The organism is Streptomyces sodiiphilus (assembly GCF_039529215.1).
Taxonomy (GTDB): Bacteria; Actinomycetota; Actinomycetes; order Streptomycetales; family Streptomycetaceae; genus Streptomyces; species Streptomyces sodiiphilus.
The window spans coordinates 112302-169972 of record NZ_BAAAMJ010000030.1; the positions used below are offsets into that span (position 1 = coordinate 112302).

General features: G+C 71.4%; 49 protein-coding genes and 1 pseudogene (2 of these 50 cut by a window edge). 26 read left to right on the plus strand and 24 right to left on the minus strand.

All coding sequences use genetic code 11. The features are described 5' to 3' along the window. The 8 genes from ABD299_RS14805 to ABD299_RS14840 form a co-directional block, all read right to left on the minus strand. Positions 1-548, minus strand: the start of a protein-coding gene (locus tag ABD299_RS14805) for a phosphoglycerate kinase (protein WP_344262404.1). The gene continues 673 nt to the left of window position 1, outside the view; only the first 548 of its 1221 coding nucleotides appear in the window; it begins with the start codon at positions 546-548; its stop codon lies beyond the left edge, outside the window. Positions 549-636: 88 nt separating this feature from the next. Continuing rightward, a complete protein-coding gene (gene gap, locus ABD299_RS14810) occupies positions 637-1641 on the minus strand; it encodes a type I glyceraldehyde-3-phosphate dehydrogenase (protein WP_344262406.1) in 1005 nt (334 codons plus the stop codon). A 183-nt stretch (positions 1642-1824) separates the two neighbouring features. Then, positions 1825-2802 carry a DNA-binding protein WhiA gene (gene whiA, locus ABD299_RS14815; RefSeq protein ID WP_344262408.1) on the minus strand — a complete coding sequence of 326 codons (978 nt, stop codon included), beginning with the start codon at positions 2800-2802 and terminating at the stop codon, positions 1825-1827. Beyond that, positions 2793-3839, minus strand: coding sequence for a gluconeogenesis factor YvcK family protein (locus ABD299_RS14820; RefSeq protein ID WP_344262410.1), 1047 nt, complete (start codon positions 3837-3839; stop codon positions 2793-2795). The genes whiA and ABD299_RS14820 overlap by 10 nt, the downstream gene beginning before the upstream one ends. Beyond that, on the minus strand, positions 3839-4768 hold the full coding sequence (gene rapZ, locus ABD299_RS14825) for an RNase adapter RapZ (protein ID WP_344262412.1): 930 nt from the start codon (positions 4766-4768) through the stop codon (positions 3839-3841). Before rapZ ends, ABD299_RS14820 begins: the two co-directional genes overlap by 1 nt. Positions 4769-4914: 146 nt before the next feature. Continuing rightward, complete coding sequence (uvrC, locus tag ABD299_RS14830) at positions 4915-6894, minus strand: excinuclease ABC subunit UvrC (protein ID WP_344262414.1); 1980 nt, start codon at positions 6892-6894, stop codon at positions 4915-4917. Between the two features lie 39 nt (positions 6895-6933). After that, positions 6934-7590 (minus strand): MBL fold metallo-hydrolase, encoded by a 657-nt coding sequence (locus ABD299_RS14835; RefSeq protein WP_344262416.1) that lies wholly within the window; start codon positions 7588-7590, stop codon positions 6934-6936. 52 nt (positions 7591-7642) lie between these two features. Beyond that, the gene (locus ABD299_RS14840) at positions 7643-8332 is read right to left on the minus strand and encodes a maleylpyruvate isomerase family mycothiol-dependent enzyme (protein ID WP_344262418.1); all 690 of its coding nucleotides are present in this window, start codon (positions 8330-8332) and stop codon (positions 7643-7645) included. A 207-nt stretch (positions 8333-8539) separates the two neighbouring features. Between ABD299_RS14840 and uvrA the strand changes: the two genes are divergently transcribed. The 3 genes from uvrA (at position 8540) to ABD299_RS14855 (ending at position 15622) form a co-directional block, all read left to right on the plus strand. Next, positions 8540-11470 carry an excinuclease ABC subunit UvrA gene (gene uvrA / locus ABD299_RS14845; RefSeq protein WP_344262420.1) on the plus strand — a complete coding sequence of 977 codons (2931 nt, stop codon included), beginning with the start codon at positions 8540-8542 and terminating at the stop codon, positions 11468-11470. 134 nt (positions 11471-11604) lie between these two features. After that, complete coding sequence (locus ABD299_RS14850) at positions 11605-11991, plus strand: Rieske (2Fe-2S) protein (RefSeq protein ID WP_344262715.1); 387 nt, start codon at positions 11605-11607, stop codon at positions 11989-11991. A gap of 145 nt (positions 11992-12136) precedes the next feature. Beyond that, entirely contained in the window at positions 12137-15622 is a 3486-nt protein-coding gene (locus ABD299_RS14855) for a phosphodiester glycosidase family protein (RefSeq protein ID WP_344262422.1), read from the plus strand. Positions 15623-15692: 70 nt separating this feature from the next. On the opposite strand, the gene ABD299_RS14860 is transcribed toward ABD299_RS14855, so the two are convergent. Together ABD299_RS14860 and uvrB are read right to left on the minus strand one after the other, a co-directional pair. Continuing rightward, positions 15693-16274, minus strand: coding sequence for a TerD family protein (locus tag ABD299_RS14860; RefSeq protein WP_344262424.1), 582 nt, complete (start codon positions 16272-16274; stop codon positions 15693-15695). Positions 16275-16363: 89 nt separating this feature from the next. Next, positions 16364-18493 (minus strand): excinuclease ABC subunit UvrB, encoded by a 2130-nt coding sequence (gene uvrB, locus ABD299_RS14865; protein WP_344262426.1) that lies wholly within the window; start codon positions 18491-18493, stop codon positions 16364-16366. A 163-nt stretch (positions 18494-18656) separates the two neighbouring features. Between uvrB and ABD299_RS14870 the strand changes: the two genes are divergently transcribed. Then, the gene (locus tag ABD299_RS14870) at positions 18657-19541 is read left to right on the plus strand and encodes a glycerophosphodiester phosphodiesterase (RefSeq protein ID WP_344262428.1); all 885 of its coding nucleotides are present in this window, start codon (positions 18657-18659) and stop codon (positions 19539-19541) included. Between the two features lie 81 nt (positions 19542-19622). Beyond that, positions 19623-20228 carry a hypothetical protein gene (locus ABD299_RS14875; RefSeq protein WP_344262430.1) on the plus strand — a complete coding sequence of 202 codons (606 nt, stop codon included), beginning with the start codon at positions 19623-19625 and terminating at the stop codon, positions 20226-20228. Between the two features lie 12 nt (positions 20229-20240). On the opposite strand, the gene ABD299_RS14880 is transcribed toward ABD299_RS14875, so the two are convergent. Further along, a complete protein-coding gene (locus ABD299_RS14880) occupies positions 20241-20987 on the minus strand; it encodes a M23 family metallopeptidase (RefSeq protein ID WP_344262432.1) in 747 nt (248 codons plus the stop codon). 570 nt (positions 20988-21557) lie between these two features. On the opposite strand from ABD299_RS14880, the gene ABD299_RS14885 reads away from it, so the two are divergent. Further along, the gene (locus ABD299_RS14885) at positions 21558-22868 is read left to right on the plus strand and encodes an MFS transporter (protein WP_344262434.1); all 1311 of its coding nucleotides are present in this window, start codon (positions 21558-21560) and stop codon (positions 22866-22868) included. Here the strand turns inward: ABD299_RS14885 and ABD299_RS14890 are convergent. Further along, positions 22856-23596 carry a PIG-L deacetylase family protein gene (locus ABD299_RS14890; protein WP_344262436.1) on the minus strand — a complete coding sequence of 247 codons (741 nt, stop codon included), beginning with the start codon at positions 23594-23596 and terminating at the stop codon, positions 22856-22858. The two genes, ABD299_RS14885 and ABD299_RS14890, sit on opposite strands and share 13 nt — an antisense overlap. Before the next feature lie 379 nt (positions 23597-23975). Here ABD299_RS14890 and ABD299_RS14895 point away from each other — a divergent pair, with 379 nt between their 5' ends. Then, the gene (locus tag ABD299_RS14895; protein ID WP_344262438.1) at positions 23976-24314 is read left to right on the plus strand and encodes a hypothetical protein; all 339 of its coding nucleotides are present in this window, start codon (positions 23976-23978) and stop codon (positions 24312-24314) included. A gap of 61 nt (positions 24315-24375) precedes the next feature. Here the strand turns inward: ABD299_RS14895 and ABD299_RS14900 are convergent, their stop codons facing one another. Then, entirely contained in the window at positions 24376-24816 is a 441-nt protein-coding gene (locus ABD299_RS14900) for a DUF6224 family protein (RefSeq protein ID WP_344262440.1), read from the minus strand. Between the two features lie 759 nt (positions 24817-25575). Between ABD299_RS14900 and ABD299_RS14905 the strand changes: the two genes are divergently transcribed. The 4 genes from ABD299_RS14905 (at position 25576) to ABD299_RS14920 (ending at position 29527) form a co-directional block, all read left to right on the plus strand. After that, on the plus strand, positions 25576-26154 hold the full coding sequence (locus ABD299_RS14905; protein ID WP_344262442.1) for a hypothetical protein: 579 nt from the start codon (positions 25576-25578) through the stop codon (positions 26152-26154). A 57-nt stretch (positions 26155-26211) separates the two neighbouring features. Continuing rightward, positions 26212-28290 carry a hypothetical protein gene (locus tag ABD299_RS14910; RefSeq protein ID WP_344262444.1) on the plus strand — a complete coding sequence of 693 codons (2079 nt, stop codon included), beginning with the start codon at positions 26212-26214 and terminating at the stop codon, positions 28288-28290. Positions 28291-28292: 2 nt separating this feature from the next. Then, entirely contained in the window at positions 28293-28817 is a 525-nt protein-coding gene (locus ABD299_RS14915) for a hypothetical protein (protein ID WP_344262446.1), read from the plus strand. Positions 28818-29176: 359 nt separating this feature from the next. Further along, positions 29177-29527, plus strand: coding sequence for a hypothetical protein (locus ABD299_RS14920; RefSeq protein WP_344262448.1), 351 nt, complete (start codon positions 29177-29179; stop codon positions 29525-29527). Between the two features lie 184 nt (positions 29528-29711). Here ABD299_RS14920 and ABD299_RS14925 read toward each other — a convergent pair whose 3' ends face one another. Continuing rightward, the gene (locus tag ABD299_RS14925) at positions 29712-30173 is read right to left on the minus strand and encodes a type II toxin-antitoxin system PemK/MazF family toxin (RefSeq protein ID WP_425581338.1); all 462 of its coding nucleotides are present in this window, start codon (positions 30171-30173) and stop codon (positions 29712-29714) included. 205 nt (positions 30174-30378) lie between these two features. Here ABD299_RS14925 and ABD299_RS14930 point away from each other — a divergent pair, with 205 nt between their 5' ends. The 5 genes from ABD299_RS14930 to ABD299_RS14950 all read left to right on the plus strand — a co-directional run bounded on the left by ABD299_RS14930 (position 30379) and on the right by ABD299_RS14950 (position 35308). Further along, positions 30379-30924, plus strand: a complete 546-nt coding sequence (locus tag ABD299_RS14930; RefSeq protein WP_344262450.1) for a hypothetical protein — start codon at positions 30379-30381, stop codon at positions 30922-30924. Next, positions 30921-31490 (plus strand): hypothetical protein, encoded by a 570-nt coding sequence (locus tag ABD299_RS14935; RefSeq protein WP_344262452.1) that lies wholly within the window; start codon positions 30921-30923, stop codon positions 31488-31490. The genes ABD299_RS14930 and ABD299_RS14935 overlap by 4 nt, the downstream gene beginning before the upstream one ends. After that, on the plus strand, positions 31469-32623 hold the full coding sequence (locus tag ABD299_RS14940) for a hypothetical protein (RefSeq protein ID WP_344262454.1): 1155 nt from the start codon (positions 31469-31471) through the stop codon (positions 32621-32623). The genes ABD299_RS14935 and ABD299_RS14940 overlap by 22 nt, the downstream gene beginning before the upstream one ends. A 136-nt stretch (positions 32624-32759) precedes the next feature. Further along, positions 32760-34211: a WGR domain-containing protein gene (locus tag ABD299_RS14945; RefSeq protein ID WP_425581339.1), complete on the plus strand. Its 1452-nt coding sequence runs from the start codon at positions 32760-32762 to the stop codon at positions 34209-34211. A 101-nt stretch (positions 34212-34312) separates the two neighbouring features. Beyond that, complete coding sequence (locus ABD299_RS14950) at positions 34313-35308, plus strand: zinc-binding alcohol dehydrogenase family protein (protein WP_344262720.1); 996 nt, start codon at positions 34313-34315, stop codon at positions 35306-35308. A gap of 372 nt (positions 35309-35680) precedes the next feature. On the opposite strand, the gene ABD299_RS14955 is transcribed toward ABD299_RS14950, so the two are convergent. Together ABD299_RS14955 and ABD299_RS14960 are read right to left on the minus strand one after the other, a co-directional pair. Beyond that, a complete protein-coding gene (locus ABD299_RS14955; protein ID WP_344262456.1) occupies positions 35681-36412 on the minus strand; it encodes a DUF7873 family protein in 732 nt (243 codons plus the stop codon). Between the two features lie 273 nt (positions 36413-36685). Continuing rightward, positions 36686-37414 (minus strand): polyamine aminopropyltransferase, encoded by a 729-nt coding sequence (locus ABD299_RS14960; RefSeq protein ID WP_344262458.1) that lies wholly within the window; start codon positions 37412-37414, stop codon positions 36686-36688. A gap of 925 nt (positions 37415-38339) precedes the next feature. Here ABD299_RS14960 and ABD299_RS14965 point away from each other — a divergent pair. Next, complete coding sequence (locus ABD299_RS14965) at positions 38340-38801, plus strand: DUF2690 domain-containing protein (protein ID WP_344262460.1); 462 nt, start codon at positions 38340-38342, stop codon at positions 38799-38801. A gap of 34 nt (positions 38802-38835) precedes the next feature. On the opposite strand, the gene ABD299_RS14970 is transcribed toward ABD299_RS14965, so the two are convergent. Then, positions 38836-40149: an NAD(P)/FAD-dependent oxidoreductase gene (locus ABD299_RS14970; RefSeq protein ID WP_344262462.1), complete on the minus strand. Its 1314-nt coding sequence runs from the start codon at positions 40147-40149 to the stop codon at positions 38836-38838. A 141-nt stretch (positions 40150-40290) separates the two neighbouring features. On the opposite strand from ABD299_RS14970, the gene ABD299_RS14975 reads away from it, so the two are divergent. Together ABD299_RS14975 and ABD299_RS14980 are read left to right on the plus strand one after the other, a co-directional pair. Further along, positions 40291-40794: a TspO/MBR family protein gene (locus ABD299_RS14975; RefSeq protein ID WP_344262465.1), complete on the plus strand. Its 504-nt coding sequence runs from the start codon at positions 40291-40293 to the stop codon at positions 40792-40794. 303 nt (positions 40795-41097) lie between these two features. Then, positions 41098-41313, plus strand: coding sequence for a hypothetical protein (locus ABD299_RS14980; RefSeq protein ID WP_344262467.1), 216 nt, complete (start codon positions 41098-41100; stop codon positions 41311-41313). A 128-nt stretch (positions 41314-41441) separates the two neighbouring features. On the opposite strand, the gene ABD299_RS14985 is transcribed toward ABD299_RS14980, so the two are convergent. The 4 genes from ABD299_RS14985 to ABD299_RS15000 all read right to left on the minus strand — a co-directional run bounded on the left by ABD299_RS14985 (position 41442) and on the right by ABD299_RS15000 (position 46539). Continuing rightward, on the minus strand, positions 41442-42017 hold the full coding sequence (locus ABD299_RS14985; RefSeq protein WP_344262470.1) for an IPT/TIG domain-containing protein: 576 nt from the start codon (positions 42015-42017) through the stop codon (positions 41442-41444). Between the two features lie 130 nt (positions 42018-42147). Continuing rightward, a complete protein-coding gene (locus ABD299_RS14990; RefSeq protein WP_344262472.1) occupies positions 42148-42888 on the minus strand; it encodes an IPT/TIG domain-containing protein in 741 nt (246 codons plus the stop codon). A gap of 304 nt (positions 42889-43192) precedes the next feature. Next, complete coding sequence (locus tag ABD299_RS14995; RefSeq protein ID WP_344262474.1) at positions 43193-45289, minus strand: SpoIIE family protein phosphatase; 2097 nt, start codon at positions 45287-45289, stop codon at positions 43193-43195. 152 nt (positions 45290-45441) lie between these two features. Next, positions 45442-46539 (minus strand): DUF5954 family protein, encoded by a 1098-nt coding sequence (locus ABD299_RS15000; RefSeq protein WP_344262476.1) that lies wholly within the window; start codon positions 46537-46539, stop codon positions 45442-45444. A 168-nt stretch (positions 46540-46707) separates the two neighbouring features. On the opposite strand from ABD299_RS15000, the gene ABD299_RS15005 reads away from it, so the two are divergent. The 3 genes and pseudogenes from ABD299_RS15005 to ABD299_RS15015 all read left to right on the plus strand — a co-directional run bounded on the left by ABD299_RS15005 (position 46708) and on the right by ABD299_RS15015 (position 50699). Then, complete coding sequence (locus tag ABD299_RS15005; RefSeq protein WP_425581340.1) at positions 46708-48807, plus strand: HsdM family class I SAM-dependent methyltransferase; 2100 nt, start codon at positions 46708-46710, stop codon at positions 48805-48807. A gap of 715 nt (positions 48808-49522) precedes the next feature. Further along, positions 49523-50103: pseudogene (locus ABD299_RS15010) on the plus strand (DUF4360 domain-containing protein). A 230-nt stretch (positions 50104-50333) separates the two neighbouring features. Continuing rightward, positions 50334-50699 (plus strand): Mpo1-like protein, encoded by a 366-nt coding sequence (locus ABD299_RS15015; protein ID WP_344262478.1) that lies wholly within the window; start codon positions 50334-50336, stop codon positions 50697-50699. Between the two features lie 89 nt (positions 50700-50788). Here ABD299_RS15015 and ABD299_RS15020 read toward each other — a convergent pair whose 3' ends face one another. Both ABD299_RS15020 and ABD299_RS15025 read right to left on the minus strand, forming a co-directional pair. After that, entirely contained in the window at positions 50789-51658 is an 870-nt protein-coding gene (locus ABD299_RS15020; protein WP_344262480.1) for a hypothetical protein, read from the minus strand. Then, on the minus strand, positions 51658-52890 hold the full coding sequence (locus ABD299_RS15025) for a VWA domain-containing protein (RefSeq protein ID WP_344262482.1): 1233 nt from the start codon (positions 52888-52890) through the stop codon (positions 51658-51660). The genes ABD299_RS15020 and ABD299_RS15025 overlap by 1 nt, the downstream gene beginning before the upstream one ends. Positions 52891-53005: 115 nt before the next feature. On the opposite strand from ABD299_RS15025, the gene ABD299_RS15030 reads away from it, so the two are divergent. Both ABD299_RS15030 and ABD299_RS15035 read left to right on the plus strand, forming a co-directional pair. Further along, positions 53006-53488, plus strand: a complete 483-nt coding sequence (locus ABD299_RS15030; RefSeq protein ID WP_344262724.1) for an RrF2 family transcriptional regulator — start codon at positions 53006-53008, stop codon at positions 53486-53488. Positions 53489-53574: 86 nt separating this feature from the next. Then, entirely contained in the window at positions 53575-54765 is a 1191-nt protein-coding gene (locus tag ABD299_RS15035; protein ID WP_344262484.1) for a globin domain-containing protein, read from the plus strand. 67 nt (positions 54766-54832) lie between these two features. On the opposite strand, the gene ABD299_RS15040 is transcribed toward ABD299_RS15035, so the two are convergent. After that, the gene (locus tag ABD299_RS15040; RefSeq protein ID WP_344262486.1) at positions 54833-55978 is read right to left on the minus strand and encodes a glutathione-independent formaldehyde dehydrogenase; all 1146 of its coding nucleotides are present in this window, start codon (positions 55976-55978) and stop codon (positions 54833-54835) included. A 128-nt stretch (positions 55979-56106) separates the two neighbouring features. Between ABD299_RS15040 and ABD299_RS15045 the strand changes: the two genes are divergently transcribed. Together ABD299_RS15045 and ABD299_RS15050 are read left to right on the plus strand one after the other, a co-directional pair. Next, complete coding sequence (locus tag ABD299_RS15045; protein ID WP_344262726.1) at positions 56107-56673, plus strand: DUF488 domain-containing protein; 567 nt, start codon at positions 56107-56109, stop codon at positions 56671-56673. 79 nt (positions 56674-56752) lie between these two features. Further along, on the plus strand, positions 56753-57671 hold the 5' portion of the coding sequence (locus ABD299_RS15050) for an FUSC family protein (RefSeq protein ID WP_344262488.1). Its footprint extends 305 nt past the window's final position; the window shows 919 of its 1224 coding nt (coding positions 1-919); its start codon is at positions 56753-56755; its stop codon lies beyond the right edge, outside the window.

Here is a 57671-nt window from a genome sequence, read left to right on the forward strand (position 1 = left end):
ACCTCGGTGGCGATCAGGCCGCCGGCGGCATGCGGCAGCCGGGCCGGGAGGTCGTAGACGGAGGCGTGCTTGCGGTGCACGGCACCGAATCCGTCGCCGACGTAGAGGTCGGCCAGTCCGGCCAGCGCGTCGGCGAAGGCGCCGCGCTCGGCGTCGTCCTTGCTGGTCTCCCCCGGGTGGAACCGGAGATTCTCCAGCAGGACCACCTCGCCGTCGCCCAGTGCGGCGACGGTGGTGCGGGCGCCCTCTCCGGCGGTGTCACCGGCGAAGGAGACATCCTTGGCACGGTCTCCCAGCAGGTCGCCGAGCCGCTGGGAGACCGGCATCAGCGAGAAGGCCGGGTCCGGCACGCCCTTGGGGCGGCCCAGGTGGGAGGCGACCACCACACGGGCGCCCGCCTCGGCGAGCCGCGCGATGGTCGGTACGGCGGCGCGGATGCGGCCGTCGTCGGTGATGGTCCCGTCTGCCAGCGGGACGTTGAGGTCGGCGCGGACGAAGACCCGCCGGCCGGCGACCCCGTCCCCGATCAAGGCATCGATCGTCTTCATGGGGCTGTGAACTCCTCGGTTGCGGCACGAGACAGGGCTCGTGCTGCGCGCACGAGCCCTGTCTGTTCCATCGTGGTGGCTCAGGTGCTCAGAGCCGGCCGCCGACGTAGACGGTCAGGTCGACCAGGCGGTGGGAGTAGCCCCACTCATTGTCGTACCAGCCCACGATCTTGACCTGCTTGCCCTGGGCCATGGTGAGCTGGGAGTCCAGGGTGCAGGAGGCCGGCCAGTTGACGATGTCCGAGGAGACCAGGGCGTCCTCGGTGTACTCCAGCACGCCCTTCAGCTGACCCTCGGCGGCCTTCTGGAAGGCCGCGTTGACCTCGTCGCGAGTGACCTCGCGGCTGAGCTCGACGACCAGGTCGGTGACCGAGCCGGTCGGAACCGGCACGCGCATGGCGATGCCGTCCAGCTTGCCCTTGAGCTGCGGCAGTACCAGGGCGGTGGCCTTGGCGGCACCGGTGGAGGTCGGGATGATGTTGACCGCGGCAGCGCGGGCGCGACGCAGATCCTTGTGCGGGAAGTCCAGGATGCGCTGGTCGTTGGTGTACGCGTGCACCGTGGTCATCATGCCCTTGACGATCCCGAAGTTCTCGTCCAGGACCTTGGCCATGGGCGCCACGCAGTTGGTGGTGCACGAGGCGTTGGAGATGACGTGGTGCTGCGCCGGGTCGTAGTCCTCGTGGTTGACGCCCATGACGACCGTGAGGTCCTCGTTCTTGGCGGGCGCGGAGATGAGGACCTTCTTGGCCCCGGCGGCCAGGTGCTTGGCGGCGTCCTCGCGCTTGGTGAAGATGCCGGTGGACTCGATGACGATGTCGGCACCCAGCTCGCCCCACGGCAGCGCCGCCGGGTCACGCTCGGAGAGCGTCCTGAAGGTCTGGCTGCCGACCGTGATGGTGTCGTCGGTGTGGCTGACCTCTTCCTTGAGGCGGCCAAGGATGCTGTCGTACTTCAGCAGGTGAACCAGGGTCGCGTTGTCGGTCAGGTCGTTGACACCGACGATCTCGACATCCGCTCCCTGCTCAAGGAGTGCGCGGAAATAGTTGCGACCGATGCGGCCAAAGCCGTTGATGCCTACGCGGATCGTCACGAACCGATCTCCTCGTTGGTACGCCGGTTGCGGACACCGGCGATGCTGTATGGGATGTCCCCGACCACTTACGACCCTATCGCGCCCGCGTGCCGGGGGTGACACCGGCAGTGGCCCGGTGTGGCACCGCTCGCCGGGGCCGTGCGGGTACCCGGGCGGTACCCCGGTACCCGCGGCCCCGCGTCAGCCCACCATCTCCTCGGTGAGGGTGGACTCCGTCCCCGGGATTCCCAGGTCCTGGGCCCGCTTGTCCGCCATCGCCAGCAGACGCCGGATCCGGCCGGCGACCGCGTCCTTGGTCAGCGGCGGATCGGCGAGGGTCCCCAGCTCCTCCAGCGACGCCTGCTTGTGCTCCATCCTCAGCCGGCCGGCGGCCGCCAGGTGGTCGGGCACGTCCTCGCCGAGGATCTCCAGCGCCCGTTGCACCCGGGCTCCGGCCGCCACCGCCGCACGGGCCGAGCGGCGCAGGTTGGCGTCGTCGAAGTTCGCCAGCCGGTTCGCGGTGGCGCGCACCTCGCGGCGCATCCGGCGCTCCTCCCAGGCCAGTACCGCCTCGTGGGCACCGAGGCGGGTCAGCAGCGCGCCGATCGCGTCGCCGTCGCGCACCACGACCCGGTCGACGTTGCGCACCTCGCGGGCCTTGGCTCCGATCTGCAGGCGCCGGGCGGCGCCGACCAGCGCCAGGGCGGCCTCCGGCCCGGGGCAGGTCACCTCCAGGGAGGAGGAGCGGCCCGGCTCCGTGAGCGAACCGTGCGCCAGGAAGGCACCGCGCCAGGCCGACTCGGCGTCGCAGGTGGCACCGGAGACGACCTGCGGGGGCAACCCGCGGATGGGGCGTCCGCGGCTGTCGACCAGGCCGGTCTGCCGGGCCAGCTGGTCGCCGCCGGCGACCACTCGCACCACATACCGGCTGCCGCGGCGCAGCCCTCCGGGAGCCATCACCACCAGGTCCGAGGAGTGACCGAAGATCTCCAGGATGTCGCGCCGCAATCGCCGCGCGGCGATCCCCGTGTCGAGCTCCGCCTCGATCACGATCCGCCCGCTGACCAGGTGCAGGCCGCCCGCGAACCGCAGGATCGACGACACCTCCGACTTGCGGCAGCAGGTGCGGGTGACGGGGAGCCGCGAGATCTCGTCCTTCACCGCAGCCGTCATCGCCATGGGCCGATCCTTCCATGCATCCGAAAAATACGGTCGTACGCGGCGGCCAGCAGCTCCGGGTCGTGCCGGGGGGAGCCGTCCGAAGCCGCGACCGGAGCCAGCTGGACCTCCGCCCCGAGCCGTTCGGCGGCCCGGCACAGACTCGGCCGGTCGGGGACGGCGGCCTGGTCGGCCAGTACCACGTCGAAGGTGAGTTTAGGCGCGTGTTGTACCAAAACCTCCACATGACGCTGCGGGGAGAAGCCATCTGTTTCCCCCCGCTGGGGCGCGAGATTGAGCGAGAGCACCCGCCGGGCCCTGGTCTCGGTGAGCGCCTCCAGCAGCCCGGGGACCAGCAGGTGCGGGATCACCGAGGAGAACCAGGAGCCGGGGCCGAGCACCACCCAGTCCGCGTCGCGGACCGCGGCCACCGCCTCGGGCACCGCGGGCGGATCGGCCGGCAGCAGCCGGACCTCGTGGACCTCCCCGGGCGTGAGGGCGACGGTGGCCTGACCGCGCACGGTGCTCATCTCCCGCGGCCGCGCCGGGTCGTGGCCGCGCACCAGCGCCTCCAGCTCCAGCGGTACCGCCGACATGGGCAGCACCCTGCCGTGCGCCCCGAGCAGCATCCCGACCAGATCGAGAGCCTTGACCGGGTCCTCCATCTGCTCCCACAGGGCGACGATGAGCAGGTTGCCCACCGCGTGACCGTGCAGCTCGCCCTCACTGATGAAGCGGTGCTGCACCACCCGCTCCCAGGTGCGGCCCCACTCGTCGTCGCCGCACAGCGCGGCCAGCGCCTTGCGCAGGTCGCCCGGCGGCAGCACCCCCAGCTCGCTGCGCAGACGCCCGCTGGAGCCACCGTCGTCGGCGACCGTGACCACCGCCGTCAGGTCCCCGGTGATGCGGCGCAGCGCGGTCAGCGACGCGGACAGCCCCATTCCCCCGCCGAGGGCGACGACCTTCGGCTGGGCCCCCCGCCGCCCGGTGCGCAGGCGGCGGGGGGTTCGTGCGGTGCGGTTGCCGGTCCGGACCTGCCGGGCGGCCTTGCGGGGCATTATTCGCGTCCCATGTCCCGGTGCACGACCGTGGTTTCCACCCCGGCGTCGGAGAGCCGGCGGGCCAGCCGCTCGGACATCGCCACACTGCGGTGCTTGCCGCCGGTGCAGCCGACCGCCACGGTGGCGTACCGCTTGCCCTCCCTGCGGTAACCGGCGGCGACGAGCTGGAGGAGTTCGGCGTAGCGGTCCAGGAACTCCTTGGCGCCCGGCTGGTCGAAGACGTACCCGGCGACCTCCTCGCTGGTGCCGGTGTGCGGGCGCAGCTCGGGCACCCAGTGCGGGTTGGGCAGGAAACGGCAGTCGACCACGTGGTCGGCGTCCACCGGCAGGCCGTACTTGTACCCGAAGGACATCACCGTGGCCCGCAGCTCCGGCTCGTCCTCACCGGTGAAGTGGGCGTTCATCTTCGCGCGCAGCTCGTGCACGTTGAGGCTGGAGGTGTCGATGACCAGGTCCGCGTCGCCGCGCAGCTCGCGCAGCAGGTCGCGTTCGGCCGCGATGCCGTCCACGATCCGGCCGTCCCCCTGCAGCGGGTGCGGGCGCCGGACCGATTCGAAGCGCTGCACCAGGGCGTTGTCGGAGGCCTCCAGGAAGACCACACGACGGGTGACGGAGTGGGCTTCGAGATCGGCCAGCGACTCGCGGAGGGTGTCGAAGAAGCCGCGGCCGCGGACGTCGACGACCACCGCGATCCGGGCGACGTTGCCCTGCGAGCGGGCCCCGAGATCGACCATGGTGGGGATCAGGGCGGGCGGAAGGTTGTCCACCACGAACCAGCCGAGGTCCTCCAGGCACTTGGCGGCGGTGCTGCGCCCCGCCCCCGACATCCCGGAGATGATCACCAGCTCGGGTGTGGGGCCCAGGTCCTCGCCGTTCGCCGCGGTGATGTCCACCTGCTGTTCTCCGTGTCTGGTCGGTTCGGTCATGGCGCTCATGGTGTCTTCTCCCCCGCTGTCGGCCGGACGAACGTGGCGGTCCTCACCGGCCCTGCGGCTGCCGGAGCCGGGGCCGTGACGTGCCGGACCTGGTCGTATGGGTGCCGGCCCGGTTTCCCGGGGCCCGGCGCCCGCTGTCAATTCTCGATGATCTCACCGGTCGCGGTGTTGACCGCCGGGCCGGCCGGTGCGTCGGCGGCCAGCGACGCCGCGACCGCCTCGGCGGTGCGGCGGCCCACTCCGGGGACCTCGCAGATCTCCTCGACGGTGGCGGCGCGCAGCCGCTTCAGGGAGCCGAAGTGTTTCAGCAGGGCCTTCCTGCGGGTCTCACCGAGGCCGGGCACCGTGTCCAGCGGCCCGGTGCGCAGGGCGCGTGAGCGCTTGCCGCGCTGGTAGCGGATGGCGAACCGGTGGGCCTCGTCGCGGGCGCGCTGCAGGAGGTAGAGGGCCTCGCTGCTGCGCGGCAGGATCACCGGGTCGGGCTCCCCCGCCAGCCAGACCTCCTCCAGGCGCTTGGCCAGTCCGCAGACGGCGACGTCATCGATACCGAGCTCGTCCATCGCCCGGCGGGCGGCCGCCACCTGCGGGGCGCCGCCGTCGACCACCACGAGCTGCGGCGGGTAGGCGAAGCGCTTGGGCCTGCCGTCCTCCTCGCGGGGTGCGACGCCCCCGCCCCGCGGGGCGTCCGGCTCCTGCCCCGCCCACTCCCCGGTGCGCTCCTTCTCCCGCAGGTAGCGGGAGAAGCGGCGGGAGACGACCTCGTGCATGGCGCGGACGTCGTCCTGCCCGGTGAAGCCCTTGATCTGGAAGCGCCGGTACTCGCTCTTGCGGGCCAGCCCGTCCTCCAGGACGACCATGGAGCCGACGACGTCCTCGCCCTGCAGGTGGGAGATGTCGAAGCACTCGATGCGCAGCGGCGCGGAGTCCAGTCCGAGCGCCTCGGCGATCTCCTCCAGCGCACGGGAGCGAGTGGTCAGATCGGAGGCGCGCTTGGTCTTGTGCAGGGCCAGGGCGTGGCTCGCGTTGCGCCGGACCGTCGCCATGAGGTCCTTCTTGTCGCCACGCTGCGGTATCCGCAGGCTGACCCCGGCCCCGCGGCGCTCGGTGAGCCAGGCGACGACCGGCTCGGCGGGATCGGGAACGGCGGGCACCAGGACCTCCCTGGGGACCGTGTCGCCGCTCTCGTCGCCGTAGAGCTGCTGCAGGGCGTGTTCGACGAGCCCGGCGGTGTCCAGGTTCTCGACGCGGTCGGTGATCCAGCCGCGCTGGCCCCGTACCCGGCCGCCGCGGACGTGGAAGATCTGTACCGCGGCCTCGAGGTCGTCCTCGGCGACGGCGATCAGATCGGCGTCGGTGGCGTCGCTCAGCACGACGGCGTTCTTCTCCATGGCGCTCCGCAGCGCCTCGATGTCGTCGCGCAGGCGGGCGGCCCGCTCGTACTCCATGTCCTCTGCCGCCTGGCGCATGCGCTCTTCCAGCCGGCGCAGATAGGCGCCCGTGCGCCCGGCCATGAAGTCGCAGAACTCCTCGGCCAGGGCCCGGTGGTCCTCGGGGCTGATGCGGCCGGTGCACGGGGCGGAGCACTTGTCGATGTACCCCAGCAGGCAGGGCCTGCCCACCTGCCTGGCGCGCTTGAAGACCCCGGCCGAGCAGGTGCGGACCGGGAAGACCCGCAGCAGCAGGTCCACGGTCTCGCGGATGGCCCAGGCGTGCGCGTACGGGCCGAAGTACCGCACGCCCCTGCGCTTCGGCCCGCGCATCACCTGGACCCGGGGGATCTCCTCGTTCATGGTGACGGCCAGCGACGGGTAGCTCTTGTCGTCGCGGTATTTGACGTTGAAGCGCGGCTCGTACTCCTTGATCCAGGAGTACTCCAGCTGGAGCGCCTCGACCTCCGTGGAGACCACCGTCCACTCCACGGAGGCGGCGGTGGTCACCATGGTGGCGGTGCGCGGGTGGAGGCCGGCGAGGTCCTGGAAGTAGGACGACAGCCGCTGCCGCAGGCTCTTCGCCTTTCCGACGTAGATCACCCGGCGGTGGTCGTCCCGGAAGCGGTAGACACCCGGCGAGTCGGGAATCTCGCCCGGCCTCGGACGGTAGCTGGAGGGGTCGGCCATGGCCGCCACCCTACTTCCGGGGGCCGACAACCCGGCCCGCTACCAGCCCCGTTCCCGCCACTCCTCCAGGTGAGGACGCTCGTCGCCCAGGGTGGTGTCGGCACCGTGCCCGGGGTAGACCCAGGTCTCGTCCGGAAGGCGGTCGAAGAACTTGGTCCGCACATCGTGCAGCAGGCTCTCGAACGCCTGCTTGTCACCCTGGGTGTTCCCCACCCCTCCGGGGAAGAGGCTGTCCCCGGTGAAGACGTGCGGATGCCCCCGTGGGTCGTCGTAGATCAGGGCGATGGAACCGGGCGTGTGGCCGGCCAGGTGCCGGACGGTCAGCCGGGTGTTGCCGACCGGGACCGTATCCCCGTCCGACAGCGGAACGTCCGTGGCCACGGGGATGCCGTCGACGTCCTCCCGTCCGGCGTAGGTGCGGGCGCCCGTGGCGCGCACCACGGTGTCCAGCGCCTGCCAGTGATCGCCGTGCCGGTGAGTGGTGACGACTGAGCCGACACCGTCGTCACCGATCAGCCTCAGCAGAGTGCCGGCCTCGGCCGCGGCGTCGATGAGCAACTGCTCACCGGTGTCCCGGCAACGCAGCAGGTAGGCGTTGTTCTCCATGGGGCCCACGGCAACCTTGGAGATGATCAGATCGGTCAGCTCGTGGACGTCCGCCGGGCCGCCCACCGTGACTCTTCCGGTGTAGGGCATGAATCCAGTCTCTCAGAGGATGGGGGGAAGGTGCGGGTACGGCCGGGGCCGCTCACAGGGCCGGGAGCGCGGGCAGCGGACCGGAGGCGGTGAGCCCTCCGCCGCCGGTACGGCCCGACAGCCAGCCGGTGAGCGCCTGCGGTGAACCGGAGACGTGGACCGGCTCGCCCTCGGATCCGCCGCTGCTCCAGGTGCGGCCGTCCTCGGCCGTCAGGCGCAGCGGCGGGAGTTCCGGGTGGCCGGCGAAGCGCCGGGCCAGGTACGGGACGGCACCGTCGGTGAAGGCTCCGGGCAGGTCGTCGAGCGTGTGACCGGCATCGAGATCGACATGGTGCAGCTCGACCTCGACCCAGCGGCGGAAGGGGATGGCGGAGGCGAGGTCGGTGACACCGTTGCGCAGCTCCACCGTGGCGTCCCACTGCTCCTCGGTCAGCGCGGCGGCGGCACCGGCCAGGCGGGCGGCGCTCTCACGTACGTCGGCGAGGTGATCGGCGACCGGCCGCCCGGCCCCGCGCTCGATGTCGGCGTCGCGGGCCTCGGCACTGGCGTACATGGGCCGTCCGGCCAGCACGTTCACCAGCGCGTCGGCGTTGCGTGCCAGATGCGCCAGGACATGGCCCCGGGTCCAGCCCGGCAGCCGGGAGGGCCGTTCCACCGCCGCGTCGTCCAGCGTGCCGGCGGTGACCAGGAACCGGTCCGTGGCGTCCTGGAGCGCGGTGAGATCAGCTGCGGGTCGAGTCATGATCACACGCTATCCCGGGCCTCCGGCCGCGGTGAAGTACACGGAGGCGGCCGCCAATCGAACTCATGTGCGATAGACTCCGGTCCCCGCGGCCCGGCTCCCGTCAGGCGTTCCGGAGACGATTGTCAGAGGCCGCCCATACCCTGGAACCAGGCCCCCGCATCTGACGCGGGCGGCCAGCTCTTCACAGGAAAGGTGCCATCCGGCGTGGCCGACCGACTCATCGTTCGTGGCGCTCGCGAGCACAATCTCAAGAACGTCTCCCTGGATCTGCCCCGGGATTCCCTGATCGTCTTCACCGGTCTCTCCGGTTCGGGCAAGTCCTCGCTGGCGTTCGACACCATCTTCGCCGAGGGCCAGCGCCGGTACGTGGAGTCGCTGTCCGCCTACGCGCGACAGTTCCTCGGCCAGATGGACAAGCCCGATGTCGACTTCATCGAGGGGCTGTCCCCTGCCGTCTCCATCGACCAGAAGTCCACCTCGCGCAACCCCCGCTCGACGGTCGGCACCATCACCGAGGTCTACGACTACCTCAGGCTGCTCTTCGCCCGCATCGGCAAGCCGCACTGCCCGCAGTGCTCGCGGCCCATCGCCCGGCAGTCCCCGCAGGCGATCGTGGACAAGGTCCTCGGGCTGGCCGAGGGCAGCCGCTTCCAGGTGCTCTCCCCGCTGGTGCGCGAGCGCAAGGGCGAATTCGCCGACCTGTTCTCCGAGCTCCAGACCAAGGGATACAGCCGGGCCCGGGTGGACGGCGCCACGGTCCAGCTCAGCGATCCGCCGAAGCTGAAGAAGCAGGAGAAGCACACCATCGAGGTGGTGGTGGACCGTCTCACGGTCAAGGAGAGCGCCAAGCGGCGGCTGACCGACTCGGTGGAAACGGCCCTGGAGCTGTCCGGCGGCATGGTGGTACTCGACTTCGTCGACCTGCCCGCGGACGACCCGCAGCGCGAGCGGATGTACTCGGAGCACCTCTACTGCCCCTACGACGACCTCTCCTTCGAGGAGCTGGAGCCGCGCTCGTTCTCGTTCAACTCCCCCTTCGGTGCGTGTCCGGAGTGCTCCGGCCTGGGCAGCCGGATGGAGGTGGACCCGGACCTGATCGTCCCCGACCCGGAGAAGACCCTGGAGGAAGGCGCCCTGCATCCGTGGTCGCACGGGCACACCAAGGGGTACTTCAACCACCTGATCGACGCCCTGGCCGAGGCACTGGGCTTCCGCACCGACATCCCCTGGGCCGGGCTGCCGCAGCGCGCCCGCAAGGCCCTGCTGCACGGCCACCGCACCCGGATCGAGGTGCGCTACGAGAACCGCCACGGCCGGGAGCGGGCCTACACCACGGCGTTCGAGGGCGTGGTCCCGTTCGTCCGCCGGCGGCACGCGGAGTCCGAGACGGATTCCAGCCGGGAGCGCTTCGAGGGGTACATGCGGGAGATCCCCTGCCCGGCCTGCCACGGCACGCGCCTGAAGCCGATCGTCCTGGCGGTGACGGTCAAGGGCCGGTCCATCGCCGATGTCTCGGCCATGTCCATCAGCGAGTGCGCCGAGTTCCTGCGGGACATGGAGCTGACAGCACGCGAGAAGACCATCGCCGAGCGGGTGCTGAAGGAGGTCAACGAACGGCTCCGCTTCCTCGTCGACGTCGGCCTGGACTACCTCTCGCTGAACCGGGCGGCGGGTTCGCTCTCCGGCGGCGAGGCCCAGCGGATCAGGCTGGCCACCCAGATCGGCTCGGGGCTGGTCGGTGTCCTGTACGTGCTGGACGAACCCTCGATCGGCCTGCACCAGCGCGACAACCACCGGCTGATCGAGACCCTCGTCCGGCTGCGCGACCTGGGCAACACCCTGATCGTCGTCGAGCACGACGAGGACACCATCAAGACCTCGGACTGGGTGGTGGACATCGGCCCGGGCGCCGGCGAGCACGGCGGGAAGGTCGTGCACAGCGGCCCGCTGAAGGAGCTGCTGGCCAACGAGGAGTCGATGACCGGGCAGTACCTGTCCGGCCGGCGGCAGATCCCCACCCCGGACACCCGGCGTCCGGTGGACCGCAAGCGGCAGCTGACCGTGCACGGTGCCCGGGAGCACAATCTGCGGGGCATCGACGTCAGCTTCCCGCTCGGCGTGCTGACGGCCGTGACCGGCGTCTCCGGGTCGGGTAAGTCGACGCTGGTCAACGACATCCTCTACACCCATCTGGCGCGCGAGCTGAACAACGCCAGGTCGGTTCCCGGCCGTCACCGAAAGGTCACGGGCGACGACCTGGTGGACAAGGTCGTGCATGTCGACCAGTCCCCCATCGGGCGTACCCCCCGGTCGAATCCGGCCACCTACACGGGCGTCTTCGACCACGTCCGCCGGCTGTTCGCGGAGACCACCGAGGCGAAGGTCCGCGGCTACCTGCCGGGCCGGTTCTCCTTCAACGTCAAGGGCGGCCGCTGCGAGAACTGCTCCGGCGACGGCACCATCAAGATCGAGATGAACTTCCTGCCCGACGTCTACGTGCCCTGCGAGGTCTGCCACGGCGCCCGCTACAACCGCGAAACCCTGGAGGTGCACTACAAGGGCAAGTCCATCTCCGAGGTGCTGGACATGCCCATCGAGGAGGCGCTGGACTTCTTCCAGGCCGTCCCGGCCATCGCACGCCACCTGCGCACGCTCAACGACGTGGGCCTGGGGTATGTGCGCCTGGGCCAGCCCGCGCCCACCCTCTCCGGAGGCGAGGCGCAGCGCGTCAAGCTCGCCTCGGAGCTGCAGAAGCGCTCGACCGGCCGGACGGTCTACGTGCTGGACGAGCCGACGACGGGCCTGCACTTCGAGGACATCCGGAAGCTGATCTCGGTGCTCTCCGATCTGGTCGACAAGGGCAATTCGGTGATCGTCATCGAGCACAACCTGGACGTCATCAAGACGGCGGACTGGGTGGTCGACATGGGCCCGGAAGGCGGCCACGGCGGTGGCCTGGTGGTCGCCGAGGGAACCCCCGAACAGGTCGCGGCGGTGCCGGCCAGCCACACCGGCAAGTTCCTGCGGGAGATCCTCGGCGACCGGGTGAGCGACGCTTCCCCATCCCTCCCCGGAAACGGCGGTACCGGCCGGACGAAGCGCTCGGCGCGGGCCGGCGCCGGCTCCAAGGGGTGAGCGCCGACCGCCCCGGGGGCTCACGTACAGTGCGGAACGTGGCCCAGCACGACACCTCGCCCCGATCCGCCTGCCCCGGCCCCGCCGCCAGCGCCCCCTCCGCCGGCCCCCCGGCGAGCAGCCGCCGGGCAGTCCTGCTCGCCGCGGCCCTGGCTCCGGCCGGGGCCGCGGCCCTGACCGGCTGCGAGCGCCGGGACCCGGCCAAGCCCGATCTCCCCGACAAGCCACTGGACCTCGGCTCCCCGGACGCCGTGCCAGTCGGCGGCGCCCGGCTCTATCCGGTGCAGCGGGTGCTGGTCTCCCAGCCCTCCGAGGGCGACTTCCGGGCGTTCAGCGCGGTGTGCACTCACGGTGGCTGCGTACTCAGCCGTCTGCGGGAGCTGACGGGGGACTGCGGCTGCCACGGCAGCAGATTCGATCTCGCCACCGGCCAGGTGCTTCAGGGGCCCGCGACCGACCCGCTGCCGCCCCTGGCCGTCGGCACGGATGACGGAGCGCTGACGGCAGGTCCGGCCGCCTGACCGGAACGCCCTCACACCCGACTGCCCGACGGGGTTGTTCTCGGGAAATTCGCCGCCACCCTCTGGTGCGGAACACCCACTCCTTGCCACGCTGTGCGGTTGGGTGTGCACACAGTGCATCCACTGCTGTCTCCAGGGAGGTCCGGTGCCAGGCATCACACGGAGCAAGAGGTGGTGGATCCGGCCGCTGACCGCGGCGGGTGCCACGGCGGCGCTGACGCTCGGCCTGCTCGTCCCCGCGGGCGTCGCGGCTCCGCCCGCTCCGCCCCCGGTCGCCCCCGGCGACCCCGTGACCGACCCACTGCTCGACCCGCCTGTCCTGCCCAGCGGCATCGCGCACGGCGACGGAATGGACCTGTGGCGCACGGAGGAACCCGTGGCGCCGGGCACGACGCTCACGACCTATCAGCGGCTCGAGTCGGACAAGTGGCTCGCCGCGCAGGCACTGAGCGTGGACCTCACCGGAGGCACTCAGGTCGACTATCTGCACTCCGGGACCGTCGCGAACGCCCTGCCCGTCAGTGCTCTCGCCGCCGCTCACGACCCCGGGGAGGGCCGCAGTACCGTCGCGGCGATCAACGCCGACTTCTTCGACATCAACGGCACCAAGGCGCCCATCGGTCCGGGGGTGCGCGAAGGCGTGCTCACCCACTCCGCGTCCCAGGGGCGCACGGCGGCCGTCGGCTTCGGGCCGGACAGCGCGGGCCGGATCCTGGACCTCTATTTCGACGGCACGCTGACCCTGCCGGACGGCGGCCGCGAGGTCCTGGATGTCTACAACGCCGTCCGGGTGCCGGCCGGCGGCATCGGGCTGTACACCCCCCAGTGGGGAACGGCCGACCGGGCACTGCCGGTGTCGGGCAGCACCGAGATCACCGAAGTGATGGTGGAGGACGGCACGGTGATCTCGGTCGCCGGCAAGGCGGGGAGCGGGGAGATCCCGGCGGGCACGGCTGTGCTGCTGGGCCGGGAGGCGGGAGCCGTGACTCTGGCAGCCCTCACCCCGGGGGACCGGCTGGACATCGAGTACGCGCCGCGTACCGCCGACGGCAGCGAGGTGCCCCGCACCGCCGTCGGCGGCAACGGCGTGCTGGTGATGGACGGCGAGCCGCAGAACTGGGAGGGCCGGCCGAACAACGCGACCGCGCCCCGCACCGCGGTGGGCTTCTCCGCGGACGGGCTGGAGATGCACGTCCTGACGGTGGACGGCCGGCAGACGCACTCCGGCGGGACGACGCTCACCGAACTGGCCGTCCTGATGGCCGGCCTGGGGGCGCACAGCGCGCTGAACCTCGACGGCGGGGGGTCGACCACCCTGTTGGCCAGGGAACCGGGCGGCAGTGAGCCGCGGCTGGTGAACAGTCCCTCCGACGGCGCCGAACGGGAGGTCCCCAACGGCCTGGCGCTGACCGCACCGCTCGGCAGCGGCAATGTCACCGGCTTCCACGTGCGCACCGCGGCCAGGCCCGAGACCGCGCCGACCGCCTCGGCCATGCCCGGTGGACGGCCCGACAGAGTCTTCCCCGGGCTCACCCGGCAGCTCACGGCGGCCGGTCACGACGAGACCTACGGCCCCGCACCGGCCGACCCCGTCTGGGAGTCGAAGTCGCCCCGGGTCGGCAGGGTGAACGCCGACGGCGTCTTCACCGCGATCTCCCCGGGCACCACCGAGGTGCGTGCCGTGCAGGGGCCGGCGCACGGCGGCACGGAACTCACCGTGCTGGGAGAGCTGGAGCGGATCTCCCCGACCGTGCGCCGGGTCGGGCTGGCCGACCGGGGCTCCACGGGGACCTTCGGGATCCTCGGTTACGACTCCGCCGGGCACACCGCCCCCATCGAGCCCGCGGACGTCGAACTGGACTGGGACCGTTCCCTGTTCGAGATCGTCCCGGACACCGAGAAAGCCGGCTTCGCCGTCACCGCGCTGTCCGGGCAGGAGTTCTCCTCCGGCACGGTCACGGTGACGGTGTCCGGCCGGAGCACGGAGCTGGCCGTCACCTCCGGCCTGGAGGTGCACATGACCGCGGACTTCGAGGACGCGGCCGACTGGCGCTTCGACCACGCGCGGGCCGCCGGATCGCTCTCCCCCACCGACGACGGCCGGGCGGGCACGGCGCTGCGCATGGAGTACGACTTCTCCCGGGACACCGCCACCCGCGCCGCCTACGCCGCCCCGCCCGCCGACATCCCGGTCCGGGGGCGCCCCCGGAGCTTCCAGCTGTGGCTCCGCGGAGACGGCATGGGGGCCTGGCCGTCTCTTCATCTGAAGGACGCCTCGGGGGTCAATCAGGTACTGCGCTCGGACCACATCGACTGGGAGGGCTGGCGCAAGATCTCTTTCGAGGTGCCCGAGGGCCTGTCCCACCCACTGTCGGTGCACCGCCTCTACATCGCGGAGACCCGCCCGGACGCCCAGTACACGGGGCAGATCGTCATCGACGACCTGACGGCGCAGATCCCGCCCGATGTGGAACTGCCCGCCGCGGGACGCCACGCCGACCCTGTCATCGGGTCCGGTGCCCAGGCCGCGGGCCGGGACTGGAACTTCGCGGTGGTCTCCGACGCGCAGTTCGTGGCGCGCGCCCCCGACAGCGACATCGTGCGGCTCGCCCGGCGCACGCTGCGCGAGGCCCGGGCCGCCGGGCCCGACTTCGTGGTGATCAACGGCGACTGGGTGGACGAGGGTTCCCGGGCGGACCTGGAATTCGCCCGGGACATGCTCGCCGAGGAGCTGGGAGAGCTGCCCTGGCGCTACATCCCCGGCAATCACGAGGTGATGGGAGGCTCCATCGAGCTGTTCGAGGAGGTCTTCGGCCCCGCGCAGCAGACCTTCGACCACCGGGGAACCCGGTTCGTCACCCTGGACACCTCGTCCCTGACCATCCGTGGCGGCGGATACGGCCAGTTCACCGAACTGCGCCGGCAGCTGGACGCGGCCGCGTCCGAGCCCGGCATCGGCTCGGTGGTGGTGATGGCCCACGTCCCTCCCCGGGACACCACCGCACAGCCGGCCAGCCGGCTGACGGACCGGATGGAGGCGCTGCTGCTGGAGACCTGGCTGTCGGACTTCCGCCGGGAGACCGGAAAGGGCGCGGCCTTCCTCGGTGCCCATGCCGGGATCTTCGACGGCTACCGGCTGGACGGTGTGCCGTATGTCATCGGCGGGGATGCGGGGAAGGCTCCGGCGGCGGCCCCGGAGGACGGCGGGTTCACCGGCTGGGCGCTGGTCGGCGTGGACCGGGTCGGCCCGCAGGAACGGGCCCGGGCCCGGCGAGACCCCCATCTGCCGCTGCCGGACTTCCTGACGGTGCAGACCAGGGCCCACGTGGACGGGCTCTACCTGGAGGTTCCCGGCTCGCTCGCGAAGGGGGACCGGGAGAGCGGCGGGGCAGTGCTGGTGCAACTGGCCGGGGACGGCGTGCGCCGGGTGCCGGTACGCCACCCGGTGAGCGCCGACTGGTCCGGGTCGCCAGGGCTGCACATCGGCAGTCCGGAGACCGCCGGGCGGGGCCGGGTGGCCGCCTTCGACCCGGTGGCCGGAGAACTGACCGGGCTGCGGGCCGGCACGGTCACCCTCTCGGTGGAGGTCAACGGCGAGCGGCGGCAGGCGGAGATCGAGGTGACGGGCTGACAGGACCGCTCCCCGACGTGCCCGGGGGGGGGNGCGCGCGGCGCGCGCCCGGCCCCGGGAATCCCTGCCGCTACAGGTGCTCGGCGATCGCCGGCATCAGGTCCTGGAAGGTGCGGCCACTGGCGGGGACGCCCAGTGCGGTCATCGTCCAGCCGCCGTCGGCCCGGTGGACCTTGGCCATGATCTGGGCGGTGTGCTCGCCGCCTCCGGCCAGGGTGTAGCGGGCGAGCTCCTCGCCGGTGGTCTCGTCGACCAGCCGGCAGAAGGCGTTCTCTACCTCGGCGAAGGTCTGGCCGGTGAAGGAGTTCACCGTGAAGACGATCTGGTCGACCTGCTCGGGCACCTTGGAGAGGTCGACGACGATCGATTCGTCGTCGGTCTGCCCCTGGCCGCCGACCAGGTTGTCCCCGGTGTGGATGACAGAGCCGTCGTCGCTGGTGAGCTTCTGGAAGAAGACCACATCGGCGGCCTCCTGGCCGGCGAACATCACCGCGGAGGCGTCCAGGTCGATCTCGCGGGTCCCGAACATCTTGCCGAACAGGCCCTTGCGCTGGATGGCCTGCCACCCCAGGCCCATGCGCACGGCGGTCAGACCACCCCCGCCGGACTTCTCCAGGCTGATGGCCTGCCCCTTCGACAAGTTCACACCCACGTGTCACTCCCCTTTCGTCGCGGCCCCGCCCCTCTCCCGGCGGGCGGTACTCCACTATGTCACCGTGGGCACCGGCCACGGCAGGGCGGTCACCTCAGGCCCGCCTCCCTCATCTGCCGCAGTTCCTTCTTCAGCTCGTGCACCTCGTCGCGGAGCCTCGCGGCGACCTCGAACTGCAGCTCCGCCGCCGCCGCCCGCATCCGCTCGGTGAGCTGCTCGATGGTTTCGGCGAGCTCCGCGGCCGGACGGTCGGTGAGTCCTCCGGGCTCACCTCGCGCGGCGGAGGTCTTGACGGGCACCGGTGCTCTGCCCTTGGCTGTTCCGCCGCCCTGGCGGTAGCCGGTCTCCAGCAGCTCCCGGGTGTCGATGTCCTCCCGGGCGATGGTCGCGACGATGTCGCCGATCTTCTTCCGCAGCGGCTGCGGGTCGATGCCGTGGGCCTCGTTGTAGGCGATCTGCTTGGCACGGCGCCGGTTGGTCTCGTCGATGGCCTTGGCCATCGCCGGAGTGATCTTGTCGGCGTACATGTGGACCTGGCCGGAGACGTTCCGGGCGGCCCGGCCGATCGTCTGGATCAGTGAGGTGCCCGAGCGCAGGAAGCCCTCCTTGTCGGCGTCCAGGATGGCGACCAGCGAGACCTCGGGCAGGTCCAGGCCCTCCCGCAACAGGTTGATGCCGACCAGCACGTCGTACTCCCCGGCACGAAGTTCGCGCAGCAGTTCGACGCGGCGCAGGGTGTCCACGTCGCTGTGCAGATAGCGGACCCGGATACCGAGCTCGGTGAAGTAGTCGGTGAGGTCTTCGGCCATCTTCTTGGTCAGCGTCGTGACCAGGACCCGGGTGGTCTCGCCGCCGTCGGCTCCCGCCTCGGCGCGCAGCCGGATCTCGTGCACCAGGTCGTCGATCTGCCCCTCGGTGGGCTTGACCACCACCTCCGGGTCGACGAGACCGGTGGGGCGGATGATCTGCTCCACCACACCGTCGCCCCGGGACAGCTCGTAGGGCCCGGGAGTGGCCGACAGGTACACGGTCTGACCGATCCGCTCCAGGAACTCCTCCCACTTCAGCGGGCGGTTGTCCATGGCCGAGGGGAGCCGGAAGCCGTGGTCGACGAGGGTGCGCTTGCGGGAGGCGTCACCCTCGAACATGGCGCCGATCTGCGGGACGGTGACGTGCGACTCGTCGATGACGAGAAGGAAGTCGTCGGGGAAGTAGTCCAGCAGGGTGTGCGGCGGGGAGCCGGTCTCCCGGCCGTCGATGTGCAGCGAGTAGTTCTCGATACCCGAACAGGTACCGATCTGCCGCATCATCTCGATGTCGTAGGTGGTGCGCATCCGCAGCCGCTGGGCCTCCAGCAGCTTTCCCTGCCGTTCCATGGCGGCCAGGGTCTCCTCCAGCTCCGCCTCGATCCCGGCGATGGCCCGCTCCATCCGTTCGGGGCCGGCCACGTAGTGCGAGGCGGGGAAGACGTACAGCCGGCGGTCGTCGGAGATCACCTCGCCGGTGAGCGGGTGCAGGGTGGACAGCGCCTCGATCTCGTCGCCGAACATCTCGATGCGCACCGCGAGCTCCTCGTACACCGGGAAGATCTCGATGGTGTCGCCGCGCACCCGGAAGGTGCCGCGGGTGAACGCCATGTCGTTGCGCGTGTACTGGATGTCGACGAAGCGGCGCAACAGGGCGTCCCTGTCGATCTCCTGGCCCACCTCCAGCGGCACCATGCGGTCCACGTACTCCTGGGGGGTGCCCAGGCCGTAGATGCAGGAGACGGAGGCGACCACGACGACGTCGCGGCGGGTGAGCAGCGAGTTCGTCGCGCTGTGCCGCAACCGCTCGACCTCCTCGTTGATCGAGGAGTCCTTCTCGATGTACGTGTCGGTCTGCGGGACGTACGCCTCGGGCTGGTAGTAGTCGTAATAAGAAACGAAATACTCCACGGCGTTGTTCGGCAGGAGCTCCCGGAACTCGTTGGCGAGCTGGGCGGCCAGCGTCTTGTTCGGCGCCATGACCAGCGTCGGCCGCTGCAGCCGCTCGATCATCCAGGCGGTCGTCGCGGACTTGCCGGTGCCGGTGGCCCCGAGCAGAACGACATCCTTCTCGCCGGCCGTCAGGCGCCGCTCGAGGTCGGCGATCGCCGCGGGCTGGTCACCGCCGGGGCTGTAGGGGCTGACGACCTCGAAGGGCGCCACTGTGCGTTCGATGTGGGAAACGGGCCGCATGCTCCCCACCGTACGGCTCCCCACCGACATCCGGTGCGGCGCCGGGCACCCCTCCACGTTCCGGTCTGTTCAGCTGATCTTCAACCATTTTCTGTGTGCTCGTACGAGTCGCCGGAAAGAAGCGGGATATCCCGTTCCTGATCACCGATGCGAGGAGTCCCCCATGTATCTGTTCTCCGCAGCGGCCTCCACCGGCTCGGCCCTGGGCATCACGGCGCTTTTCCTGGCCACCGTTCCCGCCCCCGTCCAGCTGGAGCCGGTGCCGGAGCGGGACAACCCCCAGGTCATCGCCCACCGCGGCGCCTCCGGCCACGCCCCGGAGAACACCCTCGCGGCCGCCGACGCCGCGGCCGACCTGGGTATCGAGTGGGTGGAAATCGACGTGCAGCGGACCGGGGACGGCGAGCTGGTCGTGCTGCACGACACCACGCTGGAGCGCACCACCGACGTGGAGGCGATCTTCCCCGATCGTGCGCCGTGGCGGCTCACCGACTTCACCGCGGACGAGATCGCCCTGCTGGACGCCGGAAGCTGGTTCGGCGAGGAGTACGCCGGCGAGCCGGTGCCGACCCTCGGCGACTACCTGGACCGGCTCACCGTCAACCACCAGAAGCTGCTGCTGGAGATCAAGTCCCCCGAGCTCTACCCCGGCATCGAGGCGGACATCCTCGAGGAGCTGAGCAATGAGGGCTGGCTGCCGGAGGCGTACCCCGGCAGGCGGCTGGTGGTGCAGAGCTTCAGCGCCGCCTCGGTACGCGCCGTGCACGAGCAGGCACCCGAGGTCAAGACCGGTTTCATCGGCAGCCCGCCGGTCGCGGAGCTGGACGGTTACGCGCAGTTCGCCGACCAGATCAACCCCCGGCACACCGGACTGACGGCCGACTACGTCGACCGGATCCAGGCCCTGCGAGGCCCGCACGGCCGCCCGGTGGAGGTGATGACCTGGACGGTCAACGACGGTGAGCGGGCCGTGGAGGTGGCCGGCATGGGGGTGGACGGCATCATCTCCGACGTCCCGGACAGGGTGCGCGAAGCTCTCGGCGGCTGACCACCCGGGGTATGACGCAGCGCCCCGCGGGGAAGACTGGCGGTAACCGGACGGTCTCCTCCCCGGCACAGGAGGGTGGCAATGGCGGTGCCCCAGGAACGGACCCTCACCTACTGCTCACTGGACACGCTGCGCGCCCGGGGGTGGACACCGCTGCTGGTGCGCACCTTCCTGGGAGAACCGGACCGGACGGTTCCCGTGCGGCTCTACCTCACCCCGCGCGTACGGGAAGCCGAACGGCGTCCCGACTTCGTCGAGGCCCGTGCCCTGCGGCAGCGCCGGGCACGGGCTCTGCGGGCGGCCAACGCCCGGCGCCGCGAGGAGGGCCTGGCCGCGGTCCGGGCGGCCCCGATGCGGCTGCCGGAACTGCCCGAGCGGGAACTGGCAGCCCGGGCCGTCCGGCACCGGAACCTTCGCGACGCAGAACGGGCAGCCCGGTCCTGGGGGCACCGGCCACGGCCGGCATCGGTGGGAACCGCCCTCCCGGCGGACCTCGCGCGCTGGAAGGTCGACTACCTCAGTTCCCTGCTGGACCGGCACCGGGTCCTGCTGGACGCCCTGCCGGCCGGCAGCAGGGCGGAGGGTGACCGGCTCCTCCAGGAACGGGTGTACGCCGCCATAGCGGCGGCGTATCCCGGTCTTGTGGAGGAGTGTCCCGGGCGGCAGGCCACGAGAGGACGGGGCTGAGCCGCGCCCGGATCAGACCTCGACGCCCTGGCCCCGCAGGTGCGCCATGGGGTCGACAGAGGTGCCGAAGTCGGGTGCGGTGCGGATCTCGAAGTGCAGGTGCGGGCCGCTGCTGTTGCCGGTGTTGCCGGACAGGGCGATCCGGTCACCGGTCTTCACACTCTCGCCGGGGGACACCTTCACCTGGTCCAGGTGGGCGTACTGCGAGTAGGTGCCGTCGGGGTGCTCGATCACCACGGCGTTGCCGTACGCGGGACCGTCACCGCCGCCGTTGCCGCCGGCCTTGACCACGGTCCCGCCGTGCACCGCCTGGACGGGCGTACCGGTGGGGACGGCGAAGTCCTGCCCGCTGTGGCTGGACGCCCAGCGGTCACCGCTGTTGCCGTAGGTCGCGGTCAGCGAGTAGCCGTCCTCGATCGGGGCGACCCACGAGGACTTCTTCTTCTCCGCGGCCCGCTTCTCGGCGGCCTTCTTCTCCGCGGCCTCCTCGGCGCGCTTCGCCTCGGCGGCCTCCTCCTGAGCGGCCTCGTAGCTGCGATCGGCCTGCTCGCGAGTGAACTCCGAGTGCTCGGTGGCCCAGCGGGACGTGAAGGTCTCCTCCGCGGTGACGTCGCCGGAACCGGCGGTCACGGAGCTGTCACCGGTCGCCATCCCCGCGCCGCTCATCAGAGCCGCGGACGCGACGATGCCGGCGGTCACGCCGACGGCGCGGGTGCGGATGCCGGCGGAAGTCGCGTTGCGCATCAGAGTGCTGAGCATGAGAGCAATACCTCGGCAATTCGTGGGGGGATTCCTTGCCATGTCCGGGGGGACATTCACATTGATAACCCGGTCCGCCGCCGGCATCAAACCCCTTCACTACTAAGCAATGCCGTAGAGAATGACGGTCCAGAATGCCGCCGCACAAGCACACCGGAAACGCCGGACGCCCCCACCACGGCGGCCGACTCGCCACAGAACGCCATCCCCACCGTCCTGACCAGCCGGAACGACCCACTGTCCGCCGGTCCCGGCCGACTCCTCCCGAAATGCCACCCACTCCGGGACCAAAGACCCGGCCCGTCGTCCCGGCCGACTCCTACGTCATTTCGTAGGCTCCGGAAAGCTGTGCGGCACCTCACACACCGATCCCTGATGCGCCTTTACCGCAGGCCTTTCACCAGGTTCTCCGGGACCTTCTCCCGGGACCTTTTCCGGGCCTTTTCCGGGACCTCTTTCGTGGCGAGCCCGGGACCTCCGGCCCCCCGCGGCGGACGGATACCCCTCGTCTGCGGTCGCCGCCTGTGCCCGCCTCTGCCGCCGGATCCGGCGAGCTGGCAGACTGACCGCGTGACCGATACAACCGACTCCCTGGCACGGGCCACGGCCGCCGAGCAGGCCACCGTCTCGCCGGCATTGCGCCGCCGCACCACCGCGGTGATCGTCACCAGCCAGATCCTGGGCGGGTTCGGAGTGGCCGTGGGCATCGCGCTGGCCGCCCTGCTGGCCGCGGAGACCAGCGGCTCGGCGGGCCTCTCCGGCCTGGCCATGACGGCGTCGGTGCTCGGCACGGCGGTCCTCTCGCTTCCCCTGGCCGCCCTCATGGCCCGCCGCGGGCGGCGCCCGGGACTCGTTCTCGGCTATCTGACCGGCGCCACCGGGGGCGCGGTGGTGGTCACGGCCGCCGTCATGGGCAACTTCCCCCTGCTCCTGCTCGGCATGGCCGTCTTCGGCGCCGGCTCCTCCGCCAACCTCCAGGCCAGATTCGCCGCCGCGGACCTGGCCCCGCCCGAGCGGCGCGGGCAGGCGATCGCCGCAGTGATGTGGGCGACCACCGCCGGCGCCGTGCTGGGGCCCAACATCGCCGCCCCCGCCGGGCGCAGCGCCGCCGCACTCAGCGACCGGATACCGGTGACCGCCGGGCCGTTCCTGTGGGCCTCGGGCATCTTCCTGCTGGCCGCGCTGCTGGTGCACGTTCTGCTGCGGCCCGACCCACTGCTGACCGCGCGCGCCCTGTCGCACGGCGGGGCGCCGGGTGCCCCGGCCGCGGAGGACCGCTCACTGCGGGCCGGGCTGGCGGCCGTGGCCTCCTCCCCCCGGGCACGCCTGGCCCTGGTGGCCGTCGCGGTGTCGCACACGGTGATGGTCGCGATCATGGTGATGACACCGCTGGACATGGATCACCACGGCGCGGGCATCGAACTGATAGGCCTGGTCATCAGCGGCCACATCGCCGGCATGTACGCCTTCTCCCCTGTGATGGGCTGGCTGGCCGACCGGCTGGGGCGGGTCACCGTCATCGGCGCCGGACTGGCCGTGCTGGCCCTGGCGACTCTCCTGGCCGGCACCGCCGACGGCCACCACGGGCAGGCCGCCCTGGGGCTCTTCCTGCTGGGTCTGGGCTGGTCGGCCGGGCTGGTGGCCGGCTCCGCGCTGCTCACGGACTCGGTGCCGCAGGCCGCCCGCGCCGCGGCTCAGGGATTGTCCGACCTGGCGATGAACGGCAGCGCGGCGGCGGGGGGCGCGCTGGCCGGCCTGGTCGTCTCCCAGGCCGGCTACGGCTGGCTCAACGCGCTGGGCGCAGCGGTGCTGCTGCCCGCTGCCGTCCTGGCGGTGCGCACCACCGCACGCGGGGGCGGCCGGCCCCTTCAGCGCGGGTAGAGCTCGAACGCCACGCCGGGCCGTCCGCCGAAGTTCCGGGCGACCTCGTTCACGGCCCCGGCGTAGAGCTCGCGCGCGTACTCCTGCGGCGTCAGGTCGCTCAGGGCCGAGATGTATGCCCGGTGCTCGGCGAGCGAGGCGATCCCCCGTTCCACCGAGCGCTCGCTGACCTCCTGTGCGTGGGTGGCCTCGGGGGAGGCGGCCACCGCCACCCACCGGACACCGTCCCAGCGCTCCAGGCCGCCCTCCGTCAGCTGCTCGGGGAAGATCCACTGATTGCCGGCATCCCCGGCCGCGTCGATGACCGCCCGCCCCACCGCGCGGTGATCGGGGGTGTTCCAGGCCCGGCCGCCGAAGGTCTCCCGGTGGTTGATGGTCAGCAGCAGCTCGGGGCGGTGCCGCCGGATGGCAGCGGCCAGATCCCGTCGCAGCGCCACGCCCTCCTCGATCACCCCGTCCCGATGACCGCCGAGAAACTCCACGGTCCGCACCCCCACCACGGCCGCGCCGGCGATCTGCTCGGCCTCCCGGAGCGGGGCGGACTCCTCCGGCGCAAGCCCTTCGATGCCCGCCTCTCCCCTGGTCACGAGAAGATAGGCCACCTCCCGCCCGGTATCCGTCCACTCGGCGACCGCGGCCGCTGCCCCGTACTCGAGATCATCCGGGTGGGCCACAACGGCGAGGGCTCGCCGCCAGTCCCCGGGGAAGGGCGTCAACGGCTCGGTCACGGGTCTCTCCTCTCGGCCGGCACCCTCTTCCGGTACCCGGGCGACGGCGGGCCGGAACCCTGGCCCGGAGCAGTGGAACTGCCGGTTCTCAGGAGGGCTGCATGTGCGGCGCCCGCGGCCCGGAACGGTCCCGGCGCTTGTCCGCTGATGGGGTGTCGCGGTCACCGGCACGCACTACACCGGCATGCTGGGGGTCACCGTGCACGCGCACGGGAAGACCGTCACCGATACGCGCGGACCGGCGCACGGACACCCGCGCCCCCCACTTTCCTCCTCTCTCCCTCGCGCGCCAACGCGCCTGTCATGCGCCCCCCTTCGTACCGACTCCCGGCCGCAGGATGGAACTTCCGGCCGACAACCAGAGCACGAGGGGGAACACGTGGCCCGACAGCGCCGCAGAGATCACCGCGATCAGCGGGACCACCGCACCAGCGGCAGCCGACACGGAAACTTCCGCAGTCAGGACAACCGGGTCCAGGACAGACGCCTCCAGGACAACCGGGTCCAGGACAACCGGCTGCAGGACAACCGGATCCAGGAACGCCGGCTTCACGACAACCGGACCCAGGACCGCCACTTCCATGACAGACGGGTTCAGGACAACCGGATCCAGATCAATCAGGTCTCGGACAGCTACCGCAGACCGGGAATCGGGTGGAAGGTCGCCCTCCTGCTCATCGCGGTCGGCGCCGTGGTGACGCTGGTCGTGCTGCTCTGAGCCCTTGCGGAGGGTCCGAGCCGTGCGAGAACGGGAGGGCTGCCGACAGCCTTCCCGTTATTCAGGACGTCATCGAGGACAACGTCCGGTCACGTACCGTGTCGAGGAACTGCGGCACCTCGTCCATGCTGGTCTCCGTGCACTGCACGATGAGCCCCAGGACGTCGCTGGCCGTCAGACCGACGACGACATCGCTCATGTGTGCCTGCGGAACGCGTTCCTTGATGTTCTCCATGACACAGATCGCCAGATTCAGCTCCGGCACGTGCCGGGTGTGTCCGTAGCTGAGCCCCTTCTTGATCACCCACATCTCCGGGACGACCAGACCGTAGACGATGACGTGCGCCAGCGCGTACAGGCCCCGGACAGCCTGCTGTGCGCCCTCCTCGTCCTCCCCCTGGAGAGCCTGGGCGGCGTCCGTGTCCTCCGCGATCAACGCTTGCATCAACGCGACACCGAGCAGCAGCTCCTCCTTGGTGAACGGCTCCGGTTCCTCATCCATCTGGTACCACCTCTACGCACTGTGGGCGCACGTTCACACACCACGCTCCTGCCGGAAGGTACCGAGTCCCGGCGCCCGACGCACACCCACCGGCCGGCCGGTAAAACGTCGCACCTGTGACGAAAGCAACGGGTTGAGCGAGGAGCCCCTCCAGTGCGCACAGAACCGTCGTGCGCGGACCCCGCGTCCCCGTTCCTTCCGCCGAACGCATCGGCGGAAACGCGGCAGAACCTGCTCGGCATGCCGCCTTCCTCAGGCTGACCAGCTCGATCATCGACCGTTCAGCCCTCTTCCTCCCGATCGGCCGGGTACGCCGCGCTGCCCGGGCGTGCCGTTGCCGCCACTGTGTCCCACGCCCCTTCCCGCGGTCGGCCCCCGTACTCCCCGGCGGTGCGGTCCGTTCCCGCACGCGACGGTTCGTCAGCCTGGCCTGTGATGCCTGCGACGACATCAAGGACGGCTCAAGCGTAGGGGAGCCCCACCCACGGTACGAAGGTGCGTGGTCACCCAGGAGGGGGCACCCGGGGCGCACACCCGCACGTGCCCGGCGTGCCCGCCCGCCCCGCCGGTCACCGGCACGCTCCCCGGCCCGGCGCCGTGACGTGTCGTCCTTCCGCCTGTCCATGCGCTCCGAGTGCCCCTCGGCACGGCCCCGAAGCCAACCGGGCCGCCTCCGACACCCCACCCGTCCCTCGTACGCCGCGTCGACCGCCTGCTACCGTCAGTCGCGTCACACACGGTCCAGGGCCAGGGGGAGAGATGTCCACGGGGGACGCGACAACCGGCACCCGTCTCAACGCGGTCTTCGACGAGAAGACCGGCGAGGTCCATGTCCCGGCACCGTCCGGCGGCGGTGACGGCGGTGGGGCAGCCGGCGGAGGCACCGAGCCGGACCTGGAGATGCACGACGCCGAGCTGAAGCCCATCGGCGACGACGCCCAGGCCCTCCGGACACAGCTGTCGGCCGCGTACGGCGCCTCGGGGAGCAGCTACGAGGCTGTTCCGGACCTGTCGGCGGCCGGCCTGGACAGCGGCAGCGCCCTTCGGCACAGCACGCAGCGATTCTTCCGGCAGGCGACGAACCTGCGGAACGACTGCCTGCGCATCGAGGAGCACATGGGCGTGACCATCTCCTCCCACGCCGAGCAGGAGGCAGCCATCCTCGCCGAGCTGCAGCGCATCCAGGACGCGCTGCCCCCGAGCGGGGGCGGCGGTATGCCCGGCCCGGCTCCGGGCGAACTCAGCGGCGCCTCGAGCGGGCAGACCGGGGCGGTCTCCGGCCTGGAGAAGTACGTGCTCCCGGACCCGCCGGAGGGCTGGATCAAGGGCATGCAGTGATCCCTTCCTGTCCCCCCTGTCCGTTCGTTGCCCGCTCACACCCTCAGTGAGGTAACCGTGCCCACCTACGAGCAGCTGTACCACCTGCGCCTGGACAACCTGACGGAAGCCGAACAGAGCTGGCGGACCGTCGCGCGAGACCTCGGCGAACTGGCCGAGGAGGCCCGCACCGGCATGCGTGCCAAGGTGCTGCGCGCCCGCTGGCGCGGCGAGAACGCGGCGGTGACCGGCCCCTTCGTCCTCACCACCGCAGAACGCTTCGACAAGGCCCATGAACAGGCCGAGGTGATGGGCACCATCGTCGGAGAACTGCGGGAGCAGCTCGCCACTCACCGGCGCGACCTCCGCGCACTGGCGGAAACAGCACGCGAGGAGGGCTTGACCGTCCGCCCCGACGGCACAGTCCTCACCCGCTCGGAGGGGCACCGCCCGGAAATCCTCGCGGAGGGGCAGGCCCACGCCCTCGACCCGGACACGTATCAGTCCCGGAACGCCGAGCACGCGGCACACACCGTGGCCGCGAACATTCGACGGATCCTGGACGAGGCCGCGACAGCCGACGCCGACGCGGCAAGAGCCCTGTCCGCGCTGGGTCAGGAGGATCCGGAGAACTTCCCCGGAACCCACTACGCCGACATCGACGAGGCACGGGAGCACATCGGCGCCGAAGCCGCCCGCGAAGCCATCGCCCTGATCGATTCGGGTGCCCAGAACACCGACGAAGGCCTGGCGGAGCTGGCCGAGCTGATGGCCACTCACCAGGACAACGAGCACTTCGCTTCTGCTCTCGCCACGGGGCTGGGGGCCCGGGAATCCCTCGCCTTGTGGAGCGACCTGCTGGACTCACACGCACATCCCCAGCCCTCCTCCGCGCGCCTCGAAACCCTGGCCGAACTGCGGGACTCGTACGGAGCCGTCCTGGGCGAGGCCACACGAAGCGGCCACCCGGGCATGGCCCGCTGGCGGGACGACATCCTCGCCCTGGGGCTCGAGCGATTCGGCCCGAACGGGAGCCCGAGCCCGAACGGCGCACAGCTGATGAGCGATCTCATGAGGTCCGGCGAGTACGACCCGGACTTCCTCGAGGACTACAGCAAGGCGCTGATCTCCTGGGAGAAGGCCATGGACCCGCCGGCCTCCGGGTGGTCCCCGCCCGGTGGCGGCTACGTCCCCCTTCTCGGGGAGGACTTCCGGTGGGACCCCATGACCGGCTGCATGGAGGCCCTGAGCCGCAGCCCGGAAGCCGCCACGGCCATCTTCGTGAACTCCGACCGCGCGGAGTACCTGCTCAAGGACCGCCCGTACGAGCACCTTCCGCCCGAGGGCGGACCGGAAGGGGGCCTGGCGTCCCGGCACGCCATCGGAGACGCTCTGTTCGCAGCCGCATCAGGAATCAGCCTGGACGACGACACTGCCACCTTCGTCGAGCACGACCGCCACCATCAGACGGTGGTGAGAAACGCGCTGAACCACTTGGCCGGTATGGAAAATGACATGCCGATGGAATACCGGGAACCCATGGCCAGGGTGCTCGCCAACCACGGACAGGCAACCCACGAGACGATGTCGAACGTCGCTGGCGACACTCCGCTCGACGGCCGTGATCTGATCCAGGTGACCACCCAGGTCATGCGAAGTCCGGAGAGCTACGCTCTCCTGCAGGGCGGCATGCACCACGCAATCGTCAGCAGCTTTCACGACGCCTCGCTGCCGCCGGAGGACACACTCGACGCCGCAGGCCAGACGATCGGCTACCTGGAACAGGCCCGCTACCGGGCCATTGAGGCCAACCAGGAAGACCCGACATGGAAGAAGCACTGGTTCTACCACTCCTTCGGTGCAGCCGTGACCGGAATCCCCTTCGTGGGGGACTCGATCCAGAGGTCAGTCGACATGGCATCGTCCGCATGGCTCGAGGACGAAATAAACCGCATCAAGAAGGAGGCCGCAGGGGAGAACATCAAGGTGTATGAGCTTCGGCGAAAGGAGATCACAGCCTTGGGAGACGCATGGTTCGAGGTGAATGGAGAATGGGCGGCAACTCAGACCGGCTACTCCCAGGACAGAGGCGTTTATTCACAACTCGGCAATGCGGCCACCCGGGGGAAGCAGGAAGCAGAAGGGGCCGCGGGGTAAACATGCGCCATCACGGTGCCATCCTTGTCGCACTCATTCTGGGCACCGCAGCCTCAGGCTGCACAACTGACCTCTCGCACTACGACCCCCCGACTCAACTCTGCCACGTCAAGGTCAGCCAGGAATCGATTTCCCCCCTTCTGCCACCTGGCACAGATGTGGAAGTAGTCGACGAAACAATCAGCGATGACTTCTTCATTTGCGACGTCTCAGTGGATGGCAGCAGAGTCTTGCACATCGACGTCTTCCGCGACAGAGCGAGATTCGATCCGATGAAAGAGGGCTCTGCTCTCTACAGCTATACGGACCTGCAAGAAGTCCCGTTCGACGGCCGCGCGGCAGTGGCGAACGAGGGAGCTACCGCAAGCGTGACCTGCCATCGGCAAGGGAATAAACCTCACCTGAACTTCGACATTGTTCTCCATCCCGCTGAAGAGGAAGGCTTCGATGTCAGCAGGGACGCCATTGAGGTCTTCTTGAGAGAATTTGTGACGGCCACTAAGGACCAGGAGCGCTGCACAGAGTAGCCAAGCACCCGGGAGTCGACCGGCAGCGTGAAGATGCAAGCCATACCCACATGAACAGCAGATTGAAACACGCCCCGCAAGTACCGGCATATTGCACTCTCCGAAGCACTACCAATCTCAACCCTTCTACGGAGGTATCACTCAGCGCCTACACTGATAGAGGAGGAAGCCCAGATGAAGAAAGCTCTTGGCATTCTACTGGCCCTCACCCCGGCTTTCCTCGCCTCCTCTGCTTGCAGCAGCGAGGGGCCGCAGTACAACTGCACGCTTCCCGACGCCCCTTGCGGTACGCATCTGCCGTCGGAACTTCTCACATCTTTCCTCCCCCCGGGAGATAGCGCACATGTCCTCCCGAGCCCTTGAACGAATCTCGTTCCAGTTTCCATTGCCAGATCTCCATCGATGCCCGCGGTGAGTTCATCTCCCTTTACGCGGAGATCGAAGACCAAAGGCCGGACATCCGTCGCGCGATCTCTGGAAGCGAACTCTTCCGGAGCCCGGACGAGGTTTCAGTCGGAGAGGAAGGGTTGGTCGACGAATCGCGCGGCGGCGCGTTCGGCCCCTGTATCGCTTCAGAGGAAGAGGGGTATCTGGTCATCGCGATCGAAACAAGGACCGACGCGGGAACGGCCATCGACCAACGAAAGGCGATGGAGGATTTGCTGCGCGCCTTCTACCGGGAAGCCTCCTCATTCCTGAGGTGCGCCTGACGCTCTGTCCGACGCACCGAATACTCGCACCACCGGAAAGACGGTCGCCAAACCTTCCGGATTGCCAGGACACACCTGAGGACGCACGCGGCATCTTCCCCCGGCGGTACCGGCCGGAGGCGGCTGTTCCGACCGGGGGGATGGCGGACATGGGCAGGGTCTTCCTGCCCGGTAAGTGGGTGGGTCAGCGCCAGCCGTGGTGTTGCTGGAGGCGGTGGACGACCAGCTGGAAGCGGGCGCGGTCCAGCGCGCAGGCCTCACGGCGCATGCCGTGGGCGTGGATGCGCAGTACGCGGTCGATGTCGACCCAGGATTCGCGGCCCTGGCTGTCCCAGGGCCCGGCGCCCAGGGGAATCCACTCGTGGTTGTTCTCCCGGCGTCGGCTGGTCAGCTGGACCGCCAGCAGGGTGTCCGCCTCTTCGCGGGCGACGACCAGGACCGGGCGGTCCTTGCCCCGGCCGTCGTTCTCCTCGTAGGGGACCCAGGTCCACACGATCTCGCCGGGGTCGGGCTCGCCGTCCGGGTCGGGTGCGTAACCGCAGTGCACGCGCCCTACGCGGCGGGGGTCGATCTCCACGGTGGCACCCGTGCCGTCCCGGCCGGGCGTGCCGGCCGGGGCCGGTATCTCTTCGTCTCTCAAGCTCACGGCCCAACTCTATTGCCGGGCAGCGCGCGTCGCGGACGCCACCGGCCTGTACCGCATGCGGGGGAACGGTCACTGCGAACAGGGCAGTTCACTCCATCAGGTGGAATAACCCCTCAGAGGTGGGTTTCCGCTCTTCAGGACGACATGGTTGCTGTTGTCCCAGCACACCATCACGCGTTCCCGGTTCCCGGAAAGGGGCTCAGGCATGTTCGGTCTGAAGGTGTCCAGCAGCTTGCTTCTCGGTGTCGTCCTCGCCGGAGGCGGCCACTTCCCCGCTCAGGCGGCCGCCGTGCCCGGCGACCCGCCCAAGGGTGTCGAACTCAAAGACGTGGAGCGGGGGGAGGCCCGGCTCCTGACATCCTCCACGAGCGGTGAAGGACGCCTGCCGCAGACGGCAGCCACCCGCCTTCCTTACCACTGCGTCGCGAGCGTGGACCGCCCGCACAACTCGAACACCACCCGGGCCACCATCAACGTCCACTTCGACACCAGGTGCCGTCGCGTCGCGCCGAACCTGAGCACGGAGGGAGCCCTCTACCGGTCCAGGTGGTACGGGTGGGAGCATCTGACGACCCGGCGGGGTACCAAGTCCAACTCGCGTCACCTGCGGGTCGTCGCTCCCAAGAGTTGCAGGCCCGGGGACCGTCACCGCTACCGCGGTCAGGCGAGGTTCTATGTGAGCGGTCCGGAGGGCAGGGGCTCCGCGCACGTGTACAACCAGAACGACAGCGAGATCACCTGCCGGGGATGAGCGAGGCCGTGCGCCGGGCGCGGCCGGCGGCAGCCGCCGTGCTGATGTGCGCTCTCGCGGGCTGCGCCACGGCTCCGAGTGCGCCGTCCGAGCAGTTGCTGCCGGTTCTTCCCGGCGCCCGGTGGGGTAGCGAATTTCCGGCTCCGGGCCTGCCCGGAGAGGAGCCGGGGGAGGAACTGACCACAGTGGCCGCACAGTGGCACGGCCGGATGGAGGTGCCGCCGCCTCGCACTCTGTCCTGGAATCCGGAACAGGTCCGGCCCACCGAGGCGGTAACCGTGACACTGACGGCACCGCGGGCACCCAGCTATGTCTCCCTCCTGGCCCACAGCCGTCTCGGACCGGGTGGCATCCCGGACGAGCGGGGCCAGTTGATTCTGGAGTGCGGAGCCGGGATCACCGACCCGGAGTGCAGCATCGTGCAGGAAGGGATCGGCGAGTACACCGTGCGGGCCCGTGCCGCCGAGCTCGCCGATCACCCGTTCCGCGTTCTGTACGTTCAGTGGGCTCCCGGCCGGCCGGAGGGCCAGGAGAGGTGGGTCTCGTGGCAACTGCCGACTGGCTAGGGTCGCCTCCGGCGGACGAGCCGTCGCTGACGATGTGGGCCCTGGCCCGCATGGCCTCGGTCGCCGGTGCAGCCGGGGCGGATGCGCCGCCGGTGCGGGCCCGGGTCCGCACCCGGGAAATCGATCGAGGCCTGCGGCTCGGCGGACGGTTCGGGGACCGGGTCCTGAGTGTCTCCGGTCCCGCGGAACCACGGGGCGCGGGCGGCGCGTCGGCGGAAACCTCCGAGGACGACGTGAGCGGCGTCCCCGGAGTGTCCGACGCGGAGGGGCCGGCCGACCCTGCGGTCACGGCCCTGTTCGATCCCGCGGTCCTGGTACGGGACTTCGCCCGGGTGCGTGCGGCACCGGCGGTCCGGCTGGGGCGCCCCTGCGTGGCCCTTCGGGTCCGGCCCCACCCGGTGTGGGCCGACCCGCACAGCCCCTGGTGCCCGCCCGGCGCCCGCGAGGCGAGGCTGGTGCTGGATGTGGCGACCGGCTGTCTCCTGGAAGCCGAACTGGTCACCTCGCGAGGGGTCGCCACCCATTGCGAGGTGGTGGAGTTCGCATCGGCCGCCGGGATGCCGGACGGGCCGGCGGCGGTGCGGGGCGGCGTCTGGCGGGCGCCCGCTCCCCGCGGGGCGGACGCGGCGGGCTGGGCCCTCGCCCGGATGGCGGTCACCCTGGCAGAGCCGTGCTCCGTGGCCGCCGAGGTCACGATGGCCACCGAGCCCCGCGACGTGACCTTCGACGGCCTGCCTTCCCCCGGTTCCTCGCGCCATTGGCGGGTGGGGGTCACCGGACCGGACGGCCTGCGCCAGGAGTTGCTGATGGGGGACGGTTATGACCCGCAGGACGTCCCGGTGCCGGTGGCCAGGCTGGCGGAACTGCTCACTCCCGGCCGTGTCGTCTCCCACCTCGCCGCCGTCTCGGCGCAGGAGGCGGAGCCGGAGGTGCCGGGGCCAGGTGTGCACATCACCGCCTCGGTCCGTCCCTGGCGGACCTTCCCGTTCGCCGCGTGGGCGCCGGAGGACGGCCTGAACTGCGCGTTCAGGGTCGACGCGGCCACCGGACTGCTGGTCCGGGCGCTTCTGCGAGATACGTCGGGAGACGTGCTCGCCGACTACCGCTGCACCGTGACCGGAACGGAACCCTGAGAAGGTCCTCCCCCGGGCGCTGCCGGACTCCGGGCGCTCCCCCGCCGGGCTCGCGGCCGGTCAGTGTCAGAGGCCCGGCCTAGCGTTCCGTTCCGTGATCGACCGGCCGCGGTGGCCGTTCGGGAGGGAGTCCGTCGTGCTGTCTGTCGTGCCCGGTACCAAGACCTACCTGGAGCTTTCCCAGGACGGTGGCGGTGCGCACAAGTTCTACGAAGTCACTGTGGACGGAACCACGGTGTCGGTGCGCTACGGGCGGATAGGGACCGCCGGCCAGCTGAAGACGTCCGCGTTCCCCACCGTGGAGAAGGCCCAGGCCGCCGCCGCGAAGAAGCTCGGCGAGAAGATGCGCAAGGGGTACGCACCCGCTGTGGAAGGCGCGCGGGCCGCGCGACCGGTCACTCGTCGTCAGACGGCCTCGGCACCGTCCACGGCCCGGGCGGTCGCCCCGGTGCTGTGGCGGTTCCGCACCGGTGCCTCCGCGTTCGGCATCCACATCGATGCCGACCGCTGCTGGGTGGGAAACCAGGCCGGCGACGTCCACACGCTGTCCCACTCCGGGGAGGTGCTGGCCCACTACCGGCTGCCGGACGGCGTCAAGTGTCTGGTGGCAGACGACTTCTGGATCTACGCGGGCTGCGACGACGGCACCGTGTACGACCTGTCGTCCAAGCTGCCGTTCGCGGCTTACGAGATCAGCGCGGATGTGGACATCTTCTGGCTCGACATCCACGAAGGCGTGCTCAACGTCGCCGACCGAGACGGCGGGCTGACCGTGATCGACCACGAGGACGAGTTCCAGTGGTCCCGCGGCAGCTCAGGAGATCACGCCTGGATGGTCCGCCGCGACGAGCGGGCTGTCTACCACGGTCATTCAGCCGGGGTGACCGCCTGGGCCACCGACGGCTCCGGGGAGCTGTGGCACACCCCCACCCGGGGAGGTGTTCTCTTCGGCTGGCAGGAGGCCGACTCCGTCTACGCGGGCACCGTCCGGCGCGTGGTCCAGCGGCTGTCCAAGCGGGACGGCGCGGTCCTCGCCGACTACCGGTGCGACGCGGCGGTCTACTCCTGCGCCACCGCGCCCGGGGGCCGCTACGTGTTCGCCGGGGACTCCGCGTCCTCTGTCTACTGCTTCGCGGAGGACGGCACCCGGCTGTGGAAGCTGAGCACCGGCGGCGGCTCGGCCCTGTCGATGCAGTACCGCGACGAGAAGCTCTACATCGTGACCACCGACGGATCGCTGGCCTGCGTCGACGCCAGTGAGGCGGCGATCGCCGCGGCCCAGGCCGGCACAGTGCCGGCGCCGGTCGACGTGAAGTCCGCGGCGGCGCTGCCCACCTACACACCCTCCGCCGAGGTGACGACGCTGGAGAGTGTGACGGCGGTGCCCGCCGGCGGGGTCGTGGTGGAGTGCGTCCAGGAAGGCTCCCGGCTGCGCATGCGGGTGACCGGCGACGGCTACGACCCGCAGTGGAACGTGCAGTTCCCCCGCCACATCCGGCAGCCCGGGGCACGCTACGTCGTCGACGCGCTGCATCCCGCGGCGGGCGGCTTCTACCGGGTGCGCGGCGAGATCCGCAGGCTGCTCTGACGTCCGTGCCGGCGGGCCGGGGCGTGTCCGGCCCGGCCCGGCCGCACGGGGGCTAGGTTGGCGCCATGGACGCCGACATCCCAGCGACCGTACCGGCGACGATGCGCGCCTGGGTGGTGAGCGGGCCCGGGCGGCTGGACGCCGTGGAGCTGCCCGTGCCGCAGCCGGCCGCCGACGAACTCCTGGTCCGTATCCGGGCCTGCGGGGTCTGCCGCACGGATCTGCACGTCCGTGACGGCGACCTGCCCCCGCACCGGTCCCCGGTGGTGCCCGGTCACGAGGCCGTCGGGGTGGTGGTCGCCGCGGGTCCGCTTGCCCAGGCGCACCCGGTTGGCAGCCGGGTGGGGATTCCCTGGCTGCGCCGGACCTGCGGAACCTGCCGGTACTGCGCACGGGGCCGGGAGAACCTGTGTCCGTCCTCCCAGTACACCGGCTGGGATGCGGATGGGGGCTATGCGGAGTACGCCACCGTGCCGGACGCCTTCGCCTACGCCCTTCCTCAGGGCTACTCCGACGCCGAGGTCGCACCGCTGCTGTGTGCGGGGATCATCGGGTACCGGGCGCTGCGCCGCGCCGAGGTGCCGCCCGGCGGGCGGCTGGGCATCTACGGCTTCGGCGGTTCGGCGCACCTCACCGCTCAGGTCGCTCTCGGCAACGGCGCGGTGGTGCACGTGCTGACCCGGTCGGAGGCCGCACGGGTACTGGCTCTGCGCCTGGGCGCGTCGTCCGCCGGCGAGGCGTACGGCCGGCCGCCCGAACCGCTGGACTCCGCGATCCTCTTCGCGCCGGTCGGCGACCTGGTGCCGGTGGCTCTGGAAGCTCTTGACGCCGGTGGGACGCTCAGCATCGCCGGCATCCACCTGACGGCCGTTCCGGAGCTGGACTACCAGCGGCACCTCTTCCGGGAGCGGACCGTACGCAGCGTCACCGCGAACACGCGGGACGACGGCCGGGCATTCCTCGCGGCCGCGGAGCGGCTCAGGATCGAGGCGACAGTCACCCCGTACCCATTCGAGCGGGCCGACGCGGCTCTGGACGACCTGGCCGCCGACCGGGTCGACGGAGCCGCCGTTCTCGTGCTGCCCGGCTCCGGCTGACGAGCGCCGTGAGGGGAGGGCAGGCGGCGGACCCGGGGGCATAGCCGGCCCCCGGGCCCTGGAGTGCCGCCCTGTGGCACGCCCGGCGCGGTCAGGAGGCGGGTCAGGTTCAGGGCGTCGCGCTCTGCCTTTGAGCCACCGGGCATCGAGCTGCCCGGGCCGGACTTGAACCGGCAATCTCGACGGCCTCGCCCGCCTCCGGGCGCCGGAGCGATGGGCGGCGCATGCTGAGTCTGGAGCGAGAGTCTGAGATTGAACGGGGCCCGCAGCTCTTGCGGCGCGGTCCCGCGTCGTCACGACAAGCTTCAGCGTCAGCTTGCGCTCTTGGCGCACCCCTCCGTTGCTCACGCACCGGAGGGGAGTCGGATGAGGCTACCCGAACAGGTAGCCGAAGACGGCCTCCCCCACCTTCCGGTCGGTGACTTCGCCGCCGTTGGCCTCCTCACGTGCGAACTTCACGGCCTGCTGAAGGTTTTCGATGCGCTCCAGCAGTTCGTTGACGCGGCGGGCGGGCAGCGCGCCGGAGAACTTCACCGTCGTCCAGTAGCCGACGGGGATGTCCTCGTAGTACACCTCGACCTGGGCAGGGTGCTTGTCGGTCGCCTCCGCCTTGACGTGGTTGCGCGGCACCTTCCTGGTGCGCACCGTCCGGACGGGGTCGGTCTTCCAGCAGTCCGTCGAGGGGTCCATGTTCCAGGATTCGGCGGCGTCCAGAACCGGGAGCCTGCGCAGGAACGAACCCAGCTCCGCGAGCTGCTTCTCCAGGAACAGCAGGTAGGAGACGGGCACCTCGCGCAGCAGGGTACGGCCTTCGACCGTGACGTCCGCGCGGGCCGCGCAGTTGGCCCAGTCCTTGGTGGCGGTCACGTCGAACAGGCGGGTGAGGGTCTTCGCGTTGTCCCGCAGCACGTCCTCGGCCTTGACCTGGACCCTGGTCGACTCCGGCGGCAGCTGCTCGCCGTCCTCGTCCTTCGGCTGGTAGGTACGCGAGATGCCGGCCAGCAGGGCGGGCTTGGTCAGCCCGTGCCGGACGGCCGCCAGGTCCTGCTGGGACTTGGACTTGACGCCCTTCTCCACTGCGATGATCTGATTGAGTTTCGCCACGGCACGAACGGTAGCCGGACGCCCCGGAGCGGCACCACGGCTTTTCGATCAGCCTCCCCGGCCTCCCGTTCCGCCCCGCCGGCCTTGTGGAAGACCAGCAGGTATCTCCGGAAGGGCAGTCTGCGGAGTGTGTGGCCGGGCAGCAGCCGCGCCGCCCAGGGTCCTGGCGCCCTGCGGCATCTGCCGCATCAGCATCCGGTGGCAATGATCGTTGTGGCCGAACCGCACGGTCCGGCCACGTCACAGCCTGGTGTCCTCGGTTCCCGGCGACTGTCAGGCCTGGTTCCTCGACACATAGACGGTGTTGGCCGAGGTGCCGCCCTGGAGGGGGTTGTCGAACTCGACGACGTGTGTCTCCGTCCCGGCAAAGACACCGGCCAGCACGGCCTCGAACTCTCCGTCCGGCGGGTCGTTGGACCACAGGGCGAAGACGCCGCCCGGAAGCAACCGCCCAGCCAGGGCCCGCAGGCCCTCGGGGGTGTAGAGCGCGGCATGACCGGGGTGCAGGACGTGCCGGGGCGAATGATCGATGTCGAGCAGTACGGCGTCGAAGCGGTGATGCGGGCTGTCCGGGTCGAAGCCCACCTCGCCGGGCTCCCCCATGGCCAGCGAGAAGAAGTCCCCTTGCACCAGGCGGCATCGGGGGTCGTGGGTCAGCCCGGCCCCCAGCGGAACCAGGTGGCGCCGGTGCCAGTCGATCACCTCGCCGAGTGCGTCGACAACGATCAGCGAGGCGACCCGCTGATCCTCCAGCACGGTGCGGGCGGTGTAGCCGAGTCCGAGACCGCCCACGACGACATCCACCGCGTCGCCCGCCAGCGCGGCGAGACCGAGCCTGGCGAGTTCGACCTCGCCCTCGACGAACTGGCTGGACATCAGGAACTCGTCACCAAGCTTCACCTCGAACACGTCGGTGCCGCTTGCCGGGTCCCTGCGCCGGCGCAGGCTGATCTCCCCCATGGGAGTGGGGCGCCAGTCGATCTCCTCGAAACGCTTGCTCATCCGTCCTGTCCCTCTGCCGCTCTTCGCGCGGCGCTCACTCGCTCTTCAGCCCGCCGACAGCATCGCACGGGACCTCAGGAAGCGCTGATGGCGGGACTTCAGCTCAACCCTTCCATCGTTTGCAGCTGCCCCAATTCGTCGACACGACTGAACGACGTACGGTAGCCATCATGACCATCCGCCCAGCCGGAATGCACCAGATACCACTCATCAGCCAGCGCTTCCAGTTGGCGCCTCGAACAGTTCTCTCCTCCTTCTGCAATTCCTCTTGGATGCACCCCTTCTCACCGTCGAGCCAACCTTGAGCACGGATGTCAACCTCAAGCCCCGGCCCGTTTCGCGGTTGTAAGTGTGTCATGACGCGGGGTGTTCGTCCCTGGCCCGGGCGCCCGGGGCCACGGTTGTCCGCGCGGCCGGAAGGGGACGGGGGGAGCGCGGGCTACCGCGTCCGGCTGCGCGACGATGCGCTTCAGGGCGTCTCCCTCCCTCCGCCGGGTGAGGAGTCGAAGGCATATCCTCTGCAACAGGAAGGCACCGAGTGGTGCACTCTGAGTGATGTGCGGGTAGGACGAATGCGCCGGTCCACTCCGGCCGGCGAGCCGTGCGTCCTCTCGGAGGTGGCCCCATGGCGGACCCTCAGGCCCCTGACTCTTCCGACCCCTCCGGCTCCGGACGGCAGCATCCGCCCCCGGGGGCTGACGCGGCCGACGCCGCTTCCGCGACCGCCCCGGGGGGCGGCCTCGTGCCCCGGCAGCGAACCGGTCCGCCTCCGGAGGGGGAGCGGCCGGGAACCGGTCCCGAGCCTGACCCCGGTCCGGGGCAGGGCACCACCGCGGGCCGCGGCGCGGGCCCCGGCGACGGGACTGACCGGCAATCCTGGCACAGGCGGTTGCGCCGGGTTCCCCGACTGCGGATGTGGTCCGTAGTGGGCGGCATTCTGGTGGCGGCCCTCACGGCCGGGCTGGTGGAGCTGACCACCGGCGCCGTCGGAAAGTTCCTGGCCGACGACGAGCCGGCCGGCTGTCCGGGGACGGACTGCGACGGGCGGGATCCGCAGGTCGCGGGTTGCGGGGCTGACGCCTCCACCGTCCAGCCGGCGGAGGACAATCCCGTGAGTCTCCAGATCCGGCACAGCCCTCGGTGCCACGCGGTGTGGGGACGCATCCTCGACGGCGAACCAGGGGACCGGGTGACGCTGGAGGTCGCGGGCGGCAGCCGGAAGGAAGCCGAGATCCGCTGGGACGGGGACGTGTTCACCAACATGGCCGGGGTCGCCAACGACGCCTTCGAGGTCACCGTCTGCGCGCTGCCCACCCGCGAGGAGGACCGCACGGGAACGTGGGAGTCGTACTGCATCAGTGCCTCGCACAGCTCGCCCTGGAGGTGAGGGGTCCGCTGCCCTCGGCGCGCGGTGTGCCGTGTCAGCGGGAGCCGGACGGAGCCCGCAGGTCCGCGAGGACCTCCCGGGCCGCGCGGGCGCCCGAGGCGAGCGCGCCCTGCACGGATCCGGTGGCCCGGTGGTCCCCGCAGACGTAACGGCCGCCGCCCAGCCGGGTGGTCCGGCTCAGCGGCTGCGGAGGCGGCATGGCGGGCAGTGCGCCGGGGACGGTGCGGGCGGCCACGGGTTCCCAGGTGGTGGTATCCGTCCGGTACATCATGGCGAGCCGGTCCAGCACCTCCTGTCGCCGGCCCGGAGTGTCCGGGCCGAGCACGGAGGTGGAGATCAGGGCGCGGCCGGGAGGCGCGTAGCCGGGTGCCACCCGGCTGATCACGCAGGTGTTCAGGAGTTGACGGCGGGCACTGTCGATCAGCAGCACGGGATCGTCCAGCGGAGCGGTGCCGGTCACGTGGTAGTACGTGGTCACGGTCCGGGTGTGCGGTACCTCCAGGCCGGGCAGCAGCCGGGCGGCCTCGGCAGGGCCGGTGGCCACCACGGTCCTCGGGGCGGGGAGTTCGGCGCCGTCGGCCAGCAGCAGGCCCTTCTCCGTCAGTTCCCGGACCGGCGTGCCGAGCGCCACCGTTCCCGGTGGCAGCGCGGCGGCGAGCTGCTCGGGGACGGCCTGGACTCCCCGGGCCGGGAGACAGAGGGTGCCTCGCAGCATGCTGCGCCACACCAGATGGAAGACACGTGCGGAGGTGGCGAGTTGGTTCTCCAGGAAGACTCCTGAGAAGAACGGCAGGAAGAAGCGCTCGGTCATCCCCGGTGAGAAGCCGGCGTCCGTCAGAGCCTTCCGCATCGTGCGGTCGGGGGCGCGTTTCAGCGTCCGGGAAGGCCCCGCCGCGTCCCGTACGGACAGGCGGGCCAGCGCCAGGAGATCCCGGGCCGTGGCCAGGCGTCCGGGGATCAGTCCGGCCGCGTATCCCGGCCGAGGGAAGGGGGCGCCGATGCGGACATGGCCACGGTCGGTCACCGCGATCACGCCGCGGGTGAAGGGCCGCAGACCGAGGTCCTTCAGCCGCAGCCGGGCCCTGACCTGCGGGTAGCCGGTGTTGAACACCTGGAAGCCCCGGTCGAGGAGGAAGCCGTCGTGCCGGTCGGTCCGCATCCGGCCGCCCACCGCGTCGGCCCCCTCGATCACGCGGACGGCGAGGCCGGCGGCCACCAGGTCGGCTGCGCAGGCCAGCCCGGCGAGGCCTGCGCCCACCACCAGCACGTCGGGGCGCCGCCGGGGGCCGGAGGGGTGCGGCCCGGTGCGCAGGGAGCCGCCGGCGCCATGTCCGGTCGGGGAAGGCATGGACCGATCCTCCCCCGCGGACCGGCGGGGGACCGTGCGCGACACCCTCGGGCCGCGTACGTCCCCGCCGTCGTCCGGCTTGCCGAGGCCGGGAGCGGGCACCCGGCACCGGAGAACAGGCCCCCTCTTCGTGGAGTCGGCATGGCAGCGGTGCACAGGTCCCAAGGCATGGGCTCCCGCGGCCTGGGGATCCCTTCACTTCTGGTGTTCGTCGGGCTCTGCTACGCGGTGGCCGCCATCGGCGGCATCGCGAGCGCGGACGCGGGGGAGGTCTACCGCGGCCTCGACCGGCCGCCATGGGCTCCGCCGTCGTGGCTCTTCGGACCGGTGTGGACCGTCCTGTACGGAATGATCGGGGTCTCGGCCTGGCTGATCTGGCGGAAGGCCGGTGCCGCGGCCCGGACTCCCCTGATCTGGTGGGGTGTGCAGCTGGCAGTCAACCTTGCCTGGACTCCCCTGTTCTTCGGCGCCGGGGAGTACGGCCTGGCGCTGGCCGACATCGGACTGCTGCTGGTGGCGGCCGGGGTCACCGTCGTCCTGTTCCGGCGGGTGCGCCCGGCCGCCGCCGCCCTGCTGCTCCCCTACGTGTTGTGGGTCGGCTACGCGGCCGCCCTGAACCTGAGCATCTGGCTCGCCAACACCTGACGGAACGAAGGGCAGCCGCGAGGAGGTGACGGAGAACACATCCGGTACGGGCTGGTCCGGCTTGCCTGCCGGAGCTTCGCGGCGTAAGCCGGAAGACGGCCACCCGCCCGGACGGCGGTTCCCCCACCGCCACGGGCAAGTAGGGGGGCTGGGGACGGCCGTTGTCCGGACCGGATGACGGAAGTCGCCCCAACTTGTGGCCCGAAGGATATCGACAGCACCGCGGGGTGCTGTGCCAGGATGCGCTGACGGGTTCCGGCCCCGAGGAAGCCGGGGCCCGCAGGAGCGACTTCGAGGAGAGTTATGCCCCCCACCGAGCACATCCGGTCCCGGTCGGGCCACACCGGTTCCCCGGGTGGTGACCGGGCGGTAGTCGCCTCCTCGTACGAGTCCCGTGGTCTTCCCGGCGGTGACCCGGGCGCGAGGGTCGCCGGGATGGTCCAGGTCCGCGACGAGCAGGCCGAGGGCACCCCTCGGCTGATCCTCACGCCCGCGGGCTGGGCGGTCATGGCCTCCTGACGGAGACGGGGCGATCGCCCGGAGCAGGTCCGGACGGGCCCGGGACGCAGCGGTCGAGGCCGCGGCGTCCCGGGCCCGTCGGCGTTCACGGAGAGGCGGCCGGGCGCGGTGGCCGCCGTGCCGGAACGTCAGATGTGCGGGGGCGGCACCCTCTCGTAGGCGGCCGGCTCGCTCGTGCCGTTCGGAGCGGCAACGGTGACCTGCGTCACGCCCGCGGGTCCCGGCTGGGCGACCGCGGTGAGGACGGTGTCGGAGACGACGGTGAAGGCGACCGGCCCGCCGTCGAGGCGCACCTCGGTGGTGCCGGTGAAGCCGCTGCCGGTGAGTGTGACGGTGTCGCCTCCGGTAGTGGACCCCCGGGCCGGGGTGACGGTGCGCACGGACGGGCGCGGTGTGTAGCTGTAGAGGTGGGGAGCGCATGCGCTGCCCCCCGGCGCGGCGACGGTAAGGGACACGCTCCCGGTGCCCGGCGGCACGACGGCGGTGATCCGCGTGTCGGAGTCAACCGTGCAGGACAGGGCCCGGGCATCTCCGACGTACACCTGCGTGACCGAAGTGAAACCGGTACCGCTGAGCGTGACGGTCGTACCGCCGCCACAGGGGCCCTCGGCGGGAGTGAAGGAGCTCACGGCCAGGGCCGGGGGCACCTTGGCCGGGGCCTTCGGCGTGTCGGCCGGTCGCCGCGGTTCGGAACCATGATGCACGTGGGCTCTTCCCTTCGTATGACAAGTCGGACCGGCCCGGCAGGTTGCCGGGCCGGGACCTACCGCCGCGTTCAGCGGGGATCGCTGCCGTGCTCGGCGGCGAGGTGAGGGCGCCCGGCGGGCGCCACCGTCAGACTCCCGGGCCCGCGAGGTAGGTGAACCCGCCCACGAGCGTGTCGGAGCCTCCCTCGGTGGAGACCACGACATCCACCGTGCCGGTCCCCGGCGGGGTCACAGCGGAAATCGAGGTGTCGGAGAGGACGGTGAACGGTGCGGCGGCCCCGCCGAACGTCACCTGGCTTGTCTCGGTCAGGCTCGTGCCGGTGATGGTGACGGCGGTGCCCCCGGCCTCCGGGCCCTCGGCCGGGTCGACGGAAGTGACCACCGGGGCGGCCACGTAGGTGTAGGAGAGGCCGTTGGTGGTGCCCCCTGCCGTGGTGACGGTGATGGCCACCGAACCGGCGGTGCCCGCGGGTGCCACGACGGTGAGCTGATTGTCGGAGACCACAGTCGGCGTCGCGTTCGTGGCGCCGAAGGCCACGTTGGTGGCGCTGGACAGCCCCGTCCCGGTGAGGGTGATGGTCTCGCCGCCGGCCGTGGACCCCGTGGTCGGACTCAGCGACTGCTTGAACGGCGCCCCGACGTAGTAGAACGGCACCGGGTTGCTTGTGCCTCCCGGGGTGGTCACCGTGACGGGCGCCACGCCCGAGCCCGCGGGGGAAACCGCTGTCACCTCGGTGGGCGAGACGTTGACGATGTCCGTCGCCAGACGGGTGCCGAAGCGCACCGCGGAGGTGTTCGACAGGTTCGTGCCGGTGATGGAGACCGGAGTGCCTCCGCCGGTCGAGCCCTGATTCGGTGTGATGGGCATGAGTGCCTCCTCGCCCGGAATGCCGTACATTGCCGGGCATGTGATGGGTGTTCGTCCGAGCCCGCGCACAGCCTCGCCCGTGCCGTTGCCCCGGCGACGGGGAGGCGTTCCGGCTGTCCGGGCTTCCCGGTGTGGGAAGCCCGGACAGCCCTTCCTTCTCCTGCTGGAACGTCAACTGCTGGCGTGCACAGGGCAATGCTTCCGCCGGGGCAACAGCCGGACACCCCGCACCGGGCTTTCCATGCTTACGAGCGAGCGCGCGAGGCCCGGACAGGGCGTGCACGGCCGCCCGGGCGGGCGGGGCTCACGCGTGCGGACCGTCGTCCGCCTCGCGGAACGGCCGGGCCGGTACCCGCGCGGCGATGACCGCGATGTCGTCGCGCCCGGTGACATCGGACTCGGCCAGCAGGGTGTCGCAGAAGGCCGCCAGGGGGGCGGTGGCGAGCGCGGATGCCTGCCTGCTGAGCCGGGACAGGCCGCGATCGAGGTGCTCGCCCGGGTGCTCCACCAGGCCGTCGGTGAAGAGCAGCACGGTGCTGCCGGGCGGCAGGGGCTCGACGGTGCTGGGACGCTGGTCGGGCCGGGCCAGGCCCAGCAGGACGTCCATGGCGTCCTCCAGGTAGCGGGTGCGGCCGTCCTCGGTGACCAGCAGCGGTGGCGGGTGGCCGGCCACCGAGTAGCGCAGCCGCCAGTCCTCGCCGGGGCGTCCCTCGACCAGGCCGAGGATGCAGGTGGCCGTCGCCTCCTCGGGGTCGAGGGTCTGTGTCGCCTTGTCCAGCCGGCGCAGGATGTCGCCGGGCGGCTCCTGACGGTCGGCTGCCAGCCCGCGGAGCATGTTCCGCAGCTTGCTCATGGTGACGGCGGCCCCCAGGTCGTGCCCTGCCACATCGCCGATGATCAGGGTGGTCACGCCGTTCGGCAGGACGAACGAGTCGTACCAGTCACCACCGACCTCGGGGGCCGCCGGGCTGGGCAGATAGCGGGCGACGATCTCCAGGCCCGGAACCCGGGGCGGGTCGGTGAGCAGGCTGTGCTGGAGGGCCAAGGAGACTCGCTGGGTACGGTGCAGGCGCACGGCATGGGCCAGCGGGGCGTGCTCGACCAGTTCACGCATCAGGACGATGTCGTCGGAGGAAATCGGGGGGCGGTCACCGGCGACGACCGCTGTGACGATGGCCGCCACGGCTCCGTCGACCAGGACGGGCAGCACCGCGGCACTGTGTGCTCCGGCGGCCTTCAGCCAGGGGACCGTACTGGGCGGCGCCAGGCTCTCGGGGATCTCCTCGGGCACGATCTTCGCGTGCGCCGGACGCCGTTCCCGGAACACCTGGGCGAATACGCTCTCCGGCGGCATCCGCTCCTCACCTGCCGTGGGCAGACCGGGCGGCAGACCGGGACGGACCGCGGAGGCGACGCGGTCGAACACCACGGTGCCGTCGTCCAGCGGCTGTTCGGAAGGGTCCGGGAGCAGGTAGATGCCGCCGGCGTCCGCGAGTTCGGGCACGATGATCTCGATGACCGCGGCGCAGGCGTCCTGCACGCTCTGCGAGTGGGTGACCACGGTCGCCGCCCGGGCCAGCAGGTCGTTGCGGCGGTCCTGCAGCCACTGGTCCTCGTGATCGGTGCAGGCGACCGCCCATTCCACCACTGTGCCGTTCTCCCGGACCGGCACGGCGCGCAGCAGGTAGTGCCGGTAGGAGCCGTCCCGCAGGCGGAGCCGGTAGACCTCCTCGAACAGGCCGAACGGACTGCGCAGGGCATGGAACCAGGCTTCCGACAGCCGGTCCCGGTCGTGCGGATGGACCGCCTCCAGCCATCCATGACCGCGCAGCTCCTCCCAGGTCTGGCCGGTCACCCGCTCCCAGGCTGGACTCCTTTCGATGACCCGGCCTTCGGGATCGGTCACCCAGAGCGTCTGCATGCTCGTCGCCAGGAGACTCTCGAAACGGCGGACCGTGCGGCGGCGCTCCTCGGCGAGGACGTGGACACGGTCGGCTGCGGCGACCCGCTCGGTGACATCGACGCCGATGACCAGCACGCCTCCGACCTGTCCGGTCGCGTCGGCTGCCACCGGGGAGAGGGTGAAGTCGAAGAAGACCTCGCGCTCCCCGTCCCCGGGGCGCCGCACGACGACCGGTTCGTCCGACAGGGGAAGCGGCCCCCCGCCTGCCAGCACGCGGGTGAAGCGGTCCAGGTACTCGTCGTCCGGGAGGTCCGGGAAGAAGTCGCCCAGGAACGAGCCCGGGGGCCGGTCGCCTGTCACGGCGCGGCAGAGCTTGTTGGTGTAGAGGACGGCGTGCCCGGAGCCCCACGTCACCGCCACCGCCACCGGTGCGTCGTCCAGCGCCCGCAGTGCCATGCCCGGCACTGCCTCGCGTGCCTCCCTGTCCATATCACCCATCTGCCGCTCCCGGACGCGCCGCCCGCACACTCGATGGTCCGGTTCACTGCACCCCCGGAGAGGTTCCGGCGGCTCATCCCATTGTCGGCCCATTTTTCCCGGTATGCCACCTTCGTAGGCCCCTGGGGCGCGCCGGGAGGCCCGGGCGGTGCTCAGTCGTCGTGGGTGATGCCGGCGACACGGTCCCGTTCGGCCTGGACCGCGATGGGCGGGTCCGGATCCCAGTCGGAGGGCCGGGGCGGCTCCGGGCCGTCCGCCCCCAGGCGCATCAGCCGCTCCTGCCGGACCACCCGGTAGGTACGGCCGGCGACGCCGATCTCGTCGAGGCGCTCACGGCGCATCCGGGCGGTGGCCCGCACGGCCGTCCTCAGTTCTCTGCGGGTCAGCGGCCTGCCCCGCGGCCCGTGGACGCCGTAGCTGCGAGCCATGACGTCCCGGATCTCCTGGGGCATCTCCGGAGGCCGGCGGCGTCCGGCGGCCGGCCGGACGAATTCCGGGGCGAGGACTTCGTAGCGCAGCGCCAGGCCTTCCCGCGCCTCCTGCGGTGTGTCGCAGCCCGAGGAACGGAGAAGCCACCCCTCCTCCTGCTTTTCCAGGACGGCGAACGCGGGCGGAAGCAGCACGCCGCCCGGGTGAGTGCGCAGCGCCCGCGCGGAGGCGGCGGAGACGTCAGCGGGGACGTCAGCGGCCGGCAGGACGAACTGCAGGAGGTCATAGGTGAGGATCGCCTCGGCCATGCCCTTGCCCGCGGTCGGATCGAGGAGGAAACCGGTGACCGCAGAGGGCCCGCCGGACTCCCCGCGCAGCGGGTCGGGGTCGGTGGGGCGGGGCGGTTCGGGACCGTCCGGTCCCATGCGCAGGAACGTCTCCGCCCGGGCGATGCGGAACCTGCGGTCCCGGACGGTGAGGTCGTCCCGCTTCTCACGGTCCATCAGCGCGGCTCCCGCGAGCCAGTCACGCTCCGCGGGGCCGTCCCCGGCGCGGGCAGCCGCTTCCGCGCGCATGCGGCACACGCGTCCGAGGCCGTCCCGGCCGCCCTGCGGGGTGTGGTCGCCGAAGCTGATGATCCGCCACCGGCTGTCCACCTCCTGCTCGGTGACGGCGAAGACGGCTCCGCTCGGCCGGAGGCCTGGGTGGCTCTCGCGGGCCTGCCAGGCCTCCACATCGGCGATCGCCCGCACCGGCTCCTCGAGCCGGGTGACGTGGATGATGCGGTGAGGCTCCGGGAGTTCCACAGCGTCATCGTTCATGCACGCATTGTGCTCCATTCGGCTCCGCTGTCGCACGCGGCCGGATCGTCCCTCGCCCGGGCCGCGTACGCACCGCACAGCCGTGCGGGATTGCGTGAACTGCGTCAAGGGCTTCCTGGCGGTGTGTGCGTTCGTCTGTGTACTGTGGTACGCCGTGGGAGTCCTGGCATGTCAGCCGCCAGGGGCCGAGGTTCCGACTGCCGCCTGGAGTACCGCGAGATGCCCGCCGCACCCGAACCTTCCGTCTCCGTCACCCTGGCCGAGATCGCCCGGCTGGCCGGCGTCGGGCGCGCCGCCGTCAGCAACTGGCGCCGCAGGCACGCCAGTTTCCCTGAGCCGGTGGGCGGCACGGACACCAGCCCGCAGTTCGCGCTCACCGACGTACAGCAGTGGCTGAGCGCCCGGGGAAAGCTCAAGGAGGCCGGCAGCCGGCTCGAGTGGCTCTGGCCGCAGTTCGAGGCGCTGGGCGACCGTGACACCACCGGAAACCTTATCGCCTCCTTCGGCACGGCCGCGCTCGGCCGGGACCCGGCAGACACCGGGGAACGGTCCGGCCCGCGGCGACGAGTGGTGGAGGAAGCCCTGAGGGCGGCGGGGCCGGACGGCGGCCGGGAGGCGTTCGCCTTCCTGCTCGATCGCTGGCTCACGGCCCACGTCCGGCAGATATCGGTCACTCCGGCTCCGCTGGCCCGGCTCATGGTCGCCGCTCTCGCGGCCTCCCGGCCCGGGACGACCCCCCGCACTGTGCTCGACCCGGCCTGCGGAGCGGGCGGCCTGCTGCTGGCCGCCGCCCGGCACTGGGGGACGCCCGGCGACGGGCCTCGCCTGCTGGGGCAGGAGCGCGACCCGGTCCTGGCCCGGCTGGCCGCCGTGCGCCTCGCCCTGACCACAGCGGACGTCGGTCAGCCGGTGGGCCCGGGGGCGGACATCCGCGCCGGCGACACGCTGCGCGCGGATGCCTGGCCGGACGAGACCGCCGATGCCGTCCTGAGCAACCCGCCGTTCAACGAGCGTTCCTGGGGCCAGGAGGAACTGACGACCGATCCCCGGTGGGTGTACGGGCACCCGCCGCGCACCGAGCCCGAGCTCGCCTGGGTCCAGCATGTCCTGGCCCACCTGGCCCCCGGCGGCACGGCGGTCGTGGTGCTGCCCCCGGCGGCGGCGGCCCGGCGGGCCGGGAGGCGGATCCGCGCGGCCCTGCTGCGGGGCGGGGCGCTGCGCGCGGTCATCGCCCTGCCACCGGGCGCCGCACCGCCGCACGCGGTGGCGCTCCAGCTGTGGCTGCTGTACAAGCCACGGCCCGGCGAGACCGCGGGAGCCGGCAGTTCGCTGCTGTTCGTCGACACCGCACGCCCGGCCGGGGAGGAGGCGCCCGGCGGCGGAAAGCCGGTGATCGACTGGGAGAGCCTCGGCGTCGCTGTCCCGGCAGCGGTGGGAGCTCACCTCGGCGCCACGGACGGCGCCGGCCCACCGGCCGGCAGCACGGCGGTACCCGTGATCGATCTGCTCGACGACCAGGTCGACCTGACCCCGGCCCGGCACGTTCCCGCCGCCGCGGTGGCGGCCGGCCGACAGCTCCGGGACTCGTGGCGCGAGTTCGGGGCCCGGCTGCGGGAGCTGCGGGAGACGGCCGAGGTCCTCGCCGGTCTCCCCCTCGACCACGACGGACCGGACACCCGCAGCATCACGGTGGAAGAGCTGGAGAGGGCCGGGGCGCTCACCCTGCACAGCGGACGGACACCGCGCGCGGGAACCGTGCAGGGCGGGCAGGCGCCGGACGGGGCAGTCCCGCTGCTCACGGTCGCGGACCTCATGGCAAGCCGGTCGCCCGCGGCGTGGCTGACCACCGCGGATGCCGCCGCGGAACCGGACGGGCCGGCGGTGACCGCCGACGGGGATGTCGTGGTCGCGGGCACCGCACGGGCCTTCGACGCCTGGGTGGAGCGGACCGCGCCCGTCGCACTGGGACCACAGCTGCATCTGCTGCGCACCGACCCGGCCGTGCTCGACCCCTGGTTCCTGGCCGGCTGCCTGCGCGCCCCGGCCAACGGCAGACAGGCCGGCTCGCACGCCTCCACGGCCTCGCGGGTCAACGTCCGCCGGCTGCGGGTGCTGCGGCTGCCGCCGGCCGAACAGCGCCGGTACGGCGAGGTGTTCCGGCAGCTCCACCTGTTCGAGCGGTCCTTGCGCGAGGCCGGCCGGCTGGGCGGCGGACTGGTGGCGGGTATGAGTGACAGCCTGGCGGCGGGGCGGCTGACCGCGGACTGACTCCCTGCGGGCCCCGGCGTCCGGAATCCGTCGCACACGTCTGCTGCCGCGGTCCGCGGCCACGCAGCACGTCAGGGGCCCCGGAACCGCGGCCGGACATGGCCTCGGGCAGAAAAACCCGCCGGTAATCCGGTGACGGAAAGGCGGCGCCGGGGTGGCCGGGGCCACCTTTCGGCCGCCTTTCGGCCGCCCTTCGTTTTCCCCGCGTTCACCCTTTCCCTGCCATGCGTGCGGACCTATCATGGGAGCGCTCCCGCACTTTTACCCCCACGCATCCCGGGCAGAGAACCGGCCGGCCGGCGCACAACCTGCGCCCGCCGCGCCGCCCGCCCGGCACGGGAGTGGCCGCATTCGCTCACGTCTCCCCGCACGGGCATACGCCACCGAGAACGGAACCCGGCATCGGAGCCAGTTTCCGGCATTCCGGGATGCGGGACAACTCCTCCTGCCGCCCTGCCGGAGAGATCGCCGGCCCCGGGCAGCTCCACGCACAGCGTTTCCCTTTGCGGACCCTTAGCGCACTGCGGTGACAGCGGTCCGCGGAATTCTTTCGGCAAGGCCGGCGACGGTTCCAGCCGGCTGCGACCACCACAATGATTGGAGAGCCATGTACGGTGCTCTTGCCGCGGGAGGTGCGCTGGTGGCGCTGTTCGCCTCGGCGCTGCCCAACCAGCTCACCGATCCTCCCTACTTCGCCGACGCTCCGGAAGACGGGATGGTGATCGAACTGGTCTCCGTCTACGGTTCCGGTTGTCCGGAGGGTTCGGCCGCGGTCGCCGTCTCGCCGGACAACACCGCCTTCACCGTGACCTACAGCGAATACCTCGCGCAGGTCGGGGTCGGCGCCAAACCCACCGACTTCCGCAAGAACTGCCAGCTCAACCTGGCCGTGCGGGTCCCGCAGGGCTTCACCTACGCCGTCTTCGGCGTCGACTACCGGGATACGCCTATCTGGAGGACGGCGCGACCGGTACTCAGCAAGCCAGCTACTACTTCCAGGGCTCCCCCCAGACCTCCACCTCCGTGCACGCCTTCGACGGACCGATGAACGACAACTGGCAGGCCACCGACGAGGTGGAGGCCGGCGCGGTCGTGTGGGCACCGTGCGGCGAGATGCGCAACTTCAACATCAACACCGAGCTGAGGGTGAGCGCCGGAACCTCGAACCCCTCGGAGACCACCAGCTTCATGGCCATGGACTCCACCGACGGCGATGTGAGCACCACCTACCAGCTCGGCTGGAAGGAGTGCCCGGCCGATGGCGGGGACCCGCAGCCGCCTCTGGTGAGGCGCTGACCCGCGGCGCACTCCCCTGCGCCGCGTACCGCCCCGTCACGGGGCCCGGAACGACAGACAGCGGCCTCCCCCGCGTCTCCGACACCGGAAGCCGGACCGGTCCTCCGGGACGGGACGGAATCCCGTGGCCCCGCCGCGGTTCGTGAGGCCCGCCGGCGGGGCCGCGGAACGGCGTCCGCCGCCCGCGGCCGGGCCGTGACAGCGGCCCGGGCGGCGGTTAGCGTGGCCGGATGACGGAACACCGCTTCCAGACGTACGAGGAGTTCTGGCCGTACTACGTGGCCATGCACTCCAAGCCGGCCACCCGGTGGGTACACCTCACCGGGACGCTCACCGGGCTCGCCCTGTCGGCCTGGGGGGCGGTGAGCGGCCGCCGCCGGCTGCTGCCCGCGCTGCCGGTGCTGGGATACGGGTCCGCGTGGACGGCCCACTTCCTGATCGAGGGCAACAATCCGGCGACCTTCGGGCATCCGGCCTGGTCACTGCGGGGGGACGCCGAGATGATCCGGATGATGCTCTCCGGGCGGGACGCGGAGCTCTCCGAGATCGCCGGGAAGTGGCTCGCCGGACACCCCGAGGACCGGCCCTCCCGTTAGCGGCCTGGGGCCGCTGCCGGAAGGGCCGGCCGCCCGGGCCGGGCCGTCCGCTGCCGCGGGCCGGGCCGGTGACCGGCGGGCGGCCCGGGTCAGCCCCGGGGCCGCCGGGTGAGGTGGTAGCCGCCGATTCCGGCCAGGGCACCGAGAATGCCACCGGCCGCGGTCCACAGCCAGCGATCCGACCACCAGCCGCCGGACCAGCCGCCATCGGGCTCGGTCAGGGCGGCGGCCTCCTGCGCGTCCACGGCGTCCGCCTCCCGTTCCTCGTCCTCCCGCTCCGTGCCGTCTCCCTCGGCTCCGGCGCGCAGGGTCTGGACGAGCGGTGCGGGCAGGTCACCGCCGGTGGCACGGGCGCCTCCCGCCTCCTCCACCTCGGTCTCGACCTCGGCCAGCACCGGCAGTCCGAGGTCCTTCTCGGGCAGTTCCACGGCGGTCAGCCGGAGGTAGTAGGCGCCGGGCAGCGGGTCGTTCGACCACGGCTCGGCCCACGGCCGTACGGTGCGCAGCGTGCAGGTGAGCGTCACGGAACCGGCGTTCTGTGCCGCCTGCGCGGACGGTTCTCCCGCGACGCAGGGCTGGCGGCGGCGCAGACCGTCGTAAACGTCGAGCTGCCAGGTGGCGGGCCCGCTGCGGATCCCCGTGTCAGGGAAGGTGACCGTCGCCCGTGCGGTGGCGTCCTGGCCGGCCCCGGCGGGGAACACCCAGTACAGGTAGTCGCCGGTGGAGGCCCTGGCGGTGCCCCGCCAGCCCAGTTCCAGGGCTGTGGCGTTCCGGAAGGTGGTGCCCGCCTCGGTCGGCTCGGCCTCGTTCCCGTCCTGCTGTTCCCGCTGTCCCTCCTCGGGCTCGTCCTCGGCGGCGGCCGGGCCCGCTCCGGACAGCAGAAGCGCGCCGGCCAGCAAGGTGGTGGCCAGCGCCCGAGCGGTGCGCGCGGCGCGGCGGGCGTGCGTGATCGTCGTCATCAGAACGCCCTCCGGATGAAGCCCCACAGCAGTCCGGCGAGCAGGCCGGTGACGGTCAGCAGCGCCAGGGGCACCCAGCCGCGGGCGAGGCCGTAGGCGGCGGCGTCCACGTGCGCGTCGGGGGCCGCGGCGAGGTCGACGGTCAGCTCGACGGGCATGCCCGGGGTGCGCTGGACGGACTCGGGTGCGGAGAAGGAGGTGCCGACCTCCAGGCAGACGGTCTGTTCCTCCTCGGCGGCCGAGGGGTAACGCAGACCGGTGGAGACGACGTCGGTGCGGCCGTGGCCGGCTTCGCTGCCGCGCACCAGTTCGTGGCCGTCCTCGTCCAGGGCGCGCAGCAGTACGCCGTAGTCGCGGTCGACGGGGCGGTCGGCGGCGACGCTGACCGAGGCACGCACTTCGCGTCCGGGCGCGACCTGCACCCGGTACCAGCGGTGCTCGCCGAACTCGGCGCGGTCGCTGTAGACACCGGTGCCCAGCAGGGGGGCGCCCGCGCAGTCCGCGGCGCCGGTGACACCGGTGGGGTTCTCCAGCGGCTTCTCGGCGGTGCGGTCCACGAGTTGCTTCAGGCGTTCGCCGAGCTGCTCGGTGTCCTGGACCGCGGTGTAGGTTCCGCCGGTGGCCTCGGCGATGCACGAAAGCTGGTCGCGCACCTTGGCGTCGGCAGGGGTCAGACCGAGGGTGTCGATGGTCAGCTGGGTTCCCTGGGCGGCCAGTTCCCGGGCCACGTCGCAGGGATCGGGCTGACCGCAGGAGTCCTCGCCGTCGGTGATGAGGACGATGCGGCGCATCCCCTCACCGGTGCCCAGGTCCTCGACGGCGCCGCGCAGCGCGTAGCCGATGGGTGTCCAGCCCACCGGGCGGAGGGTGGCGACGGCGGCTTTGGCCTCGGTCCGGTCCACCGGGCCGACGGGGTAGAGCTGTTCGCTGTCGACGCACCCCTTGGCAAGGTCCTGGCCGGGGTAGTTGGCGCCGAGGGTGCGGATGCCGAGGTGCACCTCCTCGGGCATCGCGTCGATGACCTCGTTGAACGCCTGCTGGGCCGCGGCCATCCGGGACTGGCCGTCGATGTCCTTCGCCTTCATCGAGCCGCTGGCGTCGATGACGAGCTGGACCTTGGGCGGCTCCTTCTCCCTGGTCGGCTCGGCCGATGCGGTGGCCGGAAGGGCGCCGGTCATGAGGGCCGCGAGCGCGCCGCACAGCGCGGCCGCGGACCATCTTCTTATGATCATTGGCGGATCTTATGGATCATGTGGTGCGCACGCCAAAACGGCAGCCGTGAGCACCGGCCACCCCCGTCCGATCCCGAATGCGCATCCAGGATGCACATTTGGTAGCGTGCGTGCCGTGCGACTGATGAAGTTCACCGATCTGGCCCTGCGGGTGGCGATGCTGCTCGCCGCCCGCGACGGCTCCGCCGAACTGCTGCGCACCCGCGAGGTGGCCGAGGCACTGGCCGTGCCGCACTCGCACGCCGCGAAGGTCGTCAGCCGGCTCCAGCACCTGGGCGTGATCGAGGCCCGCCGTGGACGCGGCGGCGGGCTGAGCCTCAGCGGCGGCGGGGCCGGAGTCTCGGTGGGCCGGCTGGTGCGCGAACTGGAGGGTGAGGGCGACGTGGTGGGGTGCGAGGACGCGACTCCGTGCCCGCTGCGCCGGGCCTGCCGGCTGCGCACCGCTCTGCGCACGGCACAGGAGGCCTTCTTCTCCTCCCTCGACCCGCTGACCATCGCCGATCTGGCCGCCGCGCCGACCGGCCCGGTCCTGCTCGGGCTCGGCCCCACGGCCACCGGTGGACGCAGCACCCCCGAGCATCCCACCACCCCCGCCTGACGCTCCGGCTCCGCACCACCCTGCCACCCCAACCCCAACCCCCACCCCTGAAAGTGGTATCTGAGATTCCCCTTCAAGGAGGATTCATGCTGTCCGCATCCGCTGCCGAAACCGTCCGTGCCACGCTCCCCGCCGTCGGGAAGGCCATCGACGAGGTGGCCCGGGTCTTCTACCGCACGATGTTCACCGATCACCCCAAGCTGCTGGACGGCCTGTTCAACCGCGGCAACCAGGCCACCGGCGAGCAGCGCGCGGCGCTGGCGGGCTCCGTGGTGACCTTCGCCCGCGTACTGGTGGAGCGCCCCGGCGAACGGCCCGACGCCCTGCTGGGCCGGATCGCCCACAAGCACGTCTCGGTCGGGGTGCGCAAGGATCAGTACCCGCTGGTGCAGCACTACCTGTTCCAGGCCCTGCGACAGGTGCTGGGCCCGGCGGTGACACCCGCCGTCGCCGAGGCCTGGGCCGAGGTCTACTGGCTGATGGCCCACTCCCTGATCGCCGTCGAGGAACGGCTGTACGCACGGTCCGGCGCGGACCGGTACGGCCAGTGGCGTCCCTGGCGGGTCGAGCAGCGGGTGACGGAGACCCCCGGGACCGTCTCCTTCTGGCTCGCCCCGGCCGATGAGACGCCGGTGCCGGGCTTCCGCCCCGGTCAGTACGTCAGCGTGGCCGTCGACCTGCCGGACGGCACCCGCCAGCTGCGCCAGTACAGCCTGTCCGGCGCCTCGCCCGAGGGACGGCGACGGATCACCGTCAGGCGCGTGACGGGCGACGCGGCCACCCCGGCCGGCGAGGTCTCCGAGCTCCTGCACCGCGAGGTCCGCGCGGGAGACATTCTTCAGCTGTCCGCACCCGCCGGCGACATCGCGCTGGACGAGGGCGGCGCACCGGTCCTGCTCGCCTCGGCCGGCATCGGCATCACCCCGATGGCCGGCATGCTGGCGCACCTCGCCGCCGCACGGTCACGGCGGCGCGTCATCGCCGTGCACGCCGACCGCAGCGAGACGGACCACGTGCTGCGGGAGGAGCAGGCGCGGCTCATCGCGGGGCTCCCGGAGGCGGAACTCCACCTGTGGTACGAGGAGTGTGCCGCCGGCGGCACGGCGCTGCCCGGCCGCTGCGACCTGTCCCGGCTGGAGCTGCCGCCGGGACTGGTGGCCTACCTGTGCGGGCCGGTGCCCTTCCTGAAGTCGGCCCGGGAGGACCTGCTGCGAGCCGGTGTGGCACCCCGCGACGTGCACTACGAGGTCTTCGGACCGGACCTCGGGCTGGCATGACGAGCCGCACGGCCTTCCCGGACCCACGGCGCCGGGAAGGCCGTGCGGGCGGTTCGCCCGGGGACGCTCAGGCCGCGCTGAGCTCCGGCTTGAGCAGGACCTTCGTCCAGCCGTTCTCCCGCTTGTCGAAGCGGTCGTAGGCCTCCGGCGCCTGCTCCAGCGGCAGGCGGTGGGAGACCACGAAGCTGGGTTCGGCCCGCCCGGCGATGATGAGGTCCCGCAGCTGCCGGTTGTACGCCTTGACGTTGGCCTGACCCGTGCCCATCCGCAGGCCCTTCTCGAAGAAGCGGCCCATCCGGAAGAGCAGCTCGCCGTGGCGCGCCGACTCCGACGGGCCTCCCGGGTCCTCCGTCACGTAGAGGCCGGCCACGCCCAGCAGCCCGGTCGGACGCACCGCCTCCACCAGCGTGTTGAGCACCACCGCGGGCTGCTCCTCTCCCTCGGAGACGGTGGCCTGGTAGCCGACCGCGTCGATCCCCTTGTCGGTGCCAGCTCCCTCGGTGTGCTCCTTGATCTGCTCGGCCGCGTCCGCCCGGCCGAAGTCGATCGCGGTGGCCCCGATCTCCTCGGCCAGCCGCAGCCGGTCCGGCTGCCTGTCCACCACGAACACGCGTGCGGCGCCCCGCAGCATCGCCGAGTAGGCCGCCATGAGGCCCACCGGGCCGGCGCCGAACACGGAGACCGTGTCCCCCGGCCCGACCTGAGCCAGCTCCGTCGCGTGATAGCCGGTCGGGAAGATGTCGGCGAGCAGCGCGAAGTCGTCCTCGTGCTCCCGGCCGGGCGGCAGCTTGAGGCAGTTGAAGTCCGCGAAGGGAACCCTCAGGTACTCCGCCTGACCACCACGGTAGGGGCCCATCGAGACGTAGCCGTAGGCACCGCCCGCGAAGCCGGGGTTGACCGTCAGACAGAACCCCGTCTTGCCGCCCAGACAGTTCGCGCAGAACCCGCAGGCCACATTGAAGGGCAGCACGACCCGGTCGCCCTTGCGGAGCGACACCACACCGGAGCCGGTCTCCTCGACGATCCCCATGTTCTCGTGGCCGAAGACGATGCCGGACTCGGCGCCCGTGCGGCCCTCGTACATGTGCAGATCGGAGCCGCAGATCGCCGTGGTCGTCACCTTGATGACCACGTCGCCGGGATGCTCGATGCGCGCATCCTCCACCTCCTGCACGGCCACCGAATACGGCTCCTGGTACACCACAGCCTTCACGTCGGCCTCCTCTTGGGGGAAATGTCCGAGAAAGGGCGAGTGGCCCGGGTCGGCTCCGCTAAACAGGCGAGAGGGCGGGTACGGGAAAACCTCGTGCCTCCGCCGGGCCGCGACGGGAGGAGAACCCTCTGGCCACCCTGCTGACCTTCGGACACGGCACCGCCGGCCGCGACCGTCTGGCAGAGCTTCTGCACACGGCCGGCGTGCGCGCCGTGGTGGATGTGCGCACGGCGCCCGGCAGCCGGCGCAACCCGGACGCCGGGCGCCGGGAGCTCGGCCGGTGGCTGCCGGCTCAGGGCATGGCCTACCGGTGGGAGCCGAGGCTGGGCGGCTTCCGCAGGCCGGCCCCCGGTTCGCCGGACGCCTTCTGGCGCAACGACTCCTTCCGCGGCTACGCCGGGCACACCAGGACCCCCGGGTTCCTGGCCGCCCTGGACGACCTGCTCGCGCAGGCGGCGGAGCACCGCACGGCGGTGATGTGCAGCGAGTCGGTGTGGTGGCGCAGCCATCGGCGGATCATCGCCGACGCCGCCGTACTCACCCGGGGCGCGCGGGTCGAGCACCTCGCCCACGACGGCCGCCGCACCCCGCACCCGGTCACCGAGGGGGCGGTCCTGCGCGAGGACGGCCTGCTGGTCTACCCGGCCCCCGGCCACGGGACAGGAACCGGGTCCGCCGGAAGCCCGCAGGACTGACCGCCTCCGGGTGGGCCACTCGTGTTGCAGCAGGAACGGAAGGTGTCCTGGGCAGGGCCGGACGGGAAGGGTGGAGTGCGTGCCCGAAGTCTCCGAGCGGGTCGTCGAGCTGGCCAGCCGGCGCAACGAGCCCGTGGTGGTCCAGACGCTGCGGTCCACGGCCGCGGCGACACTCGCCTATCTGGCGGCCCTGTGGCTGGTGGACGTCCCCGCCCCGCTGCTGGCACCACTGACCGCGCTGCTCGTGGTCCAGGTGACCCTGTTCGCCACTCTCACCAGCGGTATCCGCAGGGTGAACGCTGTGGTGGCCGGGGTGACCGTGGCCGTCGGGTTCAGCGCCCTGATGGGGCTGAGCTGGTGGAGCCTGGGGCTGCTCATCCTGGCCTCGCTCACGGTGGGGCACCTGGTCCGGGCAGGACAGTTCGTTCCCGAGGTAGCGATCAGCGCGATGCTGGTCCTCGGGGTGACCCGGGTCGCCGAGACCGCCCTGGACCGTGTCCTGGAGACACTCATCGGGGCGGTGGTCGGTCTGCTGTTCAACGTGATCTTCGTCCCGCCGGTGTGGGTACGGTCCGCCGAGGAGGCGATCGAGGACCTGGCCGGGCGGATGCGGCGGCTGCTGCTGCGGGTGGGGGACGAGGTCCGCGGCCCCTCCCTGGTCGAGGACGCCGCCGAGAAGCTCCACGAGGCCCGTCGGCTGGACAACGACGTCGCCCAGGTCGACGCGTCACTGACCCAGGCGGAGGAGAGCCTGCGCTTCAACCCGCGGGTCAAGGAGGGGCTGCTCTCCCGGGTGGTGCTCCGGACCGGCCTGGACACCCTGGAGATCTGCACGGTCATCCTGCGCACCATGTCCCGGAACCTGACCGATCTGGCCCGGGTCCGGACCCGGGAGGACCTGTTCCCTCCGGTCGTCGAGGACACTCTGGAGGAGTTGTTCGGCCATCTGGCCGGGGCCGTCGACGCCTTCGCGGTGCTCATCACCAGCGAGGTCAGCG

Coding starts and splice junctions, on each gene's coding strand:
- whiA (WP_344262408.1), bottom strand. CDS start 2,802: ATGGCGATGACGGCTGCGGTGAAGGACGAGATCTCGCGGCTCCCCGTC.
- ABD299_RS14820 (WP_344262410.1), bottom strand. CDS start 3,839: ATGCCCCGCAAGGCCGCCCGGCAGGTCCGGACCGGCAACCGCACCGCA.
- rapZ (WP_344262412.1), bottom strand. CDS start 4,768: ATGACCGAACCGACCAGACACGGAGAACAGCAGGTGGACATCACCGCG.
- uvrC (WP_344262414.1), bottom strand. CDS start 6,894: ATGGCCGACCCCTCCAGCTACCGTCCGAGGCCGGGCGAGATTCCCGAC.
- ABD299_RS14835 (WP_344262416.1), bottom strand. CDS start 7,590: ATGCCCTACACCGGAAGAGTCACGGTGGGCGGCCCGGCGGACGTCCAC.
- ABD299_RS14840 (WP_344262418.1), bottom strand. CDS start 8,332: ATGACTCGACCCGCAGCTGATCTCACCGCGCTCCAGGACGCCACGGAC.
- uvrB (WP_344262426.1), bottom strand. CDS start 18,493: ATGCGGCCCGTTTCCCACATCGAACGCACAGTGGCGCCCTTCGAGGTC.
- ABD299_RS14870 (WP_344262428.1), top strand. CDS start 18,657: ATGTATCTGTTCTCCGCAGCGGCCTCCACCGGCTCGGCCCTGGGCATC.
- ABD299_RS14875 (WP_344262430.1), top strand. CDS start 19,623: ATGGCGGTGCCCCAGGAACGGACCCTCACCTACTGCTCACTGGACACG.
- ABD299_RS14880 (WP_344262432.1), bottom strand. CDS start 20,987: ATGCTCAGCACTCTGATGCGCAACGCGACTTCCGCCGGCATCCGCACC.
- ABD299_RS14900 (WP_344262440.1), bottom strand. CDS start 24,816: ATGGATGAGGAACCGGAGCCGTTCACCAAGGAGGAGCTGCTGCTCGGT.
- ABD299_RS14905 (WP_344262442.1), top strand. CDS start 25,576: ATGTCCACGGGGGACGCGACAACCGGCACCCGTCTCAACGCGGTCTTC.
- ABD299_RS14915 (WP_344262446.1), top strand. CDS start 28,293: ATGCGCCATCACGGTGCCATCCTTGTCGCACTCATTCTGGGCACCGCA.
- ABD299_RS14930 (WP_344262450.1), top strand. CDS start 30,379: ATGTTCGGTCTGAAGGTGTCCAGCAGCTTGCTTCTCGGTGTCGTCCTC.
- ABD299_RS14935 (WP_344262452.1), top strand. CDS start 30,921: ATGAGCGAGGCCGTGCGCCGGGCGCGGCCGGCGGCAGCCGCCGTGCTG.
- ABD299_RS14950 (WP_344262720.1), top strand. CDS start 34,313: ATGCGCGCCTGGGTGGTGAGCGGGCCCGGGCGGCTGGACGCCGTGGAG.
- ABD299_RS14960 (WP_344262458.1), bottom strand. CDS start 37,414: ATGAGCAAGCGTTTCGAGGAGATCGACTGGCGCCCCACTCCCATGGGG.
- ABD299_RS14970 (WP_344262462.1), bottom strand. CDS start 40,149: ATGCCTTCCCCGACCGGACATGGCGCCGGCGGCTCCCTGCGCACCGGG.
- ABD299_RS14975 (WP_344262465.1), top strand. CDS start 40,291: ATGGCAGCGGTGCACAGGTCCCAAGGCATGGGCTCCCGCGGCCTGGGG.
- ABD299_RS14980 (WP_344262467.1), top strand. CDS start 41,098: ATGCCCCCCACCGAGCACATCCGGTCCCGGTCGGGCCACACCGGTTCC.
- ABD299_RS14990 (WP_344262472.1), bottom strand. CDS start 42,888: ATGCCCATCACACCGAATCAGGGCTCGACCGGCGGAGGCACTCCGGTC.
- ABD299_RS14995 (WP_344262474.1), bottom strand. CDS start 45,289: ATGGGTGATATGGACAGGGAGGCACGCGAGGCAGTGCCGGGCATGGCA.
- ABD299_RS15000 (WP_344262476.1), bottom strand. CDS start 46,539: ATGAACGATGACGCTGTGGAACTCCCGGAGCCTCACCGCATCATCCAC.
- ABD299_RS15005 (WP_425581340.1), top strand. CDS start 46,708: ATGTCAGCCGCCAGGGGCCGAGGTTCCGACTGCCGCCTGGAGTACCGC.
- ABD299_RS15015 (WP_344262478.1), top strand. CDS start 50,334: ATGACGGAACACCGCTTCCAGACGTACGAGGAGTTCTGGCCGTACTAC.
- ABD299_RS15020 (WP_344262480.1), bottom strand. CDS start 51,658: ATGACGACGATCACGCACGCCCGCCGCGCCGCGCGCACCGCTCGGGCG.
- ABD299_RS15025 (WP_344262482.1), bottom strand. CDS start 52,890: ATGATCATAAGAAGATGGTCCGCGGCCGCGCTGTGCGGCGCGCTCGCG.
- ABD299_RS15035 (WP_344262484.1), top strand. CDS start 53,575: ATGCTGTCCGCATCCGCTGCCGAAACCGTCCGTGCCACGCTCCCCGCC.